The 57,278-nt window shown below is 54.2% G+C and carries 52 protein-coding genes (1 of these 52 running past the window's edge); 18 read left to right on the top strand and 34 right to left on the bottom strand.

Annotation, left to right across the window (positions count from 1 at the left end; translation table 11 throughout):
• Window positions 1-287 precede the first annotated feature (287 nt).
• Together queC and WBG83_RS17145 are read right to left on the bottom strand one after the other, a co-directional pair.
• The gene (queC, locus tag WBG83_RS17140; protein ID WP_336746472.1) at window positions 288-980 is read right to left on the bottom strand and encodes a 7-cyano-7-deazaguanine synthase QueC; all 693 of its coding nucleotides are present in this window, start codon (window positions 978-980) and stop codon (window positions 288-290) included.
• Between the two features lie 151 nt (window positions 981-1,131).
• A complete protein-coding gene (locus tag WBG83_RS17145; protein ID WP_336746473.1) occupies window positions 1,132-1,821 on the bottom strand; it encodes a 7-carboxy-7-deazaguanine synthase QueE in 690 nt (229 codons plus the stop codon).
• 186 nt (window positions 1,822-2,007) lie between these two features.
• Between WBG83_RS17145 and WBG83_RS17150 the strand changes: the two genes are divergently transcribed.
• The gene (locus tag WBG83_RS17150; protein ID WP_336746474.1) at window positions 2,008-3,408 is read left to right on the top strand and encodes an RsmB/NOP family class I SAM-dependent RNA methyltransferase; all 1,401 of its coding nucleotides are present in this window, start codon (window positions 2,008-2,010) and stop codon (window positions 3,406-3,408) included.
• A 136-nt stretch (window positions 3,409-3,544) separates the two neighbouring features.
• Here the strand turns inward: WBG83_RS17150 and WBG83_RS17155 are convergent, their stop codons facing one another.
• Window positions 3,545-4,609 carry a hypothetical protein gene (locus tag WBG83_RS17155; RefSeq protein WP_336746476.1) on the bottom strand — a complete coding sequence of 355 codons (1,065 nt, stop codon included), beginning with the start codon at window positions 4,607-4,609 and terminating at the stop codon, window positions 3,545-3,547.
• A 234-nt stretch (window positions 4,610-4,843) separates the two neighbouring features.
• On the opposite strand from WBG83_RS17155, the gene WBG83_RS17160 reads away from it, so the two are divergent.
• On the top strand, window positions 4,844-4,936 hold the full coding sequence (locus WBG83_RS17160; protein ID WP_336746477.1) for a YjcZ family sporulation protein: 93 nt from the start codon (window positions 4,844-4,846) through the stop codon (window positions 4,934-4,936).
• 63 nt (window positions 4,937-4,999) lie between these two features.
• Here WBG83_RS17160 and WBG83_RS17165 read toward each other — a convergent pair whose 3' ends face one another.
• The 3 genes from WBG83_RS17165 to WBG83_RS17175 are packed head-to-tail and all read right to left on the bottom strand — an operon-like array spanning window position 5,000 to window position 8,191.
• Entirely contained in the window at window positions 5,000-5,797 is a 798-nt protein-coding gene (locus WBG83_RS17165; RefSeq protein ID WP_336746478.1) for a Cof-type HAD-IIB family hydrolase, read from the bottom strand.
• A gap of 33 nt (window positions 5,798-5,830) precedes the next feature.
• Window positions 5,831-6,577, bottom strand: a complete 747-nt coding sequence (locus WBG83_RS17170) for a pseudouridine synthase (protein ID WP_336746479.1) — start codon at window positions 6,575-6,577, stop codon at window positions 5,831-5,833.
• 3 nt (window positions 6,578-6,580) lie between these two features.
• Window positions 6,581-8,191 (bottom strand): RsmB/NOP family class I SAM-dependent RNA methyltransferase, encoded by a 1,611-nt coding sequence (locus WBG83_RS17175; protein ID WP_336746481.1) that lies wholly within the window; start codon window positions 8,189-8,191, stop codon window positions 6,581-6,583.
• A gap of 132 nt (window positions 8,192-8,323) precedes the next feature.
• On the opposite strand from WBG83_RS17175, the gene WBG83_RS17180 reads away from it, so the two are divergent.
• Complete coding sequence (locus tag WBG83_RS17180) at window positions 8,324-8,827, top strand: thioredoxin family protein (RefSeq protein ID WP_336746482.1); 504 nt, start codon at window positions 8,324-8,326, stop codon at window positions 8,825-8,827.
• A 94-nt stretch (window positions 8,828-8,921) separates the two neighbouring features.
• Here the strand turns inward: WBG83_RS17180 and WBG83_RS17185 are convergent, their stop codons facing one another.
• The 6 genes from WBG83_RS17185 to WBG83_RS17210 are packed head-to-tail and all read right to left on the bottom strand — an operon-like array spanning window position 8,922 to window position 13,960.
• Window positions 8,922-9,710, bottom strand: coding sequence for an ABC transporter permease (locus tag WBG83_RS17185; protein ID WP_336746540.1), 789 nt, complete (start codon window positions 9,708-9,710; stop codon window positions 8,922-8,924).
• 30 nt (window positions 9,711-9,740) lie between these two features.
• Window positions 9,741-10,553, bottom strand: a complete 813-nt coding sequence (locus WBG83_RS17190) for an ABC transporter permease (protein ID WP_336746483.1) — start codon at window positions 10,551-10,553, stop codon at window positions 9,741-9,743.
• Between the two features lie 11 nt (window positions 10,554-10,564).
• Window positions 10,565-11,557, bottom strand: coding sequence for an ABC transporter ATP-binding protein (locus WBG83_RS17195; RefSeq protein ID WP_336746485.1), 993 nt, complete (start codon window positions 11,555-11,557; stop codon window positions 10,565-10,567).
• Window positions 11,554-12,000: a DUF309 domain-containing protein gene (locus tag WBG83_RS17200; RefSeq protein WP_336746541.1), complete on the bottom strand. Its 447-nt coding sequence runs from the start codon at window positions 11,998-12,000 to the stop codon at window positions 11,554-11,556. The genes WBG83_RS17195 and WBG83_RS17200 overlap by 4 nt, the downstream gene beginning before the upstream one ends.
• The gene (locus WBG83_RS17205; RefSeq protein WP_336746486.1) at window positions 12,000-12,806 is read right to left on the bottom strand and encodes a GTP pyrophosphokinase; all 807 of its coding nucleotides are present in this window, start codon (window positions 12,804-12,806) and stop codon (window positions 12,000-12,002) included. The genes WBG83_RS17200 and WBG83_RS17205 overlap by 1 nt, the downstream gene beginning before the upstream one ends.
• Window positions 12,807-12,865: 59 nt before the next feature.
• Window positions 12,866-13,960: a quinone-dependent dihydroorotate dehydrogenase gene (locus WBG83_RS17210; RefSeq protein WP_336746488.1), complete on the bottom strand. Its 1,095-nt coding sequence runs from the start codon at window positions 13,958-13,960 to the stop codon at window positions 12,866-12,868.
• A gap of 177 nt (window positions 13,961-14,137) precedes the next feature.
• Between WBG83_RS17210 and WBG83_RS17215 the strand changes: the two genes are divergently transcribed.
• Complete coding sequence (locus tag WBG83_RS17215; RefSeq protein WP_336746490.1) at window positions 14,138-14,272, top strand: hypothetical protein; 135 nt, start codon at window positions 14,138-14,140, stop codon at window positions 14,270-14,272.
• Window positions 14,273-14,279: 7 nt separating this feature from the next.
• On the opposite strand, the gene WBG83_RS17220 is transcribed toward WBG83_RS17215, so the two are convergent.
• The 3 genes from WBG83_RS17220 to WBG83_RS17230 form a co-directional block, all read right to left on the bottom strand.
• Window positions 14,280-15,728: a L,D-transpeptidase family protein gene (locus WBG83_RS17220; protein ID WP_336746491.1), complete on the bottom strand. Its 1,449-nt coding sequence runs from the start codon at window positions 15,726-15,728 to the stop codon at window positions 14,280-14,282.
• Window positions 15,729-15,943: 215 nt separating this feature from the next.
• A complete protein-coding gene (locus WBG83_RS17225; protein WP_336746492.1) occupies window positions 15,944-17,530 on the bottom strand; it encodes a stalk domain-containing protein in 1,587 nt (528 codons plus the stop codon).
• Window positions 17,531-17,582: 52 nt separating this feature from the next.
• Entirely contained in the window at window positions 17,583-19,760 is a 2,178-nt protein-coding gene (locus tag WBG83_RS17230) for a FecR family protein (RefSeq protein WP_336746493.1), read from the bottom strand.
• Between the two features lie 352 nt (window positions 19,761-20,112).
• Here WBG83_RS17230 and WBG83_RS17235 point away from each other — a divergent pair, with 352 nt between their 5' ends.
• Window positions 20,113-21,909, top strand: coding sequence for a CHASE2 domain-containing protein (locus WBG83_RS17235; protein ID WP_336746495.1), 1,797 nt, complete (start codon window positions 20,113-20,115; stop codon window positions 21,907-21,909).
• A 196-nt stretch (window positions 21,910-22,105) separates the two neighbouring features.
• On the opposite strand, the gene WBG83_RS17240 is transcribed toward WBG83_RS17235, so the two are convergent.
• Window positions 22,106-22,339 (bottom strand): ferredoxin, encoded by a 234-nt coding sequence (locus WBG83_RS17240; RefSeq protein ID WP_336746496.1) that lies wholly within the window; start codon window positions 22,337-22,339, stop codon window positions 22,106-22,108.
• Between the two features lie 203 nt (window positions 22,340-22,542).
• The gene (locus tag WBG83_RS17245) at window positions 22,543-23,841 is read right to left on the bottom strand and encodes a DNA polymerase IV (RefSeq protein ID WP_336746497.1); all 1,299 of its coding nucleotides are present in this window, start codon (window positions 23,839-23,841) and stop codon (window positions 22,543-22,545) included.
• A gap of 256 nt (window positions 23,842-24,097) precedes the next feature.
• Here WBG83_RS17245 and cimA point away from each other — a divergent pair, with 256 nt between their 5' ends.
• Window positions 24,098-25,726: a citramalate synthase gene (cimA, locus tag WBG83_RS17250; protein ID WP_336746498.1), complete on the top strand. Its 1,629-nt coding sequence runs from the start codon at window positions 24,098-24,100 to the stop codon at window positions 25,724-25,726.
• A gap of 285 nt (window positions 25,727-26,011) precedes the next feature.
• On the opposite strand, the gene WBG83_RS17255 is transcribed toward cimA, so the two are convergent.
• Window positions 26,012-26,581: a TlpA family protein disulfide reductase gene (locus WBG83_RS17255; protein WP_336746500.1), complete on the bottom strand. Its 570-nt coding sequence runs from the start codon at window positions 26,579-26,581 to the stop codon at window positions 26,012-26,014.
• Window positions 26,582-26,729: 148 nt separating this feature from the next.
• Between WBG83_RS17255 and WBG83_RS17260 the strand changes: the two genes are divergently transcribed.
• Complete coding sequence (locus WBG83_RS17260; protein WP_336746502.1) at window positions 26,730-28,025, top strand: MFS transporter; 1,296 nt, start codon at window positions 26,730-26,732, stop codon at window positions 28,023-28,025.
• A 36-nt stretch (window positions 28,026-28,061) separates the two neighbouring features.
• Window positions 28,062-28,547: a Mov34/MPN/PAD-1 family protein gene (locus tag WBG83_RS17265; RefSeq protein WP_336746503.1), complete on the top strand. Its 486-nt coding sequence runs from the start codon at window positions 28,062-28,064 to the stop codon at window positions 28,545-28,547.
• Between the two features lie 125 nt (window positions 28,548-28,672).
• On the opposite strand, the gene WBG83_RS17270 is transcribed toward WBG83_RS17265, so the two are convergent.
• The 3 genes from WBG83_RS17270 to WBG83_RS17280 are packed head-to-tail and all read right to left on the bottom strand — an operon-like array spanning window position 28,673 to window position 31,935.
• Window positions 28,673-29,410 (bottom strand): exonuclease domain-containing protein, encoded by a 738-nt coding sequence (locus tag WBG83_RS17270; protein ID WP_336746504.1) that lies wholly within the window; start codon window positions 29,408-29,410, stop codon window positions 28,673-28,675.
• A gap of 25 nt (window positions 29,411-29,435) precedes the next feature.
• Window positions 29,436-30,518 carry a DUF294 nucleotidyltransferase-like domain-containing protein gene (locus WBG83_RS17275; RefSeq protein WP_336746505.1) on the bottom strand — a complete coding sequence of 361 codons (1,083 nt, stop codon included), beginning with the start codon at window positions 30,516-30,518 and terminating at the stop codon, window positions 29,436-29,438.
• Window positions 30,519-30,549: 31 nt separating this feature from the next.
• Entirely contained in the window at window positions 30,550-31,935 is a 1,386-nt protein-coding gene (locus tag WBG83_RS17280) for an ammonium transporter (protein WP_336746506.1), read from the bottom strand.
• 374 nt (window positions 31,936-32,309) lie between these two features.
• Here WBG83_RS17280 and WBG83_RS17285 point away from each other — a divergent pair, with 374 nt between their 5' ends.
• Window positions 32,310-32,759, top strand: coding sequence for a MerR family transcriptional regulator (locus WBG83_RS17285; protein WP_336746507.1), 450 nt, complete (start codon window positions 32,310-32,312; stop codon window positions 32,757-32,759).
• Between the two features lie 32 nt (window positions 32,760-32,791).
• Window positions 32,792-33,481: a zinc metallopeptidase gene (locus WBG83_RS17290; RefSeq protein ID WP_336746508.1), complete on the top strand. Its 690-nt coding sequence runs from the start codon at window positions 32,792-32,794 to the stop codon at window positions 33,479-33,481.
• Window positions 33,482-34,016: 535 nt separating this feature from the next.
• On the opposite strand, the gene WBG83_RS17295 is transcribed toward WBG83_RS17290, so the two are convergent.
• Window positions 34,017-34,904, bottom strand: a complete 888-nt coding sequence (locus WBG83_RS17295; protein ID WP_336746510.1) for a LysR family transcriptional regulator — start codon at window positions 34,902-34,904, stop codon at window positions 34,017-34,019.
• A gap of 25 nt (window positions 34,905-34,929) precedes the next feature.
• The gene (locus WBG83_RS17300) at window positions 34,930-35,547 is read right to left on the bottom strand and encodes a rhomboid family intramembrane serine protease (protein ID WP_336746511.1); all 618 of its coding nucleotides are present in this window, start codon (window positions 35,545-35,547) and stop codon (window positions 34,930-34,932) included.
• Window positions 35,548-35,659: 112 nt separating this feature from the next.
• Here WBG83_RS17300 and tpx point away from each other — a divergent pair, with 112 nt between their 5' ends.
• Window positions 35,660-36,178: a thiol peroxidase gene (gene tpx, locus WBG83_RS17305; RefSeq protein ID WP_336746512.1), complete on the top strand. Its 519-nt coding sequence runs from the start codon at window positions 35,660-35,662 to the stop codon at window positions 36,176-36,178.
• A 461-nt stretch (window positions 36,179-36,639) separates the two neighbouring features.
• On the opposite strand, the gene WBG83_RS17310 is transcribed toward tpx, so the two are convergent.
• The 8 genes from WBG83_RS17310 to WBG83_RS17345 all read right to left on the bottom strand — a co-directional run bounded on the left by WBG83_RS17310 (window position 36,640) and on the right by WBG83_RS17345 (window position 46,128).
• Window positions 36,640-37,026: a DUF1499 domain-containing protein gene (locus WBG83_RS17310; RefSeq protein WP_336746514.1), complete on the bottom strand. Its 387-nt coding sequence runs from the start codon at window positions 37,024-37,026 to the stop codon at window positions 36,640-36,642.
• 489 nt (window positions 37,027-37,515) lie between these two features.
• Window positions 37,516-38,670 carry a 1-phosphofructokinase family hexose kinase gene (locus WBG83_RS17315; protein ID WP_336746515.1) on the bottom strand — a complete coding sequence of 385 codons (1,155 nt, stop codon included), beginning with the start codon at window positions 38,668-38,670 and terminating at the stop codon, window positions 37,516-37,518.
• Window positions 38,667-39,605: a hypothetical protein gene (locus tag WBG83_RS17320; RefSeq protein WP_336746516.1), complete on the bottom strand. Its 939-nt coding sequence runs from the start codon at window positions 39,603-39,605 to the stop codon at window positions 38,667-38,669. The genes WBG83_RS17315 and WBG83_RS17320 overlap by 4 nt, the downstream gene beginning before the upstream one ends.
• Before the next feature lie 371 nt (window positions 39,606-39,976).
• The gene (locus tag WBG83_RS17325) at window positions 39,977-41,785 is read right to left on the bottom strand and encodes a UDP-glucose--hexose-1-phosphate uridylyltransferase (protein WP_336746517.1); all 1,809 of its coding nucleotides are present in this window, start codon (window positions 41,783-41,785) and stop codon (window positions 39,977-39,979) included.
• Window positions 41,786-41,798: 13 nt separating this feature from the next.
• A complete protein-coding gene (galE, locus tag WBG83_RS17330) occupies window positions 41,799-42,785 on the bottom strand; it encodes a UDP-glucose 4-epimerase GalE (RefSeq protein WP_336746518.1) in 987 nt (328 codons plus the stop codon).
• A 32-nt stretch (window positions 42,786-42,817) separates the two neighbouring features.
• Window positions 42,818-43,987, bottom strand: coding sequence for a galactokinase (locus tag WBG83_RS17335; RefSeq protein WP_336746519.1), 1,170 nt, complete (start codon window positions 43,985-43,987; stop codon window positions 42,818-42,820).
• Window positions 43,988-44,065: 78 nt separating this feature from the next.
• Entirely contained in the window at window positions 44,066-45,304 is a 1,239-nt protein-coding gene (locus WBG83_RS17340; protein ID WP_336746520.1) for an ROK family transcriptional regulator, read from the bottom strand.
• A gap of 71 nt (window positions 45,305-45,375) precedes the next feature.
• Window positions 45,376-46,128, bottom strand: coding sequence for an SOS response-associated peptidase (locus WBG83_RS17345; RefSeq protein ID WP_336746521.1), 753 nt, complete (start codon window positions 46,126-46,128; stop codon window positions 45,376-45,378).
• Window positions 46,129-46,543: 415 nt separating this feature from the next.
• On the opposite strand from WBG83_RS17345, the gene WBG83_RS17350 reads away from it, so the two are divergent.
• The gene (locus WBG83_RS17350) at window positions 46,544-47,011 is read left to right on the top strand and encodes a hypothetical protein (protein WP_336746522.1); all 468 of its coding nucleotides are present in this window, start codon (window positions 46,544-46,546) and stop codon (window positions 47,009-47,011) included.
• On the opposite strand, the gene WBG83_RS17355 is transcribed toward WBG83_RS17350, so the two are convergent.
• The gene (locus WBG83_RS17355; protein ID WP_336746523.1) at window positions 46,984-47,133 is read right to left on the bottom strand and encodes a hypothetical protein; all 150 of its coding nucleotides are present in this window, start codon (window positions 47,131-47,133) and stop codon (window positions 46,984-46,986) included. The genes WBG83_RS17350 and WBG83_RS17355 overlap by 28 nt on opposite strands.
• An 83-nt stretch (window positions 47,134-47,216) precedes the next feature.
• Here WBG83_RS17355 and WBG83_RS17360 point away from each other — a divergent pair, with 83 nt between their 5' ends.
• Genes WBG83_RS17360 through WBG83_RS17375 form a run of 4 tightly spaced genes read left to right on the top strand, consistent with a single transcriptional unit; the run spans window position 47,217 to window position 50,555 of the window.
• Window positions 47,217-48,176 carry an ABC transporter ATP-binding protein gene (locus tag WBG83_RS17360; RefSeq protein WP_336746524.1) on the top strand — a complete coding sequence of 320 codons (960 nt, stop codon included), beginning with the start codon at window positions 47,217-47,219 and terminating at the stop codon, window positions 48,174-48,176.
• Window positions 48,176-48,955 carry an ABC transporter permease gene (locus WBG83_RS17365; protein WP_336746525.1) on the top strand — a complete coding sequence of 260 codons (780 nt, stop codon included), beginning with the start codon at window positions 48,176-48,178 and terminating at the stop codon, window positions 48,953-48,955. The genes WBG83_RS17360 and WBG83_RS17365 overlap by 1 nt, the downstream gene beginning before the upstream one ends.
• Before the next feature lie 26 nt (window positions 48,956-48,981).
• Window positions 48,982-50,223 carry a DNA polymerase IV gene (locus WBG83_RS17370; RefSeq protein ID WP_336746527.1) on the top strand — a complete coding sequence of 414 codons (1,242 nt, stop codon included), beginning with the start codon at window positions 48,982-48,984 and terminating at the stop codon, window positions 50,221-50,223.
• Window positions 50,220-50,555 carry a YolD-like family protein gene (locus tag WBG83_RS17375; RefSeq protein WP_336746528.1) on the top strand — a complete coding sequence of 112 codons (336 nt, stop codon included), beginning with the start codon at window positions 50,220-50,222 and terminating at the stop codon, window positions 50,553-50,555. Before WBG83_RS17370 ends, WBG83_RS17375 begins: the two co-directional genes overlap by 4 nt.
• Window positions 50,556-50,666: 111 nt before the next feature.
• On the opposite strand, the gene WBG83_RS17380 is transcribed toward WBG83_RS17375, so the two are convergent.
• Window positions 50,667-51,230, bottom strand: a complete 564-nt coding sequence (locus WBG83_RS17380; protein ID WP_336746529.1) for an FAD-dependent oxidoreductase — start codon at window positions 51,228-51,230, stop codon at window positions 50,667-50,669.
• Between the two features lie 671 nt (window positions 51,231-51,901).
• Between WBG83_RS17380 and WBG83_RS17385 the strand changes: the two genes are divergently transcribed.
• Both WBG83_RS17385 and WBG83_RS17390 read left to right on the top strand, forming a co-directional pair.
• A complete protein-coding gene (locus WBG83_RS17385) occupies window positions 51,902-52,822 on the top strand; it encodes a helix-turn-helix transcriptional regulator (RefSeq protein WP_336746530.1) in 921 nt (306 codons plus the stop codon).
• Between the two features lie 184 nt (window positions 52,823-53,006).
• Entirely contained in the window at window positions 53,007-55,496 is a 2,490-nt protein-coding gene (locus tag WBG83_RS17390; protein ID WP_336746531.1) for an EAL domain-containing protein, read from the top strand.
• A gap of 162 nt (window positions 55,497-55,658) precedes the next feature.
• Here the strand turns inward: WBG83_RS17390 and WBG83_RS17395 are convergent, their stop codons facing one another.
• On the bottom strand, window positions 55,659-57,278 hold the 3' portion of the coding sequence (locus tag WBG83_RS17395) for a hypothetical protein (protein WP_336746532.1). It continues 60 nt past the right edge of the window; the window shows 1,620 of its 1,680 coding nt (coding positions 61-1,680); its start codon lies off the right edge, out of view; its stop codon occupies window positions 55,659-55,661.

A 57,278-nucleotide genomic window follows, 5' to 3' on the forward strand; every position in this document is an offset into this window, starting at 1 on the left:
TCGCTACAGCTCGTTGAGCTTATTTTTTCACTGCAACATTCCACTCGCTGGCTTATCCTCAGGGTGCGGAATGTGAGTTATATCGATCCATGTCATCCACCGACGGGGAACAATAAAAAAAGCGCTAATCGGGACAGCCTGCCGTTTTCGCATGAAAACAGCAGGTCTGCCTGATTTGCGCTCGCCATCCGCCTCAAGATGAAGCGGAACATACGATAATCAGTGCTGATTATTTATTTTGGCACATTCGGGTCTGTCTTGACAACCGGTTTGTTCCATCCTGTATGCTACCGTTTCGCATAGCGGATCGGATCAGTCTCTCCCGCAGCCGCAAAGCCCTTCAGCCGCAAACGACAGCTGTCGCAGACGCCGCAGGCTTCATCATGGCCGTTATAGCAGGAGGTCGTCAGCTTATAGGGCACGCCAAGCCGCATACCTTCCTTAATAATGTCCGCCTTGGTCCATTCGATAAGCGGAGTTTGAATGGTGATCGGCTTGCCCTCCACGCCAACCTTGGTTGCGACGGCGATGACATCCTCCACCTTCCGGATGAAGTCAGGCCGGCAGTCAGGATACCCGCTGTAATCCAGCGCATTGACGCCGATATAGATGGCTTCCGCCCCGATGACTTCGGCATAGGAGGTGGCGATGGACAGAAACAGCAGGTTCCGCCCCGGGACATAAGTGACCGGAATTTCTCCCTCCGCTTCCTCTCCCTCCGGCACATCAATGGTATCGTCAGTCAGTGCGCTGCCGCCGATCTCGCGGAGAAAGCTCAACGGAACGACTTTATGCCGCTGCTCCGTACCATAAAATGCCGCAACTGCACGAGCGTTCTCGATCTCCATTATGTGCCGCTGCCCGTAATCGAACGTCAGCGGGTACAGCTCATACCCCTGATCCAGCGCAATACCCATGCAGGTCGTGCTGTCGAGCCCTCCGCTCAAAATAATCACTGCTTTTTTACTTGCCTTCCCCATGACCATTCACTCCTATAAGCGAACGGGCTGTTCACAGCCCGTTTTTTCATTTATCCCTATGCTTGAATCTGATTACGGCTTGCACCACTCGGCTGCAATAGCGGCAGCTGGGCCGCTTCATGAGTGCCGGGCCTTCGCCGTATCCCTTGTATTACACGCCGCGCATCTGCGGATCCCAAATTATTTTGTGCATCTGCATATTTAATTTGACACTGGATAATCCGTGCTCCAGCATCAGCTCGACCAGCCGGGCAGGCTTCATCGTCTCCCACACCGGACTGAACAGCGCAAGCGCGTGAATCGGAGTTGATTCCAGCAGCGCCTTGGCCGCCATAAAATCCCGCTCGGTTCCGATAACGAATTTTAATTCATCCTGCGGCCGAAGCAGGCTGAGATTGCTCTCTATCATCTTGTCGTTTTCCCCGGAATCCGGCAGCTTGTAATCCATCACATACCGTACACGGTTATCGCTCACCTTGTCCAGGAAAGGAGCGAGATCGACAGCGCCGTTCGTTTCAATGTGAATATCCGTCAGACGCTCAATGGTCAGCAGGCCTTCAATCACGGCTAAAGAGTTCTCGCCATACAGCAGCGGCTCTCCGCCGGTCAAGCACAGATGTGTAGAACGGTATGAGTCCACTTCCCGTACGATATCTCGGACCGCCATGACCTTCTCCGCCTTGGCAGGCGGGTAGCTGTAGGTGGTGTCACACCACACACAGCGCAGGTTACAGCCGAACAGACGCACAAATACCGTGGGAAATCCGGCCCGCGTGCCTTCCCCCTCCACGGTTTCAAATATTTCTACCATTGGAATTTTAATATGATCATTGCTCTGCATCGGTCTTCCTCCATGCTGCTCAAAAACTATCCCCTCATTATACCACCGCACCCGGCTTCTCACAATGCATCGGTTTGGGTATAATGGGTAACGACCCGCATTCACCGAAAATAGACATGCTCTGCGCATGCTATGACGGGAATTTTCACGATGTACCGACACTGCCTCAAGAGGAGAATAGCTCTGATGTCCTACCAGTTACCCGATGCTTTTGTAGCACGTATACAGCGCCAGCTCGGAGATGAAGCGGCGGCATTTTTAGCCAGCTATGGCGCCCCGCGAACGCAAGGATTGCGTCTCAATCCGCTCAAGCTGCACAAGGAAGACTCCCCGGTTTGGACCGAGCTGCAATCACACTTCGGCCTGCGGCCCATCCCCTGGTGCTCCACGGGCTATTATTATCCGGATACCGCTCGGCCGGGAAAGCACCCGTTTCATCAAGCGGGCTTGTATTACATTCAGGAGCCTTCGGCAATGTCCGCCGCAGAGCTGCTCCAGCCTCAGCCTGGCGATACCGTTCTGGATTTGGCTGCCGCCCCCGGGGGCAAAACGACTCAAATCGCGGGGATGCTCCATGGCCAGGGACTGCTGATTGCAAATGAAATCCATCCGGCGCGGGCCAAGATTCTGGCTGAAAATGTGGAGCGCATGGGCATTACGAACGCTGTCGTCACCAGCGCTTCCCCGCAGGAGCTTGCGGCCCGATTCCGTTCCTTTTTCGATAAAATCATGCTGGATGCTCCCTGCTCTGGAGAAGGCATGTTTCGCAAGGACCCGGAAGCCATGGGTGAATGGTCTCCGGATCATGTAACCATGTGCGCAGCCCGGCAGACCGACATTCTCGCTGAGGCTGCGCGTATGCTTCGGCCAGGCGGCACACTGGCTTATTCCACCTGTACGTTTAATACGGAAGAAAATGAACAAACCGTCCATGCGTTTTTGGACAGCCATCCTCAATTTACGCTACGGCGTATTGAACGTATCTGGCCGCATACGGCGGAGGGCGAAGGGCATTTTGTGGCGTTGCTGGACAAAACTGCGGAGAGCGGCGAAGAGGAGGCCGGGCAGCCCCTCAAAGCGGATCTGCGGGCGGTCAAACCAGACAAACGGAGTAAACACAAAAAAAAGCCGGAGGACAAATCCTCGGCCGATGCCATGCTTTTATTTGAAGCGTTTGCCCGCGATTGTATTCCCGGATGGAAGCTCCCCCCCGGGCAGCCCCTGCTATTCGGAGAGCAGCTCTACTGGCTGCCGCAGGCTGGTAACGGAAGCTTCCAGCCGGCTCTGCTGGATGGGCTGAAGGTGCTGCGGCCGGGTCTTCACCTGGCTGCCGTAAAAAAACAGCGCATCGAGCCCGCTCATGCGCTGGCTGCCGCGCTTCGCGCAGAGCAAGCCGCCGGTTCGCTCGATTATGAAGCTGATGCGCCTGAGATTAGCGCTTATTTGCGCGGAGAAGCCCTCCCGGCGCCCGGTCAGCTGGCAGGCTGGTGTTTGGTGACGGCAGCCGGCTATCCGCTCGGCTGGGCCAAGGTAAGCGGCGAACAAGCAAAGAATCATTTCCCAAAAGGACTCCGCTGGCCGGGCTAAGGTATGCCCCAGCTTCATCCGGCTTGAAGCGTATCTCGTCAGTCCAGGTCTTTTGAAGAACTGGATTCGCCCCTTGGCTTTTGAACCGATAAGCCCGGGGGCTTCCTCACCTGAGAAGCTGAACCAGCCTTGTGCTTTAATGCACCTGTTCCACCTCGAAATGCAGCTCGTCAATCGGCTTATTCCGGACCAGCATCGTGATGTTGAGCGATTCATACTCCTGCTCTTTATCCAGCTCCTGCATTAGCAGCTCCGCGATCTGCTCCCTGTCCTTGCGGGCTTCCGGGTCGCGGAAATCGATAAAGCCCGTCAGCTGGCGCTGGCTGATGTCTATGGTTGCCGTCCCGATCGGCAGCCCGCCATGGGCTTGCTCGTAAATTTCGTAGGTGAGCGTACCGGCGTCGTCCCGCGCCAGCACAAGCGTATAATCCTCTATTTCCTGCCGGTTCAAGCCGGCAGGCTCCTCCCAATCCAGCAAGTCCTCGTGCGTCAGCTCTATGCTCTCTACAAGCTCATCCTCATAGTACATATTGATTACAAAGGAATCCACTTGATTCTCATCAAAGTCCGACACAATCAAATGGGCAGCCTGCTCAATCTGCCCTTCCTCCGGATCGATTCGCCACACGACATCGCCGTACACATCGGCCCCCTGCAGCACCATAAAGCCTTCAGCCAGCCATTGTTGTTTTCCGTCATACAGGTGATATTCCACCCGGTTGCGGGATTCACCTACCTGCACGAGCTCCCACCGGCTATGCCCCGCCGAAGCTTTCATGGCGGATTGCATCTCCACCTCATCCCGCTCGTAAGGGTCAATATCATCAAATCGCGGCAGAACATCCTTGTCGTAATCCAACCGGTCCGCATCATCATCTTCCCCGTCAAGCCAGCTCCGGATGACCCCGACACGATTCTCCGAGGCAATGACATGGTCCAGCGGGCTGTACGTTACCGTCACATCACATTCCACGGCATCCACGGCATCAATGACTTCCTGCACGTAGGCTTGGACAAATGAGACCACCTTATTTTTCACTCCGCGTGTCAGAGAATCTTCATCAAGCTGTACCGAGCCGCAGCATCGGCTCCCTTCCCGATACAACAGCGTAATCGTGCCAACCCAGCAGCCGTCATAAATAATATCACTTACTTCTCCGCCAGCCGTCTTCATATCGGGCCTTAAACGAATGAACGCCATGTAAGCCTTCTCCTCCCGGGTATTAGAATGCTTCCTATTTTCGGCAACACTTGGAATTACAGCATTATTTTAACCCGCCCCTGCCCAAAATATAAGCATCCCCGGAAAATGTCCAATCGATTGCCTTCGCCCGGCATATGATAATGTGTACCGAAAGGCGGAGTGCAACCAAGCAGCATTTCATGCCTGCACGCAGCAGCCTGTCGGAAACTCACGTAACAGGGAGGTATCACTATGTCTGTAGTTGGAGGAGTCTTCACATCGACGGGTGTCATTCTGGTTCTGTTCATCCTGCTGGTTATCGTATCCCGTGCCGGCCTGTTCTAATGAATGCAACCGAAGCAAGCCGGTCCGCTGCATGCGGGCCGGCTTGCTTCCTCGTCTCCTTTTTTATGAAAAACAATATTTACGAAGCGCCGCGCTCACCCCGTTTTCATTATTGCTGAGTGTCACATCATCCGCCGCTTCCTTAACGCCTTCCGGCGCATTGCCCATAGCAATCCCGGTTCCGGCAAAACGAAGCATCTCCACATCGTTGAAATAGTTCCCGATTGCCAGCACCCGCTCCCGCTGAACCCCCAAATAATCCGCCAAATGCCGCAGCGCGTTTCCTTTGGTTGCCTGCCGGTCCATCATATCCACAAAAAAGTCCCCGCCGCGTGTAATGTGAAAAGCATCCTCTGCCATGCGCTTCCATTTATTCTCGACTTCATCGATTAAAGCGATATCCGCATCATACACTGTAAATTTGACGACAGGTTCGCTTAACTGGTAAATATCCTCCATTTTAGTCGGATACAGCATATATTTGGCGTACATCTCTTTTTTCTCCTCGTCCCAGCTTTCCAGCAGCAGCTCAAACGGGGTACATACGTCAAAATGAAGCCGTTCCTGCCGGCAGTAATCCACAAATGGAGCCAGCGCCCTCACTTCGAACGGATAATGATGAATCATTGTTCTGGTAACCGAATGAATCGTCGCCGCTCCATTGTGTGCAATCAGATAGCCTTCCAGTCCAAGCTGCTCCATGACCGGAATAGCGTTAAGCGGGCTTCGTCCGGTACACAATACAATCCGGCTGCCTCCTTCGTGCAGCTCCCGAATCACCTGCTTCGTCTCGTCCGTCAGCTCATAATCGTCATTCAGCAGCGTTCCGTCCACATCAAGAGCGATAAGATCAACCTTCAAGGCTTTTGTCCCTCCTTGCCCGTCTCATTTGAACTACTCCTTTTTCACCAGGGGAAGTGCGGCCAGCTCGGCCTCGGTCAATTCGCGATAGCCCCCTAGAGGCAAATGCTCGTCCAGCAGCAGCGGTCCCATCGTAATCCGCTTCAAATAGACGACTTTTTTCCCGACCGCCTCGAACATCCGCTTCACTTGATGAAACTTGCCTTCCTGAATCGTCAGCTCGATCCTGGACAGCTGGCTCTGCTCCGGATCGCCTTGCTTTAGAATAACCAGCTTGGCAGGCATCGTCTCATATCCGTCATCCAAGGTCACTCCCTTGGCGAAGGCTTCTTCATCCCGGCTATCGACACGCCCTGCCACCTCCGCATAGTACGTTTTGGGCACATGCTTGCGGGGTGAAAGCAGCTGATGGGCAAGCTGTCCGTCATTGGTCAGCAGCAGCAGGCCTTCCGTGTCTTTATCCAGCCGTCCTACCGGAAACGGTTCAAAATGGCGGTATTCCTCAGGTAGCAGATCAATGACCGTCCGTTCCCGGGTATCCTCCGTCGCCGAGATGACGCCCTGCGGCTTATTCAGCATCACGTATATGTATTCCCGGTATACCACCTGCTCCCCTGCAACCAGGATCGTATCGGCTGCCGGATTTACCTGCAACCCGCTGTCCTTGACCGTACTGCCGTTGACTTCCACTTCCCCGGCCTTGACCAGCCTCTTGATTTCACTACGCGTACCGAAACCCATATGGGCTAATATTTTATCCAAACGCTGCTTTGTTTTCATCGTTCAGCTCCACCTCCAGCCTGCGGGGTACTCGTTTTTGAACAAGCCGTTCTGCCACTTGCCCCAGCCAAGCGAAAATCGTTCCACACAAACAAGACAGTACCCTTTTGCGGGCGCGCCTTGCTCAAGCTCCATCTGCAGCTTGTCCGCATCTAGCGTTTCGCCCTTCAAATATTTGATCACCAGCGGATCGTCGGCTGGCAGCCTGACCCGCAGATACACGTCGTCAGGCTGCAGCGTCAGCGCCAGGGCATGCGAAGGCTCAAACCGGTGCTTCTTCACCGTACCGAGAAACAAGCCGGGACGAACTACCTTTAACCCGTCAAGGGAAGGCAGCCCCTCGGGACAAGCATACACGTAGTCCCCAAACTGTACAAGCGGCGATCCGAGCAGCTTGTCCTGAAGCACCGCGCTCACATGCTGACGTAAAAAAGCTTCCAGCAGCTCCATCTGGCTGCGGTCCGGCGAACTCCAGCTGCGGCTTGTGCCGCGTGGAGAACGTCCTGTGCGCTGTTTTGCCGAAGCAGCGGGTGCTTGTCTGTCCTTCCCTGCATCGCTTGAAGCTTCCGGCATAGCCTGATCAGCTTCACCGGATTCCGCCGCAGGACTGCGCTCCAGCAGCGCTGCAAAGTGGCCTTCGCCCCGCGTAAGATGCGGCCATACCCGCAGCGTGCCGCCAACCGAGCCGGTAACCGCTGCAATGGAATCCGGCGCTCCTTCACATACGCGGGCGGAATCCATCTTCTGATCGTTATCAACTGCGGCTTGATGCGTCCGCCCGGCTTCCGGCCTGGTTTTCTCCCGCCTATCCGCCCAATCGGGTCTTCCTCCCGCCAGCCCTCCGTGCCGGGGAGCAGGAACGACCCGGAATTCCGGATGCTCTAACAGAAATTCAAGAATGATCTCCTCATTCTCCTCCGGGGAAAAGGTACAGGTAGAGTACACCAGCCGGCCCCCCGGAGCAAGCATGCCGGCCGCCTGCCGGAGAATATCCCTCTGCAGCCTGGCATAGTGGGCCGGACCGTGGCGGAGCCAGTCCTTAACCATATCCGGCTCTCTGCGGAACATCCCTTCGCCGGAGCAAGGCGCGTCCACCAAAATTTTATCAAAAAAGCCGGGAAAACGTTCCGCCAGCCGTTCCGGGCTTTCGTTCAGCACCACCGCATTCGTAACTCCAGCCAGCTCTATATTTTTGGCAAGCACCTTCGTCCGGTCCGGATGAAGGTCATTGGTCACCAGCATGCCCTTTCCCTGCAGCAGCGCGGCCAGCTGCGTTGATTTCCCCCCTGGCGCCGCGCACAAATCCAGAACCCTGTCCCCCGGTTCAGGGCGCAAAAGCGCTGCCGGCAGCATCGCGCTCGGCTCCTGAATGTAATATAAGCCTGCGTGATAAAACGGGTGCTTGCCCGGGCGCTCCGCTTCACTTGTATAGCAGCCGGTCTCGCACCAGGGGACCGTCTCCCCGCTGCGGAACGCGGCGATATCCGCTTTTAGCCCATTCACCCGCAAGCCGTAAGCCCGAGGAGCATCATATGAGGCGAGAAAGGCGGGAAACTCCTCCCCCAGCAATTCCTCCATCCGTTTCAAAAACTGTTCCGGCAGCACACTGCCCATACCCGATGTTCCCCTTTCCGGCCTTTGCCGTAAATCTGTCAAATTGTATTGTCTTCATGTGAAGGAAACATGTATAATGAACACGAATACTTGTAGTGTAAATTCAGTCGTCCTACGAAAGAAGGTGAAACCATGAAGAAAATGCTCATCTACCTGGGCATCATTGTCGTCATTTTTGCTGCACTGTTTGTCGTTAACAAGCAATCGGAGAAGGTCAATGCGGACAACCCTTACGGCGTCAACCCGTCCCAGCTGAATCCGGCTACCCGCCAGCAGCTGTCTGATCCTAACTATCAGAACATTATCCTGCCGGACTCGCTGGACAAGAAGATTGCCAACAAAGAGGAAGTGCTCGTATATTTCTTCCAGCCGACCTGCCCTCACTGCTTGGCAACAACGCCAGTCATTAATCCGATGGTGAAGGACCTGGGCGTAGACCTGAAGCAGTTGAACCTGCTGGAGTACGTTAAAGGCTGGGACAAATACAAAATTACCGGTACACCCACGATCGTTTACTACAAGGACGGTAAGGAAGCGGCCCGGCTTGAAAACGGCGTAGCCACAACAGAAGCGCCAGGCGGCAACAAACCGGAGGATTTCAAGAGGTTTTTTGAAACCTACGGCAAAAAGCAATAGGAACAAAAGCGCTCCGGGACGCCGGGGCGCTTTTGTTTTTCGCAGCGCGGCTACACCTGCAAACCGCCGGAGTGTACCTGTACCAGATACCCGTTCAGCTGCTCGCGCTTGTGTAGTGCCGCAGCGCAAACCGCCAAAACCAGCGGGCTAGTCCAAGAAAGACCAGCGCAATTCCTGCCGCCGCCATCCCCTCGGCCAGCCCAAGGCGACCCAGCAGCGCCTCCGTCGGCACTGTAGTTACAAGCGCAATCGGGAACAAATACGTCAATACAAAACGGACAAACCCCCCGTACACGCTGACCGGGAAACGCGCCGTCTCGAACACGGAATGGAACAGGTACGATAAATTATCTACCTTCACCGCCCAAAACGAGAAGGTCATCATCCCCATCCATAACGAATAGACAACGATAATTGCCGCCAGCAGCATCACGACGAATACGATGGCATCAGCCGCATCAGGTCGAATGCCCGCGCGCCACAGCGCATACCCGAGCAAAGCAAATCCGGCGGCAACGTCGAACAGGCGCCAGAACACAAGATGCCGGAAGCTGACATAAAACTGGCTGTCCACCGGCTTCATCAGCACAAAATCGAGGGTTCCCTTCCGGATGTGCTCGACCAGGCGCTTCATATTCGGCTGAAGGAAGAATTCAATCAGCCCCTGTATCAAATTAAACATACCGAGCAGCGCCAGAACCTCGTAATAGCTCCAGCCGCCTAAAGCATCCGCCTGATAAAAATAAATATTTACCGTTAGCACCGCTGCGCCGAGCCAGAACAGCGTCGTCAGTATATTGGCCGCAAAATTAGCCCGGTACTCGAACTCCTCGACCAAGCAAGCGCGCAAAAACTCCCGCACCAGCCGGATATGCTTTCGAATCAAGCCTAGTTCCCCCTCCGCTTTCCTGTACTAGCCTCCGACAGCGCCATATTGGCGCAGGCCACGCTTCCATTGCACGCGGAACAGCACATAAAGCACGGTCAGCCAGCAGAATTGCATAGCGAACCCCTCCCACACCGCATCGCCGTTTTGAGCCAGCTTCCCCGTCATTAAGTCCACCGGGAAGCCGACCGTCGCATAGAAGGGCAGCCATTTGGCTATAAATCCGACCCAGTCCGGCAGCAGCGCAAGCGGAGCTATCCGGCCCGCCAGAAACAAATGCACCGCTTCATACAAAGCATAGATGGATACCGCGCGGTTCGTCCAGAACGCGAGCAGCCCGCATTCGTAGCTGATGAAAAAGCTGAGCGCGGAGGCCAGCAGAATTGCTGCTGCCGCAAGCAGCAGGGTCCAGATATCCACCGGGAGCCTGAAAAGCGGAAACCACAGCGCCAGCAGCAGCCAGGACGGCACCATGATGACAGCGAAAAAAAACTTATATACCAGATTTTGCGATATGCTCCAATGGATCGGGTGAAAAGGACGCAGCAGCTTGGCTGACAGCGTGCCCTCGCGAATATCCTTGTCGAGCTCCCACACGTCCCAGGCTGATGTGAGGCGATCGACGACGAGCACCCCGAGGAAGTATAAAACATAATCGCGCACAGCATAGCCGCCGACGCTGCCGCCGGAGCCGCTGCTGATGGACACCCAAACAGCCAGGCTCACGAGAGGCTGGATGAAGGCGCCGACAAGCCATATAATGCTCTCCCCGCGATAAGCGAACAGGACCGCCCAATCCAGCTTGAACAGAACGCTGTATTTTTTCCAAAATGCTGCCATGGTGGCGCCCCCTATCCTGCCGACTCGAACGCCCGGCTGATGATGGACTCCATCGAGGGCTCTTCTATCGTCAAATCAATAACGGGAAATTTGGTCAATAAGCGTGCCGCGAGCTCGCTGACCTCGTCACGCTGCACCTCCAGCACCGCCTTCGGCGGATCGAAGGAAGTCAGCCGTCCCGAGCGGCCAAGCTCCTGCTCCAGCCGCCCCCGGTCCACGCCTTCTGCGGAGCCTGCAAACTGAAGGGCAATATGCTTATGGGAAGCAAACCGGTCCACAAGACGGGACATGCTGCCGTCATACACGAGACGTCCGTGATTGATGACCAGGACCCGTTCACAAAGCGCCGTCACATCGGCCATATAATGGCTTGTCAGCAATATCGTCGCTTTGAATTCACGATTATATTCAGCGATAAAAGCCCGCATGACCTCCTGCATATTGACGTCCAGACCAATCGTAGGCTCATCCAAAAAAACTAAATCCGGCTTGTGCAGCAGCGCCGCAGCCAGCTCGCATTTCATACGCTCCCCAAGAGACAGCTGCCGGACCGGCTTGGTCATTACCTCGCCAATTTTCAGCATCTCGACCAGCCCGTCCAAATGCCGCTTGTACTCCCGGTCATCCAGCTCGTAAATCACCTTGTTCACCAGAAACGTTTCCGCTGCCGGCACATCCCAGATCAGCTGGCTTTTTTGCCCCATGACGAGACTAATTCGCCGTTTGAATTCGTTTTTTTGCTCATATGGACGAAAACCGGCCACTTGCAGCTTCCCGGAGGAAGGATGCAGCAGGCCGGTCAGCAGCTTCATCGTTGTGGTTTTTCCCGCTCCGTTTGGTCCAAGGAAGCCGACGATTTCCCCTTCGGGGATGTGAAAGCTAATCTCGTCCACAGCCTTCACGGTCCTGAATTCCCGATGCAGCAGGCTGCCCAGCGCATTCCAAAAGCCGGGGGCCCTTACGTGCACCTTGTAATGCTTTGCAAGCTGTTCTACCTCAATCATCCGTCTGCCCTCCTGCCCGCCTCTTGGCCAAATGCCGTGACAGCCGCCGCCAAATCCGGATCCGTCACATCAAGTGTGAGATCATAACATTCAAACGGCTGCTCATCCGCGCTGATCAGCTTCTTCAAATAACCGCCCGCTTCTTCCCGAAGCCGGCCCAAATCAATGCCGAGCACAGCCGCCGGATACGGGTCAAGCTTCTCCAGCGCCAGCTTCATCAGCTTCAAAGCCCCGCCCCTGTTTCCGTTCTGGTCATGGTACAAGCCCACGGCCACCTGCAGCAGGCCTTGAAGCAGCGGAGGACGGCCTTCTTCAAGCCACAGCTCTTCCAGCACCTCATGGCACTCGAAGTAATCCCTTGCTTCATTAAAATAGTACACAAACGCCACGTACAGCGAAGCATATCCACCTGCAGGAGCGCCTGAAGGATTTCCGGGCCCCATCACTTGCTCTGGTCTCCCTTTTTGGACCGGATAAGTGCCGATTGAATTTCCTCCGCCAGCTCCTTAAGCCCCCAATCATCCTCCTGCTCCCACAGCTCATTGAAGCGCAGCTGGAACTGGGCCGCCTCCCGGACGCGGTAATAAAAGTACAGCTCCTGAATATTGTTCAAGCAGCGTGACACCACATTCGAACGGTCCTCGAACTGCTGCTGCGACTCTGTAACCTCATCCCGGATGCTGCTCATTTCCTGGTCCAGCAAAAATGCCGCTTCGGCCGCCTTTTTCAAACGAAGCTTGACGTCCTCCGGGAGCACCTCCTGATACTTGTAATTCAGCGAATGCTCAATGGTTGCCCAGAAATTCATGGCGAGTGTACGGATTTGGATTTCGGCAAGCACCGTTTTCATGCCAAGTGCCGTTTGAACCGGGTAATTGACAATAATATGATAGCTCCGGTACCCGCTTTCCTTCGTATTGGCCACATAGTCTTTTTCGTAAAGCACCGTCATGTCCTTGCGTTCACGCACAAGAGCGGCAATCGCATAAATGTCTTGTACAAATTGACACATGATGCGGATTCCAGCAATATCTTCAATTCCCGATTCAATTTTGTCCATGGGCACAGACAAACGCTTGGCTTTTTCCAATATGCTGGATATTCGCTTGATACGCCCTGTCACGAACTCTACATAGGAATACCCTTCCCGGCTTTTCAGCTCAGTGCGCAGTGTTTTAAACTTGAACTTTAATTCTTCCACCGCTTGCTCATAAGGAATGAGAAATTTGCTCCAGTCTCTTCCGTCCATCGCTTCATCCCCTTATTCAATCTGATCCGCCGGGTCAATGCCGTTCCCGGGCCTGCCGCTTAACGATGATCCGCGCCGATGGCCTGCGTAATGTGCGTAAAGCCGTCCTGCTTCAGCTTGGCCGCCAGCCCGTTCTGAATTTCCCGGACAAGCCCCGGGCCGCTATAAATGAGCGCCGTATAGACCTCAATCAACGAAGCCCCTGCGCGGATTTTGGCATATGCATCCTCTGCGGTAAAAATCCCGCCTACTCCGATAATCGGCAGGCGTCCTCCGGTTTGCGCATAAATGCGGCGGATCACCTCTGTCGATTTCTCCGTCAGCGGCCGGCCGCTTAGTCCGCCTGCTTCAGTCCGATTCGGATGATTCAGCCCTTCGCGATCCAGCGTTGTATTGGTGGCAATTACACCCGAAACACCACTGTTTACAATCGTTTCCATTATATATTCTAACTCTTCCGTACTCAAATCGGGAGCGATTTTTACAAAAACAGGCTTATCCGCTCCGCCTATTTTTACGGCCTGCTGCGCCATTTCCTGCTTCACTGCGGCCAGCAGAGAGCGAAGCTCCTCTCCATGCTGCAGATTCCGCAGCCCCGGCGTGTTTGGAGAACTGATATTGATGACGAAGAAATCGCCTTCCTGGTACAAGGCGCGGACACATTTCCGGTAGTCCTCCTCCGCCTCCTCGTTCGGGGTTACTTTGTTTTTCCCGATGTTGACGGCAACCGGAATCGGCACCCGTCCGTTCCTGCGCAAATTGCTCTTCATGGCTTCCGTTCCTACATTATTAAAGCCCATCCGGTTAATCAGAGCTTCATCCTCCGGCAAGCGGAACAGCCGCGGCTGCTCATTTCCGGATTGCGGAAGCGGCGTCACCGTGCCCACCTCCATAAAACCGAAGCCGATGGCCGCAAAGCCTTTGACGGCTACACCGTTTTTATCCAGTCCTGCGGCCAGGCCAATTGGGCTTGGAAAATTCAAGCCGCACAGCGTAAGCTCCAGCGCCGGATTCCGCTGCACCCCGTACATCGATTTCAGCAGCGGCAAAAAGCCCGGAATCTCCGCGGCCGTCGCCATTCCATCCACGGTCAGATGATGCGCCTTCTCAGGGTCCATTTGAAACAAAATCGGTTTGAGTAATTGTTGATACATCGTCAGCACTCCGCTTCTTCGTTGTTCTATCGTACTAGTTTAGCCTTTTCGTGGCAAAAAATAAAGAAGAACTGCAATTGAAACCTCTTTCATAGACTAACGCCGGTTTGCTATAATGAGAGTACATAAACAGCAAGGAATTGGCAATGATTTCTGATACGAAAGGCTGGATAAAACATGGCAAAGAAAAAACCTCCCGTTCTCGTAAAAAAGCAGAAAGAAGAGGTTAATAAAAAAGCGATTATATGGGCCGGCTCCATTATCGGAGCAGTCGTTATTTTGATGATTGTCCTGCTGGCAATGAACTCCTGATACAACGCTAATTTAACCACTTGTATGTCTTCCCAGGATTCGTTTCGTCACTCCCCGCGGACGGCAGCGTGAACGGTTCGCCTGACGCTGTCCCGTCACCCGGGAGCAAACCGCGCCCAATCGTGACCTTTGCTTGCTTCGGCGTCATCGCGAACAGCTCCTCCACATCCTTGTTGAGCATCCGTATACAGCCAAGCGATTGATCCTTGCCGATGCTGTCCGGACGGTTTGTACCGTGTATCGCATACAGCGTATCCGACAGCGTCATCCCGCGGCTTCCAAAATCCCCGTTTGTTTTTCCGTTCGGATTTTTCACCTTCTCCGAAATATAAAACTCTCCTTCCGGAGTTCTGTCAGCGCCCAGCCCGACCGGATAGCTTCTTATGATGAGACTGCCGCTGACAAGCGCAAGTCTGTGTTTGTCCTTGTCCACAACAATTTGTAGCGGCTCCACCAGCGATCCGGCTTGAGCAAGCGAAGCGGCATTCGTCAGAGGGGAAGGCTGCTGTCCGCCGGAGCCTGCCTGACCGGCTGGACTGCCCCCGGTCGAAGGACTCGGGGCTGCCCCCTGCGAAGCCGCAATTAGTTGTGCTTTTAGCGGCTCAAAGGCTGCCTCCATCCCCGGCGTATACCCGCTCAGCGTGTTGTTCGGGTAGCTCTGGCTCAGCTCTCCAATCGTCTCCGGCAAACGGCCGCTGCTCCGCATATATCCCTCCAGCGCTGTCCGCAGCACGATTTGCTGCTCCTGCTGCTGTTTCCATACAGCCAGGGTTTGCTTCGCTCCGCTGCTGTCGGACGGCTCACATAAGCAGGTTCCCGCATCATGGTAGTTGACGCTCATTCCTCCTGCCGTTCCCTTGCGCTCCGCAGACAGCAGCGCCAGCGGCTCCTTGCTCCAGTCCAGCCAGCGGGCGTCGCCGGACGGCCTGGCCTGGGCCAGGACAGCAAAGCTGAATGCCTGCTGCTTAGGCAGCATCAGCGCTTGAAGCGCTTGCTCTTTTGTGCTGCCCCCTGCTCCCGCTGTTTCAGGCACCACATAGTACACACCCGTGCCCGCTGGAAGCAGCGGACTGCTGACGGCCGTCTCCGGCTGCAGGCCTGCGGCTGCATTCTCCTGTGCAGCTTGATCCCGCGGCACCGTTCCTTCTTTCATCATATAAGGCGCCAAAGCAAGCAAGCTTAGCAGCATGAGAGCGAGCGCTATCGTGCGGATCGGCCGTTTACGCCGCGCTGCGGGCGTAACCGGAAGCGCTTGCTTTAATTCCTCCGGACTTACCTGAGGCGCTTTTAAAACAATGTCTTCATAGGCTGTATATACTTCACCGGCCTGCAGAAAGCAATAACGCGCCTTCCCCGCTTCGCCCTTCGCCATATATTCCCGGCCAAGCAAGTACCAGGCCATTTTATTATCCGGATGCGCTTGTACAAATGCTTTTAGATACTGGGAATCTCCCATACAGCATCCCCCTTTCAGGTTTGCTCTCGCCTCAGCGCTGAGGCTGATTACAATACAATATCGGTCAAAGCTTTGCTGTTTGTTAGTTTTTTGAATGTCCTCTTCTGCGCAAACCGGATTTTTAGGCCTTCAGACACAGAACCCGGACTCTCCTGATTTCAGGACATCCGGGTTCTGTGTCTGATTTGCTCTTCGAAAGGCAGCTTTTATTCGTATTATTTGTTGCGGATAACAACCGTCCGGAGGGCGTCAAGCCACTGCACGTCCTGTCCCATTTCTTCACTGAACAAACGCAGCGGCACATAAGTGCGGCCATGGTTCATATACGGAGCAGCATCGATCGTTTTGGTTTGATCCGCTGCACCGGTCTCCATCCGGACCATCGCATGATTACCAATCGCCAGCTCCAGGGTGATGCCGTTTTTGATTAACCGGACCTGCTTGGTTTCATCGTTGAATTGAACCTCATAGCCGAGAGATTCTGTCACCGCCCGTACAGGCACCATCGTCCGGCCGTTGACCATTTCAGGGGCAGCATCGAACTCGACAGGCTGGGCGCCGAGCAATACACGAATCTCTTCCGTTCCCTGCGAGCGCTCAGGAGCAGAATAGAAATGGATTTGACGAACAACGTGATTGTACGTATCTGCCACTAGAATGCTTCCGTCTGGCTGAACCGCTACATTCGTCGGATTTTGCAGCATGGCCGTGCGATCCACGCTGTCCCGGTACCCGGCCGTCTGCTTCAGGCTTCCGGCCAGCGTCGAAACCCGGCCTTCGAACAAATAACGTACCGAATGGTTCATACTGTCAGCGATCACCAGTCCGCCTTCCCCGGTCAAAGCAAGTCCCTTAGGAAAATTAAAACGGGCGTCCGCCGCAGCTCCGTCTGCGAATTCACCGTCCGCATACAAGGCCGTACTGCTGTAGCCTCCGGCTGTTCCCGCTACGGTGGTCACTTGTCCGCTGGCAAAATCGATATAGCGGATGCGCTGATTTCCCGAATCACTCACATACAGATTGCCTTTGTCATCCAATACGAGGCCTGACGGCTCGTTAAACTTGGCCTCGGCCAGCGGTCCATCGGCATAGTCCCCGCTCGGCTGCACGACGCCCGGATAAACTTCGACCACCCGCTTCGACGACGCATTAAGTGTCGTTACAGTACCGTCCGCAGTTATTCTGCGGATGAGGTGGTTTAAGGTGTCCGCCACAAATACCGTGCCGTCCGGCTTCACAGCTACAGCCTGCGGGCTGTAAAACTGAGCCTTCTGCCCTTGACCGTCCGTTCTGCCAAGCACCCCGTTGCCTGCCAGTGTGGTCACCTCGCCGGAAGCGGCAATTTTGCGGATGGCGTGATTGTCCGTATCGGCTACAATCACGTTTCCTGCACCATCTGCTGCCAGGCCGCCAGGGGAATGGAACACCGATTCATCCCGTGGCCCGTCCAGCAGCGTCCCAAGGGGCAGCCCCTGCGAGTCGAACGGCAGCGTCACTCCGGCATAGGTGCTTACTTGCCCGCCTGAAATGCGGCGAATCACTTCATTCCCCGAATCGGCGACAAGGACAGAGCCATCTCCGAGCACCGCCAGCCCGCGAGGCTGGCGAAAGGAGGCGGACTGCTGACTTCCTTCCGCCTTCGCCCCATAAGCCCCGCTTCCGCTGTAGGTCTGCACATGGGTGAGCAGCTGATTGTTATCCCCGGCAGCCGCCAGCTGGGAAGCGGCGGATACCGGCATAGCAGCTGTAAGGGCCGCGACCGCAGCCATTACAACCGATAATTGTTTTAACTTGGTTTTCATTTTATGTTTACCCCTTACTTGATATGGATGGTGGAGAACCGTTGAACGCAAGTTAGCTGGACGGCAAAGCCTCAATCGTGACCGATTTCTGACGCTCTGCTTCGGCAAGGCCTGCGTTCGAGTTCATATCAAGCGGCAGTACATACACCTTCACCTGATGGGTGCCAGGCGTTACGGCCGTCAGCGGGAAGGTTACAAGCTGTTCCGTCCCGTTTACCGTTATATTGGCCGGAAGGCTCGCCGGGTTCGAGATGTCATCCTTCATAATGACATAAGTAACCTCGCGCTGTACCCCGCTGGCTCCAGCCGACGTATCCTGACGGACCGTCGCCACATGAGGAACCGCATTGAAGACAGCCGAGCTAATCCCTGTTTTATCAAGCGTAAAATCAGCGTCATTATACAGCACATGAACTTCGGCCGCATATAGAGAAATATCCTTCAGGTTCACTTGAAGCTGGAAGGGCTGGCCGATCGTCACCGTCTCCGGCGCTTCTACAGAAGCCTTGCTCGTATCGTCGAAGGTGACATGAAGACTGGCCTCCGCGGTCCACATTCCTGCAGCATCCTGTGACCTGGCATAGACTGTCGTGTCGCCATACAAGCTAATCGGGCCCGTGTACTCACGGTACGCCTCCTGATCCAGCTTGTACTGCTTCACGATCGCCCCCTCCGGATACGTGATCGTCACCTGCTTATGGCTTGACGATACGGACGTTTCCGTAAACACAGGCGTGCCGACCTGATTCTTGGTAATCAGCGGAATCGTTACCGCGTCACTGAGAACTCCGCGCAGCAGGGTGCGGGCTGAGAACAAGTTTTCCCCGTCCTGCAAATCTACAGTCACATCTACTGTGCTGGCGGTAGTTACTGCGGTCGTGCTCACCGCCGTACCGCCTTTATAAATAATAATCTGGCTGTTGAGCGGCGCTGTAAGCTGCAGGGTGTATGCAGCCGCAGTCGTTACAACTGCGCCCGTCGGGGATACCACCACCGGCTCTGCCGGCTTCTTGCTGCCGTTGTTCCCCTTGCTGCCGCTTGCTGCGGTGCCGGAGCCAGAGGTCTGCGTTTTGGAGCTTTCGGCCTTATCAACATCCTTCCGGAAGCGCTCCTTCTCTTCTGAGGTGAGCTGCTCGGTGTACGCCTGCTCCGCTTCCTGCTGCAGTTTTTGTTCCGCCTGACGGTTTAGATCCGCCAGACGCTTCTGCTGATCCGCCAGCCTTCCGAGCAGGCCGGCATACGTCTGCTTCAGACGGTCCTCCTCCGCCTTCTGCTGTTCATCAAGCTGGCGCGCCCTGGCTTCCTCCTCGGACTTTTTTTGCTGCAGCCTGCTGTAGTACTCGGGGTCGAATCCAGCGCTTTTGTCCAGTGTAGTGACCGCATCCAAATCAATCTTTTTATTTGCCTCCGTAATGCTGGCATTTGCATCGTCAATCATTTTTTGCAGAGTGCTTTCATCGACAATGCGCTGCTCCTGCGCGCGTTTGGCGATGTCGCTGATGAACCGGTTTAAATTTTGCTGTACCCGATTCAGATCCTCCGCAGTTCCGATTTGAAATGTTTTCAGCCCTGCTCCAGGCTGCTGCTCCTCAAGCTCCTTCCTTTTGAGCTCCATCAGACGGTCATTCTCCGAATTAATGTCGGCCGCGTTTTTGAATATAGCCTTCAGCACCTCGGGAGACACATCTCTCAACAGGGTATCCGGATCGATAACGGACACATCCGAAGGATAATCGGGGCCGCCTACACGCGGGTCGACGGCAATTTGCTGTGCCGGATAAACCTGGGCCTCATTGCCCTCCTGCCCTGTGGAGGAGCCCGGCGGGGTTGTCTCAACGACACCGGAGAACACGGTCGTGATCATTCGCCCGGTTCTCGGATCCATGACCGTCAGCAGGTGTGTTCCCTTCACGCCCATCACGGCGGTCGGCGTGTCCACCTCATACTCGTCATCATCCGAGACGGCTTTTTTTACCTTGGACCAGACAGAGCCGGCCCAGAGGCTGAATTTGGATTTTGTTCCCCCGTCCTCGGTCAGACTGGAGATGTACAGCTCCGTATCGGCGCCGATCGTAACCTCGTCGCCCTTGTCTACGACCTTGAGCACGACATATGAATCTGATCCGGTGGACAAATGATCGCCCTCATTCAAATACATATCCACAAAAGCGTCATAGGATTTCGAGCCGCCGGATTTCGTCACCAGCACCGTTCCTCCGACATCCGTCACCTGGGCAGTTCTCGACGATTTCGCCTCAGCCGGCCTCGGCAGGAAAACTGACAATATGCTAAATAGCAATAAAAAACATAGGATCATAGACAATGATGAACGTGTTATGTATCGCGCTTGCTTGCTAACCACTGCAAAACCCCTCTCCATTCGTTGTAGCCCTCCTTCATTTTACTTTGACCCTGTACAAATGACAATTCTTTCTTTTTGTAATAAAACACGAAAAATCACGATATTCCTCGACAAAACACACAAATTCCATATTGTGGGCCGTGTCAAATTACGCTACTATATTCCTGTGTGTAAAGGCCCGCATTTCAACCACAATAATGAGATAAAAGGTGTGTTTCTATTGAAAAAAGGTTGGTTACAAACGGTACTTATTGGTAATGCCGCCGTCATCCTGCTGAGCTTTCTTCTGTATCAGCTGGATACCCTGCAGGTGCTGCGCAATGCCCTGTTCGACTACAATACCCAATGGACGATGTCGCAGGAGCCGCATGAGGACATTGTGGTGGTCGGTATCGACGACGCCTCCCTGAAAGAAATCGGCACGTTCCCGTTTGACCGCAAGGTATACATTTCCGTCATCGATACGATGGAAAAGGCCGGCGCCAAGGTCATTGCCTTCGATATTACGTTCAGCACCGAAAGCAATCCGGCCAGCGATCAAGCACTCGCGGAAACACTTGCCAAGTACAAGAACATTATTATTCCTTCCTACGCCGTCACCGAGGACGAGTTCAACCGCAGCACGCGCGGCAGCAAAGATGACATGATTATGGCCCGCAGCCTGGAAAAGCCGATTCCGGCTATTGCCAAAGTGACGCAGACCGGCCACATCAATCGTTCCATCGACAGCGACGGGGTTATCCGCCGTACATGGCTGCAGCTCAACACGCCAGAAGGACCGATTGATTCTCTGGCCTTCAAAGCCGCCAAGATGGCCGGATACGACGTCAATCACTACTTGAATTACAGCCCGCAAAAGGAAATTTTCATCCGCTTTGACGCCAAATCCAAGGATTTTAACTACGTATCCATGGGCAAAGTACTGCGGGGCGAGGTCCCGGCCAGCTTCTTCAAGGATCGGGTTGTATTTGTGGGCTATACCGGAGCAGGCAACGACGAAGGCACGACCCCTATTGAAACCCATATGAATCTCGTGTATGCCCATGCCAATATCACATCGCAGCTGCTGAACGATAAGGCAGTGTTCCCTGCTGTGGACAAGGTCAGCCTGCTGTTGATGGCGGCTATGATGCTGCTTGTGGGCCTGGCTGCCTGGAGACTCCGATCCACATTTTCGGTCCTGCTATTTTTCGTTCTGATTCTGATTTTGTTCACCGGCCAATTTTTCATTTTCTCTGCGACAGGCCAAGTCGTTGACGTTATTTATCCAACCCTTGCGGCGCTGATTTCATTCCTCGTTAATCTTGCGATGAAAACATACTTTGAAACGAAGCAAAAAAATTACATTACCAAGCAGTTTGGCCGCTACATCTCGCCGGATCTGGTGAAAGAAATTGCCCGGCACGGACAGGAAATTCAGCTTGGGGGCATCAACCGGGATTTGTCCATCCTATTCCTTGATATCCGAGGCTTCACGCCGTTATCGGAGAAATTGACTCCGGAAGAGATTGTCGACTTCTTGAACATGATGTTTAACTTAATCACCGAGCAAACCTTGCAAAATAAAGGCACCATCGACAAATTTATCGGAGACGCCGCCATGCTGCTGTTCAACGCCCCGCTGGATGTTCCGTACCACGAGTATCGGGCCGTAAAAACCGCCTACGATATTCAGCAGGGAATGATTCAAGTACGCGAAGATATCAAAAAGAAGCATCATGTGAACATTGCAGTCGGCATCGGCGTAAACTCCGGGAATGTCGTTGTCGGGAATATCGGCTCCTATTTGCGTGTCGATTACACGGCAATCGGAGACAACGTGAACACGGCCGCCCGGATCGAGTCGAACACGGAGCCGAATCAAATTTTAGTTTCGGAAGCCACCTATGAACGAACCAAAGACTACTTCGAATACAACTATATCGGAGAAAAGCAAGTCAAAGGCAAATCCGTCCCGCTCCGTTTATACGAAGTAACGGGACACAAGCAGGCGCCTCAGGATTTGAAGCAGCCTTGAGCCAATAGGCGTCGTTTATCGCATTTCGGGACATGCTTACCAACTCTGCGGCATGTCCCGGTTCATTTTGTAAAGCTGCAAAGTATAAAGTCTGTAGCGGACTTTCACCGCCAAGTTATCGCCCATGCCGGGCGCACAACAATAAGGCCCCTTGCCGGATATATCCGCAAGGGGCCTTATATTGATTAAGGAAGTATTAGTTGAAAGGGGTGTCGGCGATTTTGATGGAATCTGTCGGGCAGCCGTCTGCAGCATCCTGCAAATCATCGTACAGATCCGCCGGAATTTCAGTTACGCCTCTGTTGCCGTCAGCTTCATAAATAACTTCGGCAAGACCTTCATCATCATAATCATAAATGTCTGGAGCCGTCGCGCCACAAGCTCCACAGGCGATACAGGTGTCTTTTTCTACCCAAGTATATTTTGCCATTGTTAGTTCCTCCCTATACTCTTCAGTCGATAGTTTGATGTTATTTCATCTAAAACTATAATATAAAACCTGTGAAAGTTCAAACCTTTCATTTCCAAAACCGATGCCAATTTAGCATGATACTTATGCCTCGGCGGAATTATTGCGAACTCGCAAGTTAGTATATCCGTTTCGTTTTATTTCAGACTGAAATGATTTTCCGGCTATTCCTGATCCAGTCCGCGCAGGCGCAGATGATCCATCTGCAGGGAAGTGCCGCGGCGTTTGTGGTTGCGAATCAGCGCAGAGGGATCATCGCCCAGCATCCCGGCCGTCAGCACGGCTTCTTCACCGAATTTGTCGCGAAGCTTGTCGACAATACGGGTCAGTTCTTCTTTGCGCGGCTGCTTCTCATAATCGAACAAATCCAGTTGAACGACAGCTGTTGTTGCGGCCTCCAGCCCCTGCAGGGTAACCCCGAGCAGCCGGGCCGGCTTGCCCTCGGGCCAGTGGCGCTCAAACAACCTGCAGGCCGCTTGATAAACCTCGTTAGCTTCATTGGTAGCAGCGACCAGGGTAACACTGCGCGTAATCGTCTTCATGCCGGGATCGCGGATTGTAATTTGAACAACACGGGCCACCAGCTGCTGCCTGCGCAATCTGCGGGTCACCTGATCAGACAAATTCAGGAACACCCGTCTGGCTTCCCCGGCATCAGTCACATCACTGGGCAGCGTCGTTGTATGTCCGATCGATTTGCTTTGTTCTTTTTCGTTCACGACCGGGGAATCGTCAATCCCGTTCGCCGCGCGGACCAGCACCGGACCGAGCACGCCGAAATGTGAAGCAAGCAGCGTCTCATTTGCTTTAGCCAGCTCGCCGACCGTATAAATATGGAGCTTCTTCAGCTTATCCGCCGTTTTGCTGCCAATGCCGTAAAGCGCAGAGCACGGCTGGTCCCAGAGAAGGACGGGAACATCCCGCTTTCGAAGCACAGTCATGCCGTTCGGCTTTTTCAGGTCGGATGCAATTTTGGCTAAAAGCTTATTTGGCGCTATTCCGATCGAGCACGGCAAATGCAGCTCGTCCCGAATGCGCCGCTGAATTTCGGCGGCAATCTCCAGCGGTGCCCCAAACTGCTTGGACCCGGTAATATCTGCGAAGCATTCATCAATGGACATCGCTTCAACAAGCGGGGTATAGCTGTATACAATTTGCATAAACTTGCGGCTGAAGGTGCGGTACAGCTCAAAATCGGGCTGCAGCAAAATCAGGTCGGGACAAAGCTTCACCGCCTGCCGGACCTGCATGCCTGTACGCACGCCGCGCGCCCTGGCCGCATAGGAGGAGGTCACAATAATGCCCCGGCGCAGCTCTACGCTGCCGGCGACCGCAATCGCCCTGCCGCGGTATTTCTCCGGCTCCACCGCTTCATGTACGGAGCAATAAAAGGCGTTCATATCAATATGGAAAATAACTCTCCCGTTTTTCGGATAATGCTCACTGGAGCTGGATCTGGTCATCACGGCTCACCCGTCGTTCCCTGAAATTTCGGCCTGTTCCGATTCTAATCGGCCTCGCCTGCCGTCAGATGCAAACACATATTCCCAGCATAGTATCCCTGCGCGGGCAGGTCAAGCAATAAACCGCCGGAACATCAGCGCTTTTTTATTCAGCAAAAATACAAGGGGATTTGTGATTTTTCCTATCAACATTCGGCCAAGAAGTGGTATAATAGAACGTAATGCTTTTTTGTGATGGAGACAGGAGGACAACACTATGTCAGATGTGGTCAAAATTTTCGACACAACCCTCAGGGACGGTACCCAGGGCGAAGGCATTAGCCTCTCCGTGGAAGACAAGCTCAAAATCGCCCAGAAGCTCGACGCCCTGGGAGTTCATTATATTGAAGGCGGCTGGCCGGGCAGCAACAACAAGGATATTGAATTTTTCAAGCGGATTCGGGAATTGAACCTGAGCCATGCCAAAATTACCGCCTTCGGCAGTACGCGCCGCAAAAACACACGGCCCGAAAACGACGATAACCTGAACCGTATTATCGAGACGGGCGTCAGTGTTGCGACGATTTTTGGGAAATCATGGGATTTCCATGTACACACCGCCATCCAGACTACACTGGAAGAAAACCTGCAAATGATTTACGACTCCGTCAGCTATTTGCGCAGCAAGGGTCTGGAAGTCATTTATGACGGAGAGCATTTCTTCGACGGCTACAAAAACAACCCGGAATACGCCCTGGATACGATCCGCAAAGCCGAAGAAGCCGGCGCCAACTGGATTGTGCTCTGTGATACAAACGGCGGCTCCCTGCCGGGTGAAATCAGCGATATCGTCACCGCTGTCCGCAAAGCAGTACAGGTTCCGGTCGGCATTCATGCCCACAATGACTGTGAGCTGGGGGTTGCGAACAGCCTTGCAGCGGTACAAGCTGGCGCCCGCCAGGTGCAAGGTACCATTAACGGTTTCGGCGAACGCTGCGGCAACGCCAATCTGTCTTCCATCATCCCTAACCTGCAGCTTAAGCTCGGCTTCCGCTGTATTAGCGACGAACAGCTGCAATCCTTGACCAGCGTTTCCCGCTACGTCAACGAAATCGCCAACGTTCACATGCCTGTCAACCAGCCATACGTCGGCACAGCGGCTTTTGCGCACAAGGGAGGCATCCACGTCTCCGCCATTTTGAAGCATCCCAAAACCTACGAGCACATCACACCGGAGCTGGTCGGCAACAAGCAGCGTGTTCTAGTTTCCGAGCTGGCGGGTCAAAGCAACCTCGTATTCAAGGCTCAGGAGCTTCAGCTTGATTTCAATCAGGACAACGCCAAGACGAAGGAAGTCATCCAGCGCATTAAGGACCTGGAGCATCAAGGCTATCAGTTCGAAGGCGCCGATGCGTCTCTGGAGCTTTTGCTGCGGGATGCTTACGGCACACTGGAAGAGAAGTTTGTGCTGGAATCCTTCAAGATGATTATCGGCAAATCCGCCGGCGAAGAAAGCGTCTCTTCCGAAGCAATTGTCAAATTAAACGTGAAGGGCGAATCCGTGTATATGGCAGCGGAAGGCAACGGGCCGGTCAATGCCCTGGACAACGCGCTTCGCAAGGCACTGGTGCAATTTTATCCCGATATTAAAAATATGCACTTGGCAGACTATAAGGTGCGTGTCATCGATGAAAAGGATGCAACCGCCGCCAAGGTTCGCGTCCTGATCGAATCGACGGATTACAGCAACAGCTGGAGCACAGTCGGTGTCTCCACCAACGTCATTGAAGCCAGCTGGCAGGCCCTCATCGACAGCATCCGGTATGCGCTGATCGGCAAGCAAAGCGTTACCCTTCAAGCAGACGGCGCTTCCGAGGACGACAAGGTCCGGATTATGAATCATTAATTGTTAAAAATAAATGCTGAAGAATACAGCACAAAGCCGGCAGCCCCGCCCTTCGCGGTTCTGCCGGCTTTTTCTGTCGGATTATATAATTTCGAACGGGTTTTTCAAGTAAAGCCGTGGCAATACTTGCGGCAATCAACAGGGAAACGTCGGGGCCGCCATCGAAACGGCCCGCACCGCGAGCAGCTTTCAGCACTCGGTTCCTGTAACAGCCGGTCAACATTTCCCGTTGCTCCAGCCCTCATTTTTCAAACAGGCTTTGCCCATCGGCTTTCCGCTCCAGCCTTATTCCAGCAGCAGCTTTACCCGCTTCTCCAGGTCTTCCGGTTTAATGTAATTAAAAGCATCCCGGATCGTGCCATTCTTATCAATCAGGAACGTTGTCGGAATCCCGCGGATACGGTACAGCCTGGTCGCCTCTTCCTTCTTGTCCAACAGCACCGGAAATTTGAATTGATAGGTAGCGACAAATTTGTTGACGTCGTCTATTTTGTCATTGGCTGTGACATTAACCGCATAGACATCAAGCCGGTCTTGGTATTTGTCCCCCAGCGCTTTAAGATAAGGCGCCTCTTCTTCACAAGGCCCGCACCACGAAGCCCAGAAATTCAAAAGCAGCGGTTTGCTCCGTGCTCCGCCGACATGATATTGCCCTCCATCAAGCCCTTGCAGTGAAAAGGCAGGAGCGGCCGAGTTAATTTTGGCCGATGTAATGGCGGTGAATTCATCTCCCTCGCTGTACGCAGCCAAGGTCGGCGCGGCCGGTTCCTTTTTCTCATCAAAGAGCATAAACGCAAAAATAAGCCCCACAATCAGAAAAGGAAACAAGCCCCAAGTCGTAAACCGGTTATTCATTGTATCGGCACCTCAGTAAGTATGTATTGTCAAGCCGGCAATCGCCGCTCTTTGCTAGTATGCACCAGTTCCGCCCGTCCCATAAGCAAGCAATATTAATTGAATTTCGGGGACACACTACAGCTATCTAACGCAAAGGGAGAGTCGTATGCAAACAACGAAGCGCAGAAAGCTGATGGTTTCCTTTGAAAGCGACATGAGTGACGCCGGTTCGGACGCAGCAGCACAAGGCTCGGAAGCCTCTTCGGCAAAAGGAAGCGTTCTGGTGTTTATCGCCCTTGCCAGCATCCCGCTTGTGCTTGTGCTCGGCAATTCCATGCTTGTTCCGGTTTTGCCGCAAATGCAGGAAAAGCTCGGGATTACCCAATTTCAAAGCAGTCTGCTTATTACCCTGTTCTCCGTTACGGCAGGTGTCTTCATCCCGGTTATCGGGTATTTATCCGACCGATTTTCCCGCAAAGCCATCATTATTCCGGCCCTGATTGTATACGGCGCAGCCGGCATTCTGGCCGGGTTCGGCGCAATTTGGAGCTCTTATTCCACCATTATTATCGCTCGTGCGATTCAAGGACTCGGCGCGGCCGGTACAGCTCCTATTGCAATGGCTCTTGTCGGAGATTTGTTCAAGGCGGGCACGGAAAGCAAAGCGCTCGGTCTGATGGAAGCTTCGAACGGCACAGGAAAAGTCGTCAGCCCGATTATCGGCTCCTTGCTGGCGCTCTGGGCCTGGTTTGCCGCTTTTTTTGCTTTTCCGGTCTTCTGTGCGGTTGCGCTCGCCGCAGTTATCTTTATTATCAAGGAACCGAGCAAAGAAAACAAGCCGATGAAGCTGGGCGATTATGTGAAAACGGTCAGTACGATTCTAAAGGAAAAAGCGCGCTGGCTTATCACCGCCTTTTGTGCAGGCTCTTTGGGCTTGTTTATTTTATTCGGCGTCCTGTTTTATTTGTCCGAGCAGCTGGAAAAAGAGCCTTACTCGATTGACGGTGTCAAAAAAGGGTTTATTCTCGCCATTCCTCTGCTTGGTCAAGTATTGACTGCATATATAACCGGGTCACGGATTAAAAAAAATGGCAAGGTGATCCGGTGGGTCATGAATATCGGCTTGGCATTGATGACCGTTTCGCTTGCCAGCGCGATTTTTTTCTTGAATAATATAGTTATCCTGATTGCTTTACTATGCCTGAGCAGTATCGGTACCGGGCTGCTGTTGCCCTGCTTGAATACGATGATTGTCGGCTCCGTAGAGCAAGCCGAGCGCGGGATGATTACTTCGCTGTACAACAGCCTGCGTTTCCTTGGCGTCGCCTTCGGGCCGCCGCTATTCAGCTGGATGATGGATATATCAGGCAAGCTGGTGTTTACCTCCGTTTCGGTATTATCCGCGCTCACCTTTGTAGCTGTGCTGCTGCTCATCAAGCCCGGCAAGCAGCTTAGCGAATAGCCTTTGCAACTAACCGGAAAGGAAGGTTGTCCAGCCATGCCGCACTTATCCGCCTCTTCTCAGCAGCTTGCCGCTCAGTCTGTCATTTGGGCGGAAAACAGCTTACTTACCGAGTGGTTCACATACGGTCGCGAGCAACTTCCGTATGAAGCCTGCGGCGCTTTGTTCGGACGGAGAGCTGCGGACGGCTGGCTTCTGACTGGCTGGAGAGGGATTAACAATGCCGCAGTCAATCCGGAAGAGCAATTCACTCTTGATCCGCTGCAATGGGTCCCTTTGGTAATGAAGCAATCTGTGTGTATGCCGGGGGATGAACAGCTTCTCGGTGTGTTTCATACACACCCTGCGGCAGCCCCTATTCCGTCTGCAGCGGATTTACAAACCACCTGGCACGCCTTACCCTGCCATGCCATCATTTCCTTCTGTTCTCCTGGCAAGCCGCTGGCTGCTTTTTACCGTTATACTCGGGCATCCGGCGACATTTCGCTTCAATTCGAGCCTTACACCCTGAAGCTGCTTTAATTCCCGCGCCATCCCGGATTCTTGGTCGATGACGCGTCCAGCCTCAAAGTATCCTTTCACGCCAAAAATCCCCGTCTCCCTTCAAGCCTGCGGCTATTCAAGGGCAACCGGGGATTATTATCGTCTTAGCCGATGTTACTGAGCTGGGAATACAAATCCCCCAGCGTATGAACTTCCTTGTCCTCAATTTCATCTATCATTTTGGACCACAACTGGCCGGTCATCACAGAATCCTCCAACGCGTCATGGCGGCGCGTCACTTCAATATTGTAAGCCGAAAGCAGAGAATCCAAATCAATTTCCTTCCGCATCGGGTGCAGCCACTTGGAAATAATCATACAATCCAGCATCCGGTGAGACAAATGTACCTTGGAGGTCTTCCACAAGGCTGAATTCAGAAAATGCTTGTCGTGGCCGCTGCCATGACAAACCAATATCCGTTTATTGACAAAATTAAAAAAATCATGAAGCACCGTTATTAAGCCAGGAGCCTCTGCGGCCGATTCGCTCGTAATCCCGGTGAGCACCTCTATATTCGGAGGAATATCCCGCTTTGGATTCACAAGGCTGTGGAACGATTGCTCCGGAACCAGCTCCCCGCCAACCATAGCCACGGCGCCAATGGATATAATTTCGTCTCCGTTGTACGGCGAAAAACCCGTCGTCTCCAAATCGAAAACGACGGCATCCAGCTGCCGCAGCTCCATTTCATACATCTCATTCTTGCGCTGTTCCTTCATGATGGAACGGATGAAAGCCATCTGCTGGGCGTTCTGCGCACCAAACATTGAAGCGACGGCCGGCGTAATGCCTCCCATTTTGTATAAGTGCCACATGCGTCCCATTGGTCTCATGTCTTTCATCGTGCCATCATCACCTTTTTTCTTTCTAACCTTTTTCTAGTTCGTGATCAAACTTGCGCTTCACGTATTTTTGCAGCTCGATTCCTGCTTTTAAGCAGCTCTTCAGCTCATGCCGCTGCCTCTTGCTGAGCTCGGACAACTGGATAAAGCCCCTGGAGCTATATATTCCGTTCTCTACCTGGAACGGCGTCATTAGGCGGAGCTTCAGCGCCGAGGAAAATCCGACGAGCCATGCCTGAAGCAGCCCGGCTTCTACCTTGTTCAGCTCCTCCAGCTTGGCAATGCGGGCGCACGTCTGCGAATCGGCGATCCCCGATTGCAAAGCAAGCAGACGAAAACCATTGACCATTGGAATATAAGCGCCATATTTTACATCAAAGCCGCCTGCATCCTCGCCATAGCGCTCGGTAATAAGCTGTCCGAACAAGCCGAGCGATACCTTGTGATGAAGCGTATTTTGAAGCATTACGTTCAAAATTGCCGGATGGGCCGCAATATAGTCTAAAAGCTCTCTCTTCAGCAACGATGCCAAACCGGCCTCGCCGCTGATGCAGCGCATATCCGCCAAAATAAGCAAATACCGTACATTCTCCCAAACCGGTTCCGAAAGCCAGCCCTGCATCATCGCCATCCAGCCGCTGAGCGGCTGCCGCCATTGCTCGTTGGTGCATAACACATTTCCGTCACAAGGCGGATAACCGAGCTGCTGCAGCACATCGGATAAAAAATGGCACATGCCGGTAAAATAGGCTGCCGCCTGCTCCTGCAGGGCGTCCGGCACATCGGCATAAATCAGCCCGTTGTCCTGATCGCTCCAAAGCGTCTGCTCTCCGCGTCCGCCGCTGCCGAACATTACAAATGCATAAGAAGCAGGGGGAGGACCCATTCCGCTGTCCAGAAAATGCTGCTCTGTCAGGGTAACGGCCCTCTGAATAATTTTGTCGTGCAGCCGGTTCAAGCATTCGTTATGCTCATACGTATCAAGGGCGGTCCAGGTGTTTGACGCATGAACCGCCGTGTGGATTTCATCTCGAAGCGTCCGGATTTTCGCGAAGTTCGTCAACTCGTCGATCCGCCCTTCAAACTGTTCCACAAGCAAGCGATCCATGCGACACTCTCCCTCTGGTTGACTTTTCTCTCTATATCGTGACCGAGTTTTGACCTGCTTTTTTCATTTGCTCCGGATAGCCGTAGGAGCCGTGCTCGCTCAAATCCAGACCAACAATTTCTTCTTCTTCCGTCACGCGAAGTCCCATCGTAACTTTCATGAGGCCGAGAATAATAAAGGAAGCAACAAGAACGAAGATAAAGGAGGTGACAACACCCAGCGCCTGAACGCCAAGCTGGTGCAAACCGCCGCCGTAGAACAAGCCTTCTTTGCCTACGCCCGTAATTTCAACCAGACGCGGCGCTGCGAAGAAGCCGGTAGACAAGGAGCCCCATACACCGGCGATACCGTGTACCGAGAATGCATAAATCGGGTCGTCAACACCTGCTTTTTCAAACCATTGCGCCGTGAAGAAGGTCAGTACGCCGGCAATGGCACCGATAACGATAGCGGCCCATGTTTCGACGAAGGCGCAGGAAGCGGTGATAGCTACCAATGCGGCAAGAACGCCGTTCAGCATGCTGGGAATGTCCGCCTTGCCGAAGTAAGCCCAGGATACAAGCAGTGCGGCAACCGCGCCGGCGGCGGCAGCCATATTCGTATTCAGTGCAACGAAGCCGAAGAAGTCGCCCATCGCGGACAAGGTGCTGCCTGCGTTAAAGCCGAACCAGCCAATCCAGAGAATAATAACGCCCAGCACCGACAGCACCTGGTTATGACCGGGAATCAGGTTTGGTTTGCCATCCTTATTATACTTGCCGAGTCGAGGCTTCAACAATAAGGTCGCTACCAGCGCAGCTGTTGCACCCTGCAGATGCACAACCGTCGAGCCGGCAAAATCCTGCTTCCCTTCCGCCGCCAGCCAGCCGCCGCCCCAGATCCAGTGGGCAACAACCGGATAAATCAATACGGTGAACAGCACGCCGAACACGAAGTATACAGAGAGCTTAGCCCGCTCGGCAAATCCGCCCCAGGCAATAGCCAGCGATACACCGGCAAACGCAAGCTGGAATACGAATTTGACGCTAAGCGGAACGTCGGAAGCCGCGAGCGCATCGAACATAACGCCCTGTTCTTCCGTCCCGTTGAAGAAGAACCCGGTGGTGCCGATAATCGGGCTGCCGTTACCGAAGGCAAGACCGAAGCCGAACGCCCAAAATGCAATCGCGCAGATGCCGAACGTTAAAATCGTTTTACCGGCTACGTGCCCGGCATTTTTCATCCGTGTCGAACCCGCTTCAAGCAAAGCAAAGCCGGCCTGCATGAAAATGACAAGGATTGCTGCGAGCATGACCCAGATGCCGTTAATTGCAGCCTGCAATTCCTCCGGTTTCGGCCCCTCCGCCTCCGCCCCGAACGCCAGAGTCGGGAATAAAAGCAGGGCCAGCATACTTAATGCGACTACCAGCTTCTTCATCTTCGAACCACTCCCCAATGTAAGTTTATATAACATTTTGTGAAAATCTTAATGTCATTATATACGGAGGATTTTCATTTGACAATAACATTTTCGTTAAAAAACCATGAAATACGAAAAATAATCTGACATGAATCTAATATAATTCGGTTTTTAATTAAATACGTAATAAATGATTACACGAACTCATATCATGTAGGCTTGCACGCCAATTTCTGTGAACGAGCCTCTTTCATACCGGGGATGCAGCAGAAAGTCATAACGGTTTTTGAGACTGTCGCAAAATGTTCAAAGCATAACGTTTGACTGTATGGTTTTACTTCAGGTATCATATTTTTATAGAGATCGATAAAGGATAATGTGGATGAATTGAGGTGCATTCGGATGGGATAACAAAGCTATACCGGATCGGGGAACTTGCGAAGCTGACCGACTTGAGCCCGCGTACGATTGACTACTACACCAAGCTGGGACTCATCGAGCCGAAGAAACGCTCCGACACCAATTACAGACTGTATGATCATGAAACCTTACTGCGCTTAAAACGTATTGAACAATGGAAAAAGGAAAAGTATACCCTTGACGAGATTAAAGTGATGCTCGACAGCTGGCAGCGGGTCTCCTCCGACGAGCAAATTACCGAGAAGCTCTCCTCTCTTCAGCTTCATCTGGAGCAGCTGGAGAAGCAGGCCAAGGAGCTTCAGCCGCTGATTGACCAGATGAAGCCGAGACAAGCCAAGGCGGTGTTCAAAAGCCTGGCTCCGCACACGGTAGCCGCCGTTGACGCACTTCTTCTTTTATTGGGGAAAAATCCTTTTATGTAAGCTGCATATCAATTAAAATGGAGGGTTAAATTATGTGGTTCCATCCCATGGACTATCTGATTTTCATTGCCTTCGGGATTTCCATCTGGGCACAGTTCCGGGTCAAAGGGACATTCAATAAGTGGTCGCAGGTGCCCATCACATCCGGATTAACCGGCTATGAGGCTGCAAGACGCATGCTGGATGCCAACGGGCTGTACGACGTTCCTATCGAGCCGGTGCCCGGAGCGCTGTCGGACCACTATGATCCGATCAGCCGTACGGTACGGTTGAGTGAGCCGGTTTACTACGAGAATTCCATCTCCGCAGTTGCCGTTGCCTGCCATGAGGTAGGGCACGCCATTCAGCACAAGGTTCATTATCCGATGCTCGTAGCCCGCCACCGCCTGTTCCCGGCCGTCAATTTCACTTCGGGTGTCGCTCCGTTGATGATTATTGCCGGGCTGATTTTCCAACAATTCAATTTCCTGCTCGGCCTGGGCATCCTGTTTTTCTCCGTGGCGGTTTTGTTCCAGCTGATTACACTGCCTGTTGAGTTTAACGCCAGTAACCGCGCCCGCGACCTGATGATTTCCGAAGGCTTCATCCGCAGTGATGAAGAGCCCGGCGTTGCCAAGGTTCTGAATGCAGCCGCTTTAACCTACGTTGCGGCAGCGCTCATCTCCTTGCTGGAGCTGCTCAAGTACATTATGATTTTCACCAACCGGAATAACGACGATTAATCCGTATCGCGTGGACAACAACAACAACGCAAATGAACAGCAGCAACAACAGAAAAGGACCTCACGCTCTCACAGCTTATGCTGTGAAGCGTGAGGTCCTTTTCTGTGAAAGAGCTGCTTTCATACCGGGGATGCGACAGAAAGTCATGACGGTTTTATCGAGCATTCACAGAAGCTCGACTCGTTGTCGATGCCCCGCACGAGCGTCGCAGGAAGTCCCCGGTCCAAGGCCATACGATTGTGCCCGCTTGGCTGCATTCGGACCAGATGCCCCTCACCTCTTAGCCGCAGTGCCTCGAACGGCCATATAGCTGTCCGGCTGTCCGATTGTCTGTCCGACATGGATATAGCGCATTGGGATGCGGCGTATGTGGTCGAACGACCGCCGTCATACAGCGAAGCACCGCGCGCTGGGAGCTGCGCGCGGTGCAGAAAAGGATACACGCATCGGCGGCACCCAGCGCTTCTTCGTCATTGAGCAAGGCACCTTATCAGGAGCTGCGGCTCCTCCGGCCTGGAGCTGCGGCAGAAGCCGCTACTGCTTAAAATATTTAATCAGGAACCCGCGGAACACTTCCGCTACAAGCGACAGCTTCTGATCCTTGCTCCGGATCAGCCCGATGGTCCGTGTCACCACCGGCTCGGTCACCCGGGCCCGCGCCGGCATAAGCGGACTAATTTCCGTCAGGGCCATTTCAGGAAGCAGGCTTACCCCCAGCCCGGCAGCCACCAGGCCGCGAATGGTATCCGTTTCTTCTCCCTCGAAACCGACCTTAGGCTCGAAGCCCGCCTGACGACAGGCATTCCACACAATTTTGCGTAGTGAATACTGCTCACTGAACATCACGAATTGATCATCCCTCAGCTGCTCCAGACGAATGACCTCCAGTCCGGCAAGAACATGGCTTTCAGGCAGCACGGCATGCATTTCTTCGGTCAGCAGCAATTCTCCCGTTACCTGATCATGCCGCTCCGGAAATGGGGAAATAAAAGCCAAATCCACGTCTCCGTTGACAACCTCCCGAATAAGACTTGTATAGGTACCCTGCCGCAGCTTGAACTTGACGTTCGGATGATCTTTTCTGAATTCGGCTATAACACAAGGCAGCAAGTTGATGCCCAGTGTATGCGGAAACCCAATGCGGATTTCTCCAGCCTCCGGGTCAAGGAACTCATGAACCTCGCTGACCGATTTCTCCAGCTGCGCCAAAATTGATTCAATCCGGCTCAAGAATAAACGGCCGACCGGAGTCAGCTGCAGGTTCCGCCCCTTTTGCACAAAGAGACTGATCCCCAGCTCCTCCTCCAGCTGATGAATTTGACGGCTTACCGCCGACTGAGCCACATGCAGTTCTTCAGCCGCCTGCGTGACATGCTGTTTCCTTGCTACCTTGACGAAATATTGCAATTGTCGCAATTCCAACGTTGTTCCCTCACTTGTCTCGTTGTTAAGCTTGCCGTCGGGTCCGGCCTCGCAGCAGCAGCCAGAATAACAGCCAGCCGCCGATAAAGCCCCCTACATGCCCATACAGGTTAACCTCTGGCATAAACACCGAATAAAGGACACCGATGACGACGATGATAATAATGGTTTGCCTGGACTGCAAATCGAGCGCTCCCCGGCGGAACAATGCCAAAAACAAATATGCTGCATACAAGCCATAAATCGCCCCTGACGCCCCCGCCGACATATAAGGCTCATTGTGCATGACTACACTGGCCGCATTTCCCGCGAAACCGCTGAACAAATAGAAGACCAAGTAATGAAACGGCCCGAGCAGCCGCTCCAGCGGCGGAGCAAACACATATAGCGAGAAGCAGTTGAATAACAGATGGGTAAAGCCTATATGCAGGAACATCGATACGAAATAGCGCCAATATTCCGGAGCTATTCCTTGCGCCGAATCCCCATACATCGCTCCAAAGCGGATAAGCGTCTCATTGCTTTGCGTATCCCCGATAAGCTCCATCATGACAAATAGCAGCAAATTCAGGACGATGATGGAGGATGTGACCGGATACCACTTTAAATATTGTGTTAATTTCTCATTTCTCAAGAAAATCATGACATCTTTCTCCATTTCCGATTGGACAAGCCTATTTTTAAAACGGTATAATTAGGCTTGGCTTGGTTCTCATATGCAAACAGCCTAAATTTATTGAGGAGGTTTTACCCCCATGGCACAAGAACGTACTGGTGCAGCTACATTTAAAGGAAATCCGATTACACTGGTCGGACCTGAACTGAAGGTCGGGGACAAGGCTCCTGACTTTAAACTGAACAAAAACCTGGTGGAGCAAGTATCCCTGGCCGATTACGCAGGTAAAGTGAAGCTGATTAGCGTTGTTCCTTCGCTGGACACCGGCGTATGTGATGCGCAAACCCGCCGCTTCAACGAAGCTGCCGCCAGCCTTGGCGACAACGTTGTTATTTTGACTGTCAGCGTGGACCTGCCGTTCGCACAAGCCCGCTGGTGCGGCGCAGCCGGCGTAGACAAAGTCGTTACGCTGTCTGACTACAAAGCCCGTTCCTTCGGAACAAGCTACGGGGTGCTGATTGAAGAGCTTCAGCTCGACATGCGCTCCATTTTCGTAGTGGATGCCAACGACACCATCCAATACGTAGAGTACCTGAAAGAAATGACAGAGCACCCGGCATACGAAGCAGCGATCGAGGCTGTCAAGAAGCTGGTTTAATGGTTCTGTACAGGCTCATCCAAAGCACTGCGCTTCTCGGCGCGGTGCTTTTTTTTTTTTGCATTTACCTCCCTGACGGGAGACAATCCGGCTTCGCCGCCGTGAGAAGGAGTCACCCTGTCACTCGCTTCAGCATCCCACCATATATACGTGCGAGAAGCCATTCGGTGTCATTTTTTCCTTATTCGGTGTTTCCATACTTCCTGCCCTTTGAATGTCAGTAAACTGGAACGAATTTGACTACAAAGCCCTGGGCTTCAGGACATCCCTCTGCGCAAGGCGAGCCTGGTTCAGCCGGATAGCCGGCTTCTCTTCTTCAAGAATAGGCCGCTCCCGTTTATACGCTGAATCCACATCCATTAGACATGAATGCAGCGTTTCCTGCTTCTTATTCAGTAAAAAAAGCGAGGAAGCCACGCCTTCGCTCGCTTTTTCTCTGCTGCTCGTTGATTTCACAGAGCCTATCTGCTTATGTTGCGGGACAGTTTTTTATCGATTTCTTGAAACAAGCTGATGATGGTGCGATAATTGGAGCCAAGATCCCCCAGGGAACCGCGGGATGCCGAGTAAATATCCACGCCGGTTTTGACAGGCGTCATGGCGACAATGGTGATGGTGATATCCTGCACCCGGCCGGTCATCGTCTTCTTCTCCACCACGATCTCTCCAACACTCTTCACTTCATGCAGCAGCTTGTACCCGGGAAGCTTCTTGATGATGGTTACGATTTCTTCCCAGGTCTGATCCTTCGTAAGATTGTAGTATCTCGTTTTCAGGGCCGGATCCTTTGCTTTGTCCCCCGTAGCTTCAAAGCTGCGAATTAATCCGATTAAGGTTCTCTTGAGCAACGCCTTTCCTCCCCTATCTCTACTGAGCACTCATTATGTCTGTACCAAGCTTCAGCTTGACACAGCGACAGCTATAAACAGATTGCGTATGTAAACCCTTGCAGCAACCGTTTACCTCATCCTGCACTATCTTTCATCTTAACACTCTTTTGTGTTGAGAAAAAGGGGAAAGTTCCGCCCCGGCAGGCGATTCGTCATAAACCCATTCCATTTATTCTAGATTATCCCAAAATTAGTTTTTGTAACAAACTCATCTATGTACCTGGTGCCCTGCGATGCTGGTTGACCTGCTTTCCGGGGCCGGCGCGGCGACCGGCGGCGGTCTGTGCAGCGCTATGAGGCTCGTGCCCGGAACGGCGCGAGCCTCCTACGCATTGCCCTTAAGCCTGCAATCTGTGCGGATTCCAGCGCTTTAACGCTGGTGCTTCACTGCATGACGGCAGGCCACCGGCACAACAGCACAGCTATCAAAAAGCCGGACTGATCCGCTCACCCTTCCAGCCGCTCGACAGCAACAAGCTTCAACAGCCTTTGCACATCAGCCGGATCTGCTGCGCCGGCCTCGAGCTGCAGGGAAACTGCCGTGCCGGTGGCAGCCGCCAGCCGCAGCGCCTCCGGGAACGGCAAGCCCCGGGCAAAGCCGAGCGCCAGGCCCGCGAAAAAGGCGTCTCCGCAGCCGACAGCGCTGCGGGCGGGCACCGCAGGCACGCGAACGCGCAGCAGGCCGTCTTCCCGGCTGGCGGCCAGCGCCCCGTCCGCTCCAAGCGTAAGCACCGCGTAAGGCAGCGCGGGCCGGAGGCAGGGCTTGTCCTCTCCGCCGGACAAGGCTCCGTCTGCGCCCGCCTTGGGCGCGTTACGGGCCGTATCGGATGTAGCGGTAATACCGGCAGATAGCGATGCTGACGGGTCCGGGCACGAAGTCTGCGGCCCCGCAGCAGGCAGACCGCCTCTATCATCGGCGCCGATCAGCTGGCGCAGCAAAGCGACGGCGGAGGCTTCATCCGACGGGACAGGCGCGCCCAGAAGCCCGGCCGCCTCCGGCGCATTGGGCTTGATCAGATCCGGCCGGGCGCCCAGACTCGCGGCCAGCGCCGCCCCGCTGCTGTCCACAAACACCAGCGCGCCTTCAGCGCGGGCCGCCTCCACCAGTGCGGCATACGTATCGGCGGGAGCCCCTTCCGGCAAGCTGCCGCACAAGGCGACGATATACGATTGCCGGGCCAGCTCCTGCACCGTTTCAAGCAGCGCTTCCAGCTGCTGCGGCGTCACACGATGGCCCGGCTCAATCAGCTCGGTCACCGCCCGGGCCAGTCCCGCTCCGCTTGAAGCCTCTCGCTCCGCTTCCTCATCTATAATCGTCAATGCCAGCCTGGATTCTCCGCAGGCCGGGACAAAGCGGTGCTTTACCCCTCTTGCGTCCAATTCAGCGGCAAGCCGTTCCCCGTTCCAGCCAGCCGCAAAGCCGGCCGCCAGCACATCGCCGCCGAGCTGGTGAACAACCCGCGCCATATTAACGCCTTTTCCGCCCGGATAAACCAGCATACGGCCGACCCGATTGGCCGTATGCAAAGCAAAACGCGGCAGGACATATGTTTTGTCCAATGCCGCATTCAGCGTAACGGTCGTAATCAACGTCCGTTTCATTTTTTCAAATAGGCTGTCAAAGCCTGCTCCAGCGCCGCTTCATCAGCGTCATCTCCGGGCAGCGACACGCCTGCGAACAGATTCCATACTTCATGATGCTCTGCGGTCTGGCCCGGCGCAACCATCTTAAGCTCGCCAAGCGTCTCCAGCTCAATAAAATCGCCGCATACATACGTTTCGTATGATACGCCGAAATCAGGATACACCCCATCCGGGTTGTGGGGATGATATTTGATAAAGAGCTGGCCCTTGTTCTCATAAGCGACCCAGCCGGCCTCGTTGGCGGTTCCGATTTTGAACGGCGTCGGACCGTCGCCCTGGCGGATGACGATGTAGTTGTCCCCCCAGCGGACACGCGGATCGCTCATTCGGGTATACGGCCACAGCACAAGGCTGCGGTTAGCCAAAAATCCGGTTTCACGCCGGTTCTGCGGCAATATCTCACGGCCGCCCACATCCATGACTGTCAGTGACCAGACGGCAAACTCCACCGGCCAAGCCCCTACATTCGTTACGCGCTGGGTAACCGTTACTTCCTCGGAATCCGCAGCCAGCGTCAGCTCGATTTCTTTTTGAATCCCATTTCCCTGCTCTGCAGGAGGCGTTAGCTTCACACCCCGCTCGACCTCAGACCACTGCACCGGCGCATTGTCCGGGTAGTAGGTGCGGGGCAGCACTTCAGGACTCACCCAGAGCCGGTGGCCGCCATAAATTCTCCAATCCCGGTCGCCGTAAGCGTCCTGAATCGCATCATCCGAATTCCCCAGCGTGCGGCCGGCATCCTCTTTCAGCATATTCTCGCCGCCAACAAAGCCGTAACGGATAATGCGCGGTCCGAAATCCAGGGTCGCGATAAGCTCAACCTTCCCGTTGGACAGCTGCACGCAGCGGCCCCAGCTTGCGTATTCCAGCGTTTTGACAGTTACATTTGACATTATTTCGCTCCTCTCCGGCTGACAACAACTTGAAGCCCGTGCTTCATTCCAAGGGCTTTCTGATAACTGTTCTCTCGTTTTCCCATTATACGCTGCATACGCTGCATAGAAGCCAGCTCTCCTTCGCCAGACAAGCGGAGATCCCGGGTCCGGAGCAAAGCCCGCAGCAGGCAGACCCCATCTCAGCTCCGGCCGGCTGCGCCTGGCGTCTTATTCAGGCCCGAAGCAGCCTGCGGAGGCGGGGTTCTATTTCAACCCGCGCCCTAGCGTCTCAGACAGACTCGCAGGAGCAGCAGCCTGCATGCGAACTGTCTGCCCGCCGGGCCGCCGTACACAGCAAGGCGCCTCACGCCGAGAGAAGGCGCTCCGCCCTACACTTGCTCGAAGCCCGCCTGTTTCATCCATGCCGCAAATGCAGCCTGACCGGCGGCATCGCGCTTGTACACCCCTGCATCCAATAGCACCTGCAAAAACTTGCGCCCAACCGCTTGCTGCAAAAGCTCCGCCGCCGCCTGATCCGGCATATCCGCCGTAAACTGCGGCTGCAGCTCCTCCATCCAGGCCGCATGTTTATGCAGCGGGTGCTCTGCATTCGCTAGAATGTTCGCCAGCGGCTCTCCTTGTCCGGTTAGCACAGCGCGGATCTGCTCCAGCTCCAGGGTTAACCGTCCGGGCAGCACGGCCAGCCCCATCACTTCGATTAGGCCGATGTTTTCCTTCTTGATATGGTGCAGCTCGCGGTGCGGGTGAAAAATACCATCCGGATGCTCGGCGGATTGACGGTTGTTCCGCAGCACCAAATCCAGCTGCCATTCACCGTCTGCGCCTGAACGGGCAATCGGGGTGATCGTGTTATGCGGTGTGCGCCCGCCGCCCTCCTGCTCCGAATACGCCATAATCCCGACCGACGAATCGCTGTATTCACGCCAGTCCGCAAGCAAGGCGGAAGCAAGCCGCAGCAGCTCCCCCGCATCCCGGCCGGATAGCCGTACCACCGACATCGGCCATTTCACGATACCCGCCCGGACGCCCGGGTATGCGGCATGCGTGAACGCGGCTTCTACCGGGGCAAGAGCCATCGCGAAATCGTGTCGCCCGCCCTGATAGTGGTCATGACTCAGGATGGAACCGCCGACAATCGGCAAATCTGCATTTGATCCTATGAAATAGTGCGGAAATAAAGCTACAAATTCAAGCAGACGCTCAAAGGTATCCGCTGTTGTTTTCATCGGCACGTGCTGCTCATCAAATACGATACAGTGCTCATTGTAGTACACGTATGGCGAATATTGCAAATGCCATGGCCGCCCCTGCAGCGTCATCGGAATTACCCGGTGATTCTGCCGTCCCGGATGGTTGATGCGCCCTGCATACCCGACATTCTCAAGGCACAGCAGGCACTTCGGATAACCGACCTGCGGCGCGCTGCGTTCGGCTGCGATTTCCTTCGGGTCCTTCTCCGGCTTCGACAGATTTATCGTAATCTCCAAATCGCCATAATCGGTTTTGGCGCGCCAATAGCGGTTTTTACGAATGCGGGCGGTTTGAATATAGTTGGAGCTGCGCGACAGCCGGTAGAAATCGTCCGTCGCCTGCTGCACGCCCTGCTCCTTCGCCGTCCGCCAAAACGTGCGGGCCACCTCGGACTGACGCGGCATAAGCAGCCCCATAATCCGGGCGTCGAACAAATCGCGGCAGGTGGTCGTGTTTTCCGGCAGAAGCCGGGTAGCGGCCGCATAGTCAAGCAGCGGCTCCAGTGCGGCAACCGGGGTCTCCAGCCGCTCCTGAGGCACATCTCCCGTAAACGGCTCCGGCAGCTTCAACAGGTCCAGCAGCGCATTGCGCGCCGGGATCAGGTCCGGGCCTTCGATCAGCTCCGCCTGTTGGGCAAATTGAAGCAGACGCTCCACCTGTAGGGCCGCGGTTTCCGGCTTGGAAGGATCCGCCTGAATAGCCGACAACGGGGAAATCCTCTGTCCCCCCGATTCAGCCGCTGCGCTTTCGGCTGCTGCGCGAAAAGCATCCGCCTTGCCGGAAATCGCAGCGTCCCCTGCTTCGTCGGCTCCTTTTTGACCGTCCGTACGGTGTAAAAGCAGTTCTTCCATCCGCCCTCCGCCAATCCGGCCTTCCGCCGCCTGCCGGGGCTGCTTGCCGCTCCGGCTTATAAAATGGTGTTCCATCTGTGCTTCCTCCTCAGCTCCGGTATCCGTTCGGATGCGCTTGATGCCATTTCCAGGCCGATTCAATGATGGCGGGCAAATGTTCCCTTGCCGGCTTCCAGCCAAGCTCGCGGCGCGCCTTCTCCGAAGACGCGATTAAAATCGCCGGGTCTCCCGCACGGCGCGGCTCGATCACTGCCGGAATTGGATGCCCTGTCACTGCCCGGGCCACATCGATGACTTCCTTCACGGAAAAGCCGTTTCCGCTGCCCAGATTGTACACCCCGCTATCCCCGCCGCTGCGCAGCTTGTTCATTGCCAAAATATGGGCATCCGCCAAATCGGTCACATGAATATAATCCCGGATGCAGGTGCCGTCCGGCGTTGCATAGTCGTCCCCAAAGACAGAAATGTGCTGGCGCTGGCCAAGCGGAACCTGCAAAATCAGCGGAATCAGATGCGTTTCCGGCGAATGATCCTCACCGATTTTCCCGCTTTCATGCGCCCCGGCAGCATTGAAATAACGAAGGGAAACGTATTTCATCCCATGGGCGGTATCAAACCAGCGCATCATTTTTTCCATAGCCAGCTTGGTTTCCCCGTAGGCATTCGTCGGCTCGGTACGGTTTGTCTCCTGGATCGGCACACTGTCAGGCTCCCCGTAAGTGGCTGCGGTCGAGGAGAAGACAATATTTTTCACGCCGTATTCGTTCATTTTCTCCAGCAGGCACAAGGTGCCATATACGTTGTTATGATAATATTTCGCCGGATTCTGCATGCTCTCGCCGACAAGCGAGTTCGCCGCAAAATGAATCACTGCGTCAATCTCATTTTCCTTGAATACGCCATCCATAAAATCAGCGTCGCGGATATCCCCGACATACAGCTTGCCGCCCAGCAGCGCCTCCCTATGCCCTTGTCCGAGCGTATCGACAATAATGACCTGCTCTCCTGCCGCAAGAAGCTCGGCTACGGTATGCGATCCGATATAGCCTGCTCCGCCTGTTACGAGTACTGCCATAATTTATCCGCCTCCATCATTTTCAAGTGAGGTTACATTTCTTTTACGCCGTCGCCAATAGTGCATACATAGAAATCGGCCTTCAGCCCGGTTTGCTGCTCATAATTTGCGCCTACTGTCTGAATGAATGGCTCAACCTGGTCCTCGTGCACAAGCGACACGGTGCAGCCGCCAAAGCCCGCTCCGGTCATACGCGAGCCAAGCACACCCGGGATGCGCAGCGCTTCTTCTACCATGACGTCCAGTTCCCTGCAAGTGACTTCATACAGATCACGCAGCGACTCGTGAGAGCCGATCATCAGCTTGCCGAAAGCGGCCAAATCGCCGGCTTGCAGCGCGTCTACCGATTTCAGCACCCGGTCGATTTCCTCTACGACATGGCGTGCCCGTTTACGGACAACCGGATCGGCAATCAGCTGCTCGGAAGCCTCATACTGGCTTCGCGTCAGCTCGCCCAGCAAACGCAGACCCGGATGAGCGGCCTGCAAAGCCTGCACGGCTTGCTCACATTGGCTCCGGCGCTCGTTGTAGGCTGAATCGACCAGACCGCGGCGTTTGTTCGTGTTGCCGATGACAATGCGGTACGCTCCGCTGTCAAAAGGAACCCGCTTATACTCAAGCGTGTCGCACATCAGCAGAAGCGCGTGATTTTCACGGCCGTTGGCCACGGCAAACTGGTCCATAATCCCGCAATTTACGCCCATGTACTGATTTTCAGCCCGCTGTGCGGTCAAGGCCAGCCGGACGGTGTCAATGTCGGTATGCCCTGCCGCTGCAAGAAAGCCGTAGCCGGTAACAACCTCAATCGAAGCGGAGGAGGACAGTCCCGCTCCGTTCGGAATTTCCCCATGGAACAGCACATCCGCACCGCCGAGGACAAAGCCCTCCTGCTGCAGATGAACGATGACGCCCTTCGGATAGTTCGCCCAGTCATGAGCCGGGTCAAAATCCAGCTGGTCCAGGGACGCCTCGGCCTGTGCCTGGAAATTAAGCGATGCCAGCCGCAGTGTACGGTCGCTTCTTGGGCGCAGCAGCATGGTGGTGCCGAAGGTCAGCGCCGCCGGAAACACATAGCCGCCGTTATAATCGGTATGCTCCCCAATTAAATTGACACGGCCCGGAGCATGGAATACACGAATCCCCTCGGAGCTGCCCCCGTAAAGCTCAATGAATTTTTGCTCCAATACGGAATGGTTCAACATAGGATGAGTTCTCTCCCTTGACTGATTAGATGTATAAAGTTAAATGCCGGGTGAAAAAGCTGCCCGCGGCCCTTCTGCTCAAGATTCTTGCTTCAGCGTGAACAGATGCGGGGCGCTGAAAATTTCCTGCAGCACCAGCGTCGCCGCACCGATGATCCCTGCCTTGCCGCCAAACGCCGTCGGGCGGATCGCCATGCCCTTCACATTATTGCGCAGGGATTTCTCCTGAATGGCCTCATGCATGCCTTTAAACAGCAGATCCCCGCTGGCCGCTACCCCGCCGCCGACGATCACCAGCTCGGGATTAAGCAAATTCACCAGGATAGAAACCGCATGACCGAGATAACGCCCTGTTTCATCAAGCAGACGTCGGGCAGGCTCATCCCCGAGCAGAGCCGCCTCATGGATGAGCTTGCCGGTAATTTCAGGCAGGCGGCCTTCCGTCATCTGCGTGAGCAGAGACGCTGTGCCGGCCTGTATGCGCCGTCTCATGCGCTCCTCGAGCGCAGGACCGGACGCAATCGTCGACAAACAGCCGTATTTGCCGCAAAAGCACCGTTCCCCGTTGTCGGCCACCGTGATATGGCCAATCTCGCCTGCGCCGTAATGCGATCCGCGCAGCAGTTCGCCATTCACATAAATCCCGGAGCCGATTCCCGTGCCCACATTCACAAAAATAAAATTCGTCACCTGCACAGCCTGGCCGAACCATTTCTCTCCAAGCGCCATCGCCCGGACATCATTGTCGATAAAGACGGGCAGGTCAAACCGGCTCGCGAACCGCTCCCGAACCGGAATATTCTCCCAGCCAAAGGCCGGCGCGAATAGGGAGACGCCCTCCTCGGTATTCACAAGCCCATGGAAGCCGATGCCGATACCCAGTACTTGATCCGGGGAAATGCCTGGCTGGTCAAGCACCTGTTGAATGGACGCCTCGATGGTGTCAAGCACTTCATCGGGTCCAGACCCTTCCCCGAACGGCAGCCGGACCTCCGCAATCATGTTGGCCCCGAGATCCGTGACGGCGGTGCTGACGCCCGTCGTGCCCATGTCGACCCCAATCACACAATAGGAGCCGGGAGCCAGCTCCAGCAGAGTAGGCTTGCGGCCGCCGCTGGATTCGCCGCTCCCTATTTCCTTCACAATTCCCAGCTCCAGCAGCGGCAGCACATTACTGGACACCGTCGCCGCATTTAATCCGGTTTGCTTCGTTATATCAGCCCGCGACACCGGACCGGCCTCGCGGATGATGCGCAAAATCGTCGCTGTATTAATATGTTTAACAAGGCCAATTCTGGCTGTAGACGGGTGCTTCATACGAACCCCTTTCTTTTTTTAATAAATAAAGAAAGTGAATAATTTTATGTTAGCATGGCTGTTTGACAAAATCAAGACCATTCCAGATCCAGCTCCGGCAGCTCCAAAGCAGCCTGGCGGACTGTCTCCCCCTTGGCCCCGCCTTGTTCCTCTTCGCTTAGCTCCCGAATACACTCCGGCCCGTCGTTTCTTACATTCCCGACCGCCGCAGCTACCGGATACGCCCGCATCTCCCCGCCAGGATAGGGAACAAGCAGCTTTTGCAGCCGGGCGGTATCCTGCACAGAGCGGTCAAGCCACAACGGCTCATCCTCCTGCCGCAGCACCACGGGCATACGGTCATGAATGCCGGCCATCAGCGGGTTTGGAGTTGTGGTCACAATGGCGCAGGTGGCCAGCCTTTTCCCGTCGGGAGCGATCCAAATGTCGTACAAGCCGGCCATCGAGAACAGGCGGTTGTCCTTCATTACAATCCGCATCGGCTGCTTCCCGGAGCCTGCTTTTTTCCATTCGTAGAAGCCGTCGGCAGGAATCAGGCAGCGCCGCCGCTCAAATGACCGCCGGTAAGCCGGCTTCTCGGTCAGCGTTTCCGCCCGCGCATTCAGCAGTGTCGTGCCCAGCCGCTCCTCCTTGGCCCAGTGGGGCACAAGCCCCCACCTCAGCTCCCCGAGCCGGTTGCGGCCCTCGTGACCCACAATCGCCGGAACGCTCTGCCCTGGGGCGATGTTATATCTCGGCCGGTGGTACGGACCGGTTTCCTCGCCGATATAGTACCGCAGCATAAGCTCCTCCATAGTCACTGTAATGGTGTATCTGCCGCACATCCCGTCCCCCCCCCATCTCCCTTGCTGCCGCCCTGCAGCGGTGCTGACGAACTCTTTTCTACTATTATTATATCCGATTTCCGGCGCCTTTGCCTGATAGGATGGACGGCCGCCGCGCGAACTGTGCGGAGCGTATCGCGCGGCGCCTCAAGCTTTTGGGCAAATACTGGTTAAGTCCGGGAACTCAAGCAAGCTTTCGCTTTAGTACGATGCCGAGGGGCCTTAGGCCTTGTGCCGGTATCTGAAATCGGGAGTCTTTTCAGAATGGAACGGCTGTTCCATGGTTCATGGAGACACTTAAGCCGCAGGAAAATTTTACAATCGCTTTCGCTCTTGAAATACGAATATTTGTTCGCTATTCTGTATATAATGAGTTAAGAACAAATGTTCTTATTTTGAAGGTGGAGGGGCTCTTATGAATCATTCTGTATCAAGTCAACCTGAGGCTGTTCCGCAAATACCTTCCCCGGGTGACCAGGCTGTTCCAGCGGCCGGGCGCATACGTCCCCCCTCCACGCCAAGCCGGATGCCGGCGGCAGAGGACATGCAGCTTGTTAAGGATTATTTGCTTCTGCCCGTGCTGCTGGAGGTGCTGGAGCGAGATATGAGTATTCTGCAGACGCTCAAGCTTAAAATGCCGGCGCCGTACGTCCGTACCTTGCGCGGTGTACAGGATCAGGTGACCTCGGATTTGGCTTCTGTGCGCACCAGGCTGCGCCAGCGCGGCGTCAAGGTGTATGAGGAACGCCGTACGGCGGCAGGCATCGAAGCCATGTATTTGTGCCGGGGCTACCACTATCCCTTCTCGATGCTGTGGAGCCTGATTAAGGCGGAGGTGGAGCAGCGGCTGAACCGTTATCTCGGGCTTGGCTCCGATACGTAGTCCGGCTTTTGCGCCTCGCTCAGCACGGTTTGGTCCGTGTCGTACAGTGCGGTACCGCATGACGGGCAGCCAGCCGCTTCGACGTCCGCCGCCTTGTCCATACGCCGGGCCAGCTGCGCCATAAGGCTTATCCGGCGATGAGGCACAAGCGAGGGCCCGCATGGCGTGGATTGGATTGGTCCCTGTTGTGGTATACTTCCTAATAATGTTACTTGTTACGGAGGCGATCCAGACCATGCTCCCTTCTTCGGCGGAACCCGTTATTGAACTGCACAACGTCAGTAAAAGCATTCGCGGCGCCACGCTTGTCCATCACTTGTCCTTTTCCGTCCGGCGCGGAGAAGTATGCGGCTTTCTGGGTCCCAATGGCTCAGGCAAAACAACCACACTCCGTATGATGGTGGGGCTAATGTCTCCGACAAACGGGGAGATTGTCATTTCGGGCCACCCGATCCGCACTCAGCGTGCGCAAGCCCTGGAGCATGTCGGCGCCATTATTGAACAGCCCGCGCTGTATGATTATATGAGCGGACTGAACAATTTGCGGCATTTTGCCCGGATGAGCCGTACGCCGATAAGCGCGCAGCGAATGTTGGATATGGCCGCCCTAATGAGCCTTAACCACGCTATCCACAACAAGGTGAAAACGTATTCGCTCGGAATGAAGCAGAGACTTGGCATTGCCCAGGCGCTGCTCCACGCGCCCTCCATCCTGCTGCTCGACGAGCCGACCAATGGCCTGGATCCGGAAGGAATCCGCCAGCTGCGCGATCATTTGCGCCATTTGGCCCGTACAGAGCAGATGGCGGTGCTCGTCTCCAGCCACCTGCTCTCTGAAGTGGAGCTGATGTGCGACCGCGTGGTCATCATTCAGGACGGCACTCTGGTCGAAGAGCGGCAGCTGGGTGACCGGACGGTTCCCGGGAATACCCGGCTGCCGATCGTCTTCGAGGTCGATCTGCCGGAGCAAGCGGCCCGGCTGCTCCTGCCCTTCGGGACAGGGCGCCTCGGAGAACAGACGGTCACAATAGAGCTGGACAAAGAAACGATACCGGCGGCAGTCCTGGCGCTTGCCACAGGCGGAATCCGCCTGTATCAGGTTCGGACAGTAACGCCGTCGCTGGAAGACCTGTTTTTATCCTTGACCAAAGGGGGACGATCCTGATGCCATACATCGCTCTTATTCAAAATGAGTGGATGAAGCTCAACAGCAAGAAGCAGACTGCATTGTTCGGGTTGTTTCTGCTTGGCGTTATCGGCATTTCGGCCTTTGTCGTCCGCTTCTCCATGAGCTCGTTGGCTGATCGTATGGGGTATACCGACTTTGCAGGCTATATGGTTTCAGGGCTCGGCCTGCTTATTCCCTTGTTCGGCATTGTGATTGCTTCTCAAATCGTGGCCGACGAATACCGGGACGGAACGATTCGGCAGCTGCTTATTCGTCCCGCCAGCCGCGCTGCAGTGCTGTGGTCCAAATACGCCACCCTGCTCATCGTCATCGTCTGCGCGTACGCAGTGCTGTTCGTGCTCAGCCTTGGCTGCGGGCTGCTTGTATTCGGCACGGCTGCCGCCCATGGCGGAGATACGCCGCTGCTTCTATTCAAGCAAATCATGTACCGTATCCCGGGCGCCATCTTCGAGGCTACGGTTGCATTTGCCGTCGGCGCCATTTCGCGGAGCGTGGGGCTGGCGATTAGTATCGGGATCCTATTGAGCTTCTCCAGCAGTCTCATCGCCGCGCTGCTCGCCCGGTACAGCTGGTCCAAATATCTGGTGTTCGCCAACCTTGATTTAGCCGTATACGACAGCAGCCCGGAGCTCCGCGGCCCGGGGCCTCTCTTGCCCGGCATGACCTTCGGCTTCTCGCTCACCGTCCTGCTGGCGTATCTTGTTCTACTCTATATAATCACCCTATTGTTCTTTACAAAAAGGGATGTGCACTAAACCTGGAATAAAGCGGGAGTGACATCATGAACAAACCCCAAGCACACCGCACTATTTTTCTGGCGGACTGCCAGTCGTTCTACGCCAGTGTAGAAAAAGCGGCCCATCCCGGCTACAAAGAGCGGCCGCTGGTCGTAGCCGGCGATCCGGCGCGCCGATCCGGCATTGTTCTGGCCGCCTGTCCGCTAGCCAAAGCTCGCGGCATTACGACAGCCCAGCGGCTCGGTGAAGCGCTGAGCAGGTGCTCCGATCTTGTCGTAGTCCAACCGCATATGGAGCAGTATATCCGCGTATCCTTGCAAATCACCGACATTTTACGCTGCTATTCGGATTTGGTGGAGCCCTATAGCATCGATGAGCAATTCCTTGACCTCACCGGCAGCCAGGAGCTTCTCGGGGGACCCCTGGACATTGCGCGGCATATCCAGCTGCGGGTTCTTCAGGAAACCGGGGTTTATACCCGGATCGGCATTAGTGAGAATAAAGTGCTGGCTAAGATGGCTTGTGATAACTTTGCCAAAAAGCATCCGGAAGGTATATACACGCTGCCCAACAGCAAACTGGATGAGCTTTGGAGACTTCCAGTCCACTGCATGTTTATGATTGGGTCCCGCATGACACAGCACCTGCAGCATATGGGCATTCAAACCATCGGCGAGCTGGCCGGCACCCCGCTAGGGAAGCTTCGGGCGAAGTGGGGAATGAACGGAGAAGTGTTATGGCGGATCGCCAACGGCATCGACAACAGCCCGGTTACTGTACACGCCCATGACCGGCAGCAGGCCATCGGCCATCAAATGACTCTTCCGCGCGACTATAGCACAGAAGCGGATCTGCATGTCATTTTGCTGGAGCTTGCGGATTTGGTATGCCGGCGCTGCAGGGCCAAGCGCTCTATGGGGCAGGTGGTATCTGTCGGCTGCCAGGGCGCGGACTATGAGCATCCGGGCGGCTTTTACCGCCAGATGAAGCTGCATGAGCCGACCAATCTGGCGGAGGACGTGTACCATGCCGCCAAGCAGCTGCTCCAGCGGCACTGGGACGGTCTGCCCGTACGCAAAGTGGCGGTGAATTTGTCCGGACTCGTCAGCGACCGTGTTGTGCAGCTGCACTTGTTTGAGGATCGGGACAAGAAACTGGCACTGGCCCACGTAACCGACCGCATTAAACAAAAATACGGCGACGCTGCCATTATACGCGCCGCTTCCAGACTGGATGCCGGTCAAGCGGAGGATCGCGCCGGCAAAATCGGAGGCCACTACAAATGAGCAAAAAACTGCAAGGCAACGGCCTGTTTGAATCGTCGCGCATGATGCTGCCGGAACACAAGGAGGCTTTCCTCCAAAGCCAACACAATTTGCGGCAGCAGCCGCGCCCTTATTTGGATGAACAGGAAGCCGAATGCATCTCTCTTCTTCTGGCTGAATCGCTCCGGCACCAAAAAGAAATGACGCTGGTTGTATTCGGGGAGTACGGAAACAAGAGGTTGACGGGGGTAGTTACACAAGCCGATCCGCGGCAAGGCCTTGTGAAGCTTCAACAGGACTGCGCTGCGGTGTGGATTTCCGCAGCGGATATTGTCGGCGTCCGGCAGCTATAGGCACGGCAATAGGCTTTCACGCCGAAAAGGCCAACCGATAACCCGGTTGGCCTAATCCTCCGCAAGCCCCGCAGCTTTATGCTGCAGGGCTTCCCGCTTTTAATAAAAGCGCTAGCCTTTCAGAACATCATGATCAACGTAGCGCTCTCCATTCAGGGCACTGACAACATTAATGGCTACCTTGGCTCCGTCACCGGCAGTAATAATCGTATGTACGCTTACTCCAGCAGCCGTACCTGCAGCCCAAATCCCTTCAACATTCGTCTGACCGGCTGCATCCACGTCGAATACCGTTTTCACACGGGGCTCGGTTCCGGGCTTCGTCTGAAGGCCGGCTGCCTCAGCCAAATCGGTCAAAAATCCGGTGGCCAGGATCACATGCTTCGCTTCATAGGAGGCTTCGTCCGTAGACACCCGGAACACACCGTCTTCTTTTACAATGGAAGTGACCTTGCCCTGAACAAGCTGAGCGCCGAATTTGGACGCCTGCTCCTTGCCAAGCCGGATTAAATCGGGCCCGCTGATTTCAGCTACGCCATAATGATTTTCAACCCATGCCCGCTTGGTTACACTTTGATCGCTGTCGATGACAATGGTTTGTTTCCCGGCCTTCGCGGTAAACAGCGCCGCGCTTGCTCCCGCCGGACCGGCTCCCACAATAATAATATCCGCCATGTTCCTTTAGCCCCTTTACTGTAATCTTTCACTTGCTTCCCTAAGCATACTCCTTTTGGAAAAAAAAGAAAACCGGTGCTTAAGAGACCGGCTGCTCCGTTGCTGTGCATGTGTGAATTTCCGTTCGACAGGAAAGCTTATAGATGTAGTAGTGCTTCGCACAGAAGCCCTTGCATACCGCATCCTTGTCGCAGCGTATCCATTGACAGGTAGAAGCTGTTTTTTTTCTCGTCCTTACAAGCTGGGGATCTCCATTTCTGCGTAAACGCTGGTGATGCATCGAACATAATTTTTTAGCTTTAACCGGCTTGGTACAGCCGTCAATGGAACATACGTCCACCCGAGAATCCCCTGCCTTTGTTGTCTCTATAATCTTGTTGTCTCTCTATAAAGTATTATTAAACATAAATTGGAATAATTAAAGTCCTTTTTGCAGGCAAAATTCAGGAAAATTACCGTATAAAAAGGGCAAATCAAGGCAATTGTAACGGTAAATGAACCCAAGTTTAATAATTTAACCTTACTTTCGAATTTGTAATTTAATTTTCGATGGCGTCCAGAAAAACGATTGGAATTACAGGTTTTATTGCCTTTTTGTACGTTGAATAAAACTGGAGCCGTCCAGTATACTGAAAACGTTCTACATTCTTATTGTTGAAGGAGCCTCCGCAGTGACGTCGAACCTACATCACGTGATTCAATGTTTCCAAAGACCAATGGCGATCATCCGCAGCGGCGACAACGGCCCGGTCATCGAAGCCGTAAACGATAAACTAATCGGTTTGCTCGGGTATACGGAGAAAGAGCTGCTGAACATGAACCCCCTGCAGCTAATCGATAAGAAATTCATGGGCGTTCTGCATGTGAAGCAAGCCCGATTAATGAAAGACAAGCATTTGCGCAGTGAAGTCATTCTTATCAACAAATTAAAGCAGCCGATGAACCTGCTCCTCGAAATCGACCTACTCTCCTGTACCGGGGAACCGGACACATATGCCGTTTCCATCGATGACATCCGGCCGCTTAAATGGATTCATGCCCAAATCAACCAGAACAATGTCCGGGCCGCCGGCATTATAAATGCCGACCTGATAATCGATATGTACAACAGCTACTACGATCCTATCGCAGAGGATGATGCCTACTTCGAGGATCTTTCCATTCTTCAACTGGTGCCTGCCGAAATTCACGGACATCTCCAAGAAAAAATGGAAGAAATCAAACGGCTCAAGCAGTCCATGGATATGACCGTCAAAACCATCCCCTTGAGCAACATGGTGGAGCTGGAGGTTACGCTGCGATCCTGTCCTTTCTTTGACGGCTGGGGACGGCTCATCAACTGTGCCTTTATTATTTTCGATCTCAAGCAGTCCAATGAAACAGCGACTGAGCCAGCCATCAAGCTTAAAATTATTATGGCTCAACGCAGCATATCCGCACAAACACTGGCAGAAGCAACCGGAATTTCCCTTCAAACCATTTCCAAGCTGCGCAACGGAAAAATCAAACGACCGCAGCGTCTCACCGCGGAGCTAATCGCCTCGGAGCTGGGTGTACAGGTTACTGATATTTGGGAAAAAAACGGGAAATAAATCATAGGCCTCTTGGAATAGCATGGTAAGCATGGCCTAACGGACAACAACTATAAGCCCGGTCTGCTTGGCCCCGTCAGGCTGCCGGCTTTCTCAAGAACACGTTATCATTTGAAAACGGTTTACTAATTTAAAGGAGATTATATAACGAATGAAGAGTCCGTTTTACCCCGGAGTCTTAGTCATGAACCGATTAGACTACCTGAAGAAATTCATGCTCTTCGGTGTGCTGTTTCTCCTGTCAGCCGGAGTCCTCGGCTTTATTCTTTTTGATGAAATCATGGAGGAAATCGACCATGCCGAAAAAAAGCTCATCGGGCTCAAATACAACGGTGCCGTTCGAGAATCGCTTGAGCTGCTTCAGGAGCACCGCGACATCATCTACACCTCTTTGAATGGAAGCGGCGGGGCTCAAGAACCGTTCGACAAGAACGAAGCTGAAATCGGACAAGCCTTTATCAAGCTGGAACAGCTGCAGATCCAGTATGACGGGCTGCTCCAAACCTCAACTGAATGGAACCAAATCAAAACGGATTGGAGCCGGCTGCTGCAAAATGGACAAGCACTGACAGCGATGCAAAATTATGATCTGCACACCCAAATCATCGCCAATCTGCTGAAGTTAAAGATGAACGTTACCGAGCAGGCCGGATTAAAGCTTGGCCCTGGGCAGGATAGCTACCAGCTCATCGATTTCATGATACACAAATTGCCTCCTTTGATTGAGAGCACCAGCCGAACCAGACGGCTGGGAGCTGAAATGGCAGCAAAAAATGACCTCTCCTTGGATCAAAAAAATGAACTTATTTTATTATCCGGCAGTATTCAAGCCCAAATGGACAGTGTAAAAACCGTATTCGACGGGCTAACAGACCCCAGCCTGCAAGACGGGCTCTACCCTTCAGCCAACCACTATCTCGTGTCAACACAAGCCTTATTACATGCTTTGAACGGGTCCATTTTACAGACCGAGCCAGGCATCACCATTGCACCCGCCGATTTCAACCGCATGGCTGCACAGGCTATTCATTCCGCCTATACGCTTTACGATGCGCAGGAATCCTCCTTACAGCAAATGCTTCAGGAACGCATCGATTCACTTCAGCAGCAGCTGCTGGTCGGGGCAGGAACGGCCTTGGCTATATTTGTCACCCTGTGCTATCTGATTGGATCGCTGTATGAATCGATGTGGCGGGCCGTGCAGCATTTAAAACGAGCCGCTGCCCAAATCTCAAACGGGGACTTGCTGGTGCAAATTGACGTTGGAACCCGAGATGAGCTCCATGAGGTCGGTGAAGCCTTTAATACGATGGTCACCGGCTTCAGGCAGATGATGTCCGAGAGACAGCAATATGAAGAAAAAATAAAATACCATGCCTTTTACGATGCGCTGACAGGCTTGCCTAACCGGGTATTGTTTAACGACCGCCTGCAGCAGGCCTTGGAACGAGCCAAGCGGGACAGCCAAATTTTGGCGGTTCTGTTTCTAGATTTGGACCGCTTCAAGTTCATTAATGATACGATGGGACATGAAGCCGGAGACGAGCTTTTACAGCAGATTTCGGGCAGATTGAAGAGCTGTCTCCGTGCCGAGGATACCGTATCCCGGCTTGGCGGAGACGAGTTTCTGATTATTTTACCCCGCATCCGCAGCAGTGATGACGCGCGTAAGGTGGCCGAAACGATTCTGCGCAATTTGAGTCTTCCGCTAATCGTCGCCTCCACCGAGCTTGTCATGACAGGAAGCGTCGGCATCAGCTTGTTTCCGGTTGACGGGGATAACAGCATCACACTGATGAAGCATGCGGATACAGCCATGTATGCAGCCAAGAACAGCGGAAAAAACGGCTTTCAATTTTACAATGCCGAGATGAATACCCGGACCGAAGAGCGGCTGAAGCTGGAAATGGCGCTGCGAAAAGCATTAGATCGCGGGGAGTTCACCCTGCTCTATCAACCCCGCTATCATCTGCAGCAGGGCCGTGTCTCCGGAATGGAGGCGCTTGTGCGCTGGCAGCACGCCGATCTGGGGCTTGTTCCCCCGTCCGACTTCATTCCGCTCGCTGAAGAATGCGGTCTAATCGTGCCTCTCGGAGAATGGGTGCTGCGAACCGCCTGCTTGCAGAACAAAGCCTGGCAGGCGTCAGGGCTTCCGCCTGTCCGTGTTTCCGTCAATATTTCACTCGCTCAGTTCCGCCGTGAGGAGTTCGTTACAGTCGTTCAGCAGGCGCTGGAAGCCGCCGATTTAGATCCATCCTGGCTGGAGCTGGAGCTGACGGAAAGCATCGTCATGAACAATGCGGAAATGGCCAGAAACAAGCTGGAGCAGCTGCGAAAGCTGGGTCTCCACATCTCGCTGGATGACTTCGGCACAGGCTTTTCCTCACTGAGCTATTTGAAGTATTTCCCGCTGGATACGCTCAAAATCGATCGTTCCTTTATTAAAGATACACCATTTGCTGCCAAGGATACCGCCATTACCAAAACCATCATTTCCCTGGGGCGCCGATTAAATCTGAATATTGTAGCGGAGGGCGTAGAAACCGAGGAGCAGCTGGCATTTTTAGTTTCCCGCAGATGCAACGAGGTACAGGGCTATCTGATCAGCAAGCCGCTGTCTGTGCCCGCAGCCACCGATTTGCTCCAGCATCCGCAAGCGTTCAGAACCATCTGAGGCGTTTTTCTGTGCAGGCTTTTCTGTGCAGGCTTCATAAACCCAATATTAAAAACGGCATGCTTCCTTTTCAGGAATTCATGCCGTCTCTCTTTTCCGGCTCACTTTCCGGGGTCAGTCGTTTGTAGAAGGCCGCTTATTCGTTCAGCTGCTGCTGCTTCGCTACAGCTCGTCCTTCGCTGCCGCCGCTTCACGGTTCGTTGCTCCGCTGACTGAAGAAGCTTGTCCTGCCTGCTGGCCTCCTGCCGCTTCACTCGGCCTGACCGCCCACCAGCGCAGCCGCAGCGAGGTTAATTCCGTCGTCTGCTTCAGCTTCACGCCGATGCGGAAGGTTCCCCGGTTCGGATAAACGACGGTGCCAATCGATACCGCGGGCAGTCCCGGATCATATTCACTGCCGGCAAAAACATCCTCATCCCCGTAGTACACGCTGCCATGACGCGCAGACAGCTCCGAGATCGGGTCCGCTCCCGCATCCTCCATGCCTACGGTCAGCAGCACCTGCCCGTCTCCAAGACCGTGGGCAATCTCCGCGCTAAAGAAGCTCTTTTCCATCTTGGCAAAAGAAATGAGGCCCGGCTTAGGCGGCGACTGAATCGGCAGCTCCACCACGCCAGTCCGCACGTCCTCACTCGTGGACCTCGGCTCCGGCAGACCCAGCGTAAAGTCGAATTTGTGCTGCTCCGGATCGTAGGCCACCGAGAGCTGAGGCTTCTCATCGGATTCCAGCAGCCTGGCTGCAGCGTCTGCGGCAAACGGCAGGCTGCTGCCGGTGCCCTCCTTCTGGAGCAGCAGCCGCTGCAGCAGCGGATTGTTCACAATACGCTCTCCAAACGGCAGGCAGTCCACCTGCTCGATCATATAGGTGGGTCCCATTTGCAGCAAACTGATTCTGGCCAAGTATACGCAAGGCTCGCTGCCGGAGTCAATGGATTGATCAAGCGTGCGCTGGAAATACGCTCCGACCAGACGCTCCTGAACGGATTCTTCGACAATCTCCACCTTGCTTGCAAAGTTCGGGCTGACGGCAATTTCCCGATCCCCCAGCTGCAGCCTGATCGTTCCTGTTTTGGCCCGGAAATAAGCCCCCTGCGCTGTGTTCCGAACCACGTGGACCGGGTAGGTTTGAACGAATTCGCTTGACCGGCTGTCGCCCGGCTCAACAAACCGCAGTATGCCTTCGCCATCCTTGCTCACCAGCTGCAGCGCATCGGATTCCGGTTCGTATTCAAAGGTGATCACCGGAGTCTGAATTGTTTTTTCCACCTTCAGGGTCAGATGAAAGGTTTCTCCCGGCCGGACAAAACGGGGCACGGTCTGCAAAATCCGGACATGATCGTCCTGGTAAACAACAGCCGTGTGCTCCAGCAGCTCATTCCATTCGAACGAGGATGGATCGGGTGCTTCCTCCCGGACAAACAGCCGGTAGCCTTCAGCCAGCCGGTTGTATTCACTGACCTCCTCCGAACGAACGGAGCGGCCGGCTACGGAATGAACCGGCTCCTTCCCCTTTTCATCATAGGCGATACACAGATAAACGTTTTTAGCGTAATCGTTATTAGTGAAGCCTTCGACCATGGACAGCTTCAGAGTAATTGGCGAAGCGACCACAATTTCACGGCCCAAACCGTCCAGCGCAAGTCCCATTTCCACCGTAACGGTCTTGTCGTTGACCCGGACCACCTGCAATCCGGCAAGCACACCGCTGCCATACAGCACACGGTTCAACAGCCGCCGCTTATCATTAAAATACTTTTGCTCCGACTCGAAATCGCGCACGGT

This window comes from Paenibacillus sp. y28, assembly GCF_037137075.1.
GTDB lineage: Bacteria > Bacillota > Bacilli > Paenibacillales > NBRC-103111 > JBBBNV01.

What these genes read in the sequence shown, in the direction of transcription:
- queC (WP_336746472.1), bottom strand. Translation starts at nt 980, where the DNA reads ATGGGGAAGGCAAGTAAAAAAGCAGTGATTATTTTGAGCGGAGGGCTC.
- WBG83_RS17145 (WP_336746473.1), bottom strand. Translation starts at nt 1,821, where the DNA reads ATGCAGAGCAATGATCATATTAAAATTCCAATGGTAGAAATATTTGAA.
- WBG83_RS17150 (WP_336746474.1), top strand. Translation starts at nt 2,008, where the DNA reads ATGTCCTACCAGTTACCCGATGCTTTTGTAGCACGTATACAGCGCCAG.
- WBG83_RS17155 (WP_336746476.1), bottom strand. Translation starts at nt 4,609, where the DNA reads ATGGCGTTCATTCGTTTAAGGCCCGATATGAAGACGGCTGGCGGAGAA.
- WBG83_RS17160 (WP_336746477.1), top strand. Translation starts at nt 4,844, where the DNA reads ATGTCTGTAGTTGGAGGAGTCTTCACATCGACGGGTGTCATTCTGGTT.
- WBG83_RS17170 (WP_336746479.1), bottom strand. Translation starts at nt 6,577, where the DNA reads ATGAAAACAAAGCAGCGTTTGGATAAAATATTAGCCCATATGGGTTTC.
- WBG83_RS17175 (WP_336746481.1), bottom strand. Translation starts at nt 8,191, where the DNA reads ATGGGCAGTGTGCTGCCGGAACAGTTTTTGAAACGGATGGAGGAATTG.
- WBG83_RS17180 (WP_336746482.1), top strand. Translation starts at nt 8,324, where the DNA reads ATGAAGAAAATGCTCATCTACCTGGGCATCATTGTCGTCATTTTTGCT.
- WBG83_RS17190 (WP_336746483.1), bottom strand. Translation starts at nt 10,553, where the DNA reads ATGGCAGCATTTTGGAAAAAATACAGCGTTCTGTTCAAGCTGGATTGG.
- WBG83_RS17195 (WP_336746485.1), bottom strand. Translation starts at nt 11,557, where the DNA reads ATGATTGAGGTAGAACAGCTTGCAAAGCATTACAAGGTGCACGTAAGG.
- WBG83_RS17200 (WP_336746541.1), bottom strand. Translation starts at nt 12,000, where the DNA reads ATGGGGCCCGGAAATCCTTCAGGCGCTCCTGCAGGTGGATATGCTTCG.
- WBG83_RS17205 (WP_336746486.1), bottom strand. Translation starts at nt 12,806, where the DNA reads ATGGACGGAAGAGACTGGAGCAAATTTCTCATTCCTTATGAGCAAGCG.
- WBG83_RS17210 (WP_336746488.1), bottom strand. Translation starts at nt 13,960, where the DNA reads ATGTATCAACAATTACTCAAACCGATTTTGTTTCAAATGGACCCTGAG.
- WBG83_RS17215 (WP_336746490.1), top strand. Translation starts at nt 14,138, where the DNA reads ATGGCAAAGAAAAAACCTCCCGTTCTCGTAAAAAAGCAGAAAGAAGAG.
- WBG83_RS17220 (WP_336746491.1), bottom strand. Translation starts at nt 15,728, where the DNA reads ATGGGAGATTCCCAGTATCTAAAAGCATTTGTACAAGCGCATCCGGAT.
- WBG83_RS17225 (WP_336746492.1), bottom strand. Translation starts at nt 17,530, where the DNA reads ATGAAAACCAAGTTAAAACAATTATCGGTTGTAATGGCTGCGGTCGCG.
- WBG83_RS17240 (WP_336746496.1), bottom strand. Translation starts at nt 22,339, where the DNA reads ATGGCAAAATATACTTGGGTAGAAAAAGACACCTGTATCGCCTGTGGA.
- WBG83_RS17245 (WP_336746497.1), bottom strand. Translation starts at nt 23,841, where the DNA reads ATGACCAGATCCAGCTCCAGTGAGCATTATCCGAAAAACGGGAGAGTT.
- cimA (WP_336746498.1), top strand. Translation starts at nt 24,098, where the DNA reads ATGTCAGATGTGGTCAAAATTTTCGACACAACCCTCAGGGACGGTACC.
- WBG83_RS17255 (WP_336746500.1), bottom strand. Translation starts at nt 26,581, where the DNA reads ATGAATAACCGGTTTACGACTTGGGGCTTGTTTCCTTTTCTGATTGTG.
- WBG83_RS17260 (WP_336746502.1), top strand. Translation starts at nt 26,730, where the DNA reads ATGCAAACAACGAAGCGCAGAAAGCTGATGGTTTCCTTTGAAAGCGAC.
- WBG83_RS17265 (WP_336746503.1), top strand. Translation starts at nt 28,062, where the DNA reads ATGCCGCACTTATCCGCCTCTTCTCAGCAGCTTGCCGCTCAGTCTGTC.
- WBG83_RS17270 (WP_336746504.1), bottom strand. Translation starts at nt 29,410, where the DNA reads ATGAAAGACATGAGACCAATGGGACGCATGTGGCACTTATACAAAATG.
- WBG83_RS17275 (WP_336746505.1), bottom strand. Translation starts at nt 30,518, where the DNA reads ATGGATCGCTTGCTTGTGGAACAGTTTGAAGGGCGGATCGACGAGTTG.
- WBG83_RS17280 (WP_336746506.1), bottom strand. Translation starts at nt 31,935, where the DNA reads ATGAAGAAGCTGGTAGTCGCATTAAGTATGCTGGCCCTGCTTTTATTC.
- WBG83_RS17290 (WP_336746508.1), top strand. Translation starts at nt 32,792, where the DNA reads ATGTGGTTCCATCCCATGGACTATCTGATTTTCATTGCCTTCGGGATT.
- WBG83_RS17300 (WP_336746511.1), bottom strand. Translation starts at nt 35,547, where the DNA reads ATGATTTTCTTGAGAAATGAGAAATTAACACAATATTTAAAGTGGTAT.
- tpx (WP_336746512.1), top strand. Translation starts at nt 35,660, where the DNA reads ATGGCACAAGAACGTACTGGTGCAGCTACATTTAAAGGAAATCCGATT.
- WBG83_RS17315 (WP_336746515.1), bottom strand. Translation starts at nt 38,670, where the DNA reads ATGAAACGGACGTTGATTACGACCGTTACGCTGAATGCGGCATTGGAC.
- WBG83_RS17320 (WP_336746516.1), bottom strand. Translation starts at nt 39,605, where the DNA reads ATGTCAAATGTAACTGTCAAAACGCTGGAATACGCAAGCTGGGGCCGC.
- WBG83_RS17325 (WP_336746517.1), bottom strand. Translation starts at nt 41,785, where the DNA reads ATGGAACACCATTTTATAAGCCGGAGCGGCAAGCAGCCCCGGCAGGCG.
- galE (WP_336746518.1), bottom strand. Translation starts at nt 42,785, where the DNA reads ATGGCAGTACTCGTAACAGGCGGAGCAGGCTATATCGGATCGCATACC.
- WBG83_RS17335 (WP_336746519.1), bottom strand. Translation starts at nt 43,987, where the DNA reads ATGTTGAACCATTCCGTATTGGAGCAAAAATTCATTGAGCTTTACGGG.
- WBG83_RS17340 (WP_336746520.1), bottom strand. Translation starts at nt 45,304, where the DNA reads ATGAAGCACCCGTCTACAGCCAGAATTGGCCTTGTTAAACATATTAAT.
- WBG83_RS17345 (WP_336746521.1), bottom strand. Translation starts at nt 46,128, where the DNA reads ATGTGCGGCAGATACACCATTACAGTGACTATGGAGGAGCTTATGCTG.
- WBG83_RS17350 (WP_336746522.1), top strand. Translation starts at nt 46,544, where the DNA reads ATGAATCATTCTGTATCAAGTCAACCTGAGGCTGTTCCGCAAATACCT.
- WBG83_RS17355 (WP_336746523.1), bottom strand. Translation starts at nt 47,133, where the DNA reads ATGGCGCAGCTGGCCCGGCGTATGGACAAGGCGGCGGACGTCGAAGCG.
- WBG83_RS17360 (WP_336746524.1), top strand. Translation starts at nt 47,217, where the DNA reads ATGTTACTTGTTACGGAGGCGATCCAGACCATGCTCCCTTCTTCGGCG.
- WBG83_RS17365 (WP_336746525.1), top strand. Translation starts at nt 48,176, where the DNA reads ATGCCATACATCGCTCTTATTCAAAATGAGTGGATGAAGCTCAACAGC.
- WBG83_RS17370 (WP_336746527.1), top strand. Translation starts at nt 48,982, where the DNA reads ATGAACAAACCCCAAGCACACCGCACTATTTTTCTGGCGGACTGCCAG.
- WBG83_RS17375 (WP_336746528.1), top strand. Translation starts at nt 50,220, where the DNA reads ATGAGCAAAAAACTGCAAGGCAACGGCCTGTTTGAATCGTCGCGCATG.
- WBG83_RS17380 (WP_336746529.1), bottom strand. Translation starts at nt 51,230, where the DNA reads ATGGCGGATATTATTATTGTGGGAGCCGGTCCGGCGGGAGCAAGCGCG.
- WBG83_RS17390 (WP_336746531.1), top strand. Translation starts at nt 53,007, where the DNA reads ATGAACCGATTAGACTACCTGAAGAAATTCATGCTCTTCGGTGTGCTG.